Raw genomic sequence first — 56610 nt, 5'->3', positions numbered from 1 at the left:
CCGTCGTTGGGATGCATCCGCGGGCCGTAGGTGTTGAAGATGCGGGCGACCCGGATGTCGATGCCGTACTGGCGGTGATAGTCGAAGAACAGCGTCTCGGCGCAGCGCTTGCCCTCGTCGTAGCAGGCCCGCGGGCCCACCGGGTTGACCGAGCCGCGATAGCTCTCGGGCTGCGGATGCACGGTCGGGTCGCCATAGACCTCGCTGGTCGAGGCCTGGAAGATGCGCGCATGGGTCCGCTTGGCGAGGCCGAGCATGTTAATCGCGCCATGCACGCTCGTCTTCACGGTGGCGACGGGATCGTACTGGTAGTGGATCGGCGAGGCCGGGCAGGCGAGGTTGTAGATCTGGTCGATCTCGACATAGAGCGGGAAGGTCACGTCGTGGCGCATGACCTCGAACCGCGGATCGTCCAGCAGATGCAGGACGTTGTCGCGGGAGCCCGTGAAGAAGTTGTCGACGCAGAGGACGTCGTGTCCGTCCGCCAGAAGACGCTGGCACAGGAACGAGCCGAGGAAGCCCGCCCCGCCGGTCACCAGTATGCGCATGCGCGCCATGTCCCGTACTCCTTGAGAGGGGCTTCTTGAGGTGCTCAGTACGCGCCGTGCCCCCGGAACACGGCGGCGAAGGTTCCCAGCAGGATATGCGCGTCGAACCAGAACGAGCGGTTGTCGATATAGAAGCCGTCGAGCGCCTGCTGGCGGCTGATGTCGGCGTTGCTGCGGCCCGATATCTGCCACAGCCCGGTGACGCCGGGCGTCACGGTGCAGCGCTTGGCCCGGAACTCGGGATCCATCGCCGCGAGGTGGTAGGCCGGGAATGGCCGCGGCCCCACGGTGCGCATCTCGCCCCGGATGACGTTGAGAAGCTGGGGCAGCTCGTCGATGCTGCTCGCCCGCAGGAACGCGCCGATGACGGGCAGGACGCGCGGATCGTTGCGCAGCTTGAAATGCGTGGACCACTCGGCGCGGGCGGCCTCGTCCTCCTGCAGCAACCGTTCCAGCCGCTGCTCGGCATCCCGGTACATCGTCCGCAGCTTCAGCATGCTGAACGGACGCCCGCCGAGCCCCTCGCGCGTCTGGCGGTAGATCACCGGGCCGGGGTCCGTCAGATAGATTGCCGCCGCCGCGAGCAGGAGGATCGGTCCGACGAGCAGCAGCGCAAGCCCCGCGACCACCAGGTCCATCGCCCGCCCGGCCCATCCGGGCGCGGCCTTGGCACGCCCCCGCAGTCGCAGGCCGATGCCGCCGCCGAAATCCGGCCGCAGGCCCGGCGCGCCGGGCAGGCCCTCGACCGCGATCACTTCGGTGAACCGCCCGCTGATGTCGAACCCGTCGGCGGGCGTCTGAAGCCCCAGAACCAGCGCGGTCTGGCCTCCCCCTTCACGGCCCGGACCCTTGCAGGTCATGCCGATCTGCCAGTTGGTCGCCAGGTAATCGCGCAGAGCGTCGGCCTCGACCGCGTCGCCGAGGACCGTCACCGGCTTGCCCCAGAGGCCGGCGCGCGCGAGGGCCGACCGGACCAGCGCACGGGCGGCCGGTTGCAGGACAAGCGCGATCGCCAACAGGGACAGGCTGAGAGCTGCCATGCGCCAGCTCCCCGTCAGCAGCATCGCCCCGGCCCCCGTCAGAAGCGCAACCTTGCCAGCCGCGGCAAAACGGCGCCGCAGAAGCTCATGCGGGTAGATGCCGTAGCCGGGATAGAGCCCGTCCGACCAGTAAAGGAGCAGGACCGCCGCCGCCACGAGGGCAGACAGGGCGGGCATGTCGCCCGCGAACGATCCGAACGGGGCGAGGAGGCTCGCCGCGATGGCGAAGGTTCCGGCATCGCCCGCGAGCAGGGCCAAGGGCGCAGCCGCGGCGCTCCACGCGGAGCCGTCGGGCCGCGCAACGGCGCCGCTCGCGGCGTCGGGCACGGCAGAGTGAACGGACTGGAAGTGAGACCCGCCGAAGCCCGTGGCTTCCGGGCGGAGCAGTTCCATCTCATGGCGCAGGGCAGCTTGAACCATGGCGTCAGTTCCAACCCGCGGGACGCATCGGCCGGGCGCCCCCCGACGCCCTTGCAGCGGAAATCATCAGTTTCCCCTCCGTTGCGCCGGGCTCCTTGCAGCGCCCGGCGTTGAGGAACGCTATGGGCAGGTTCCCGCGCAGCGGAACTCACCTGTTCGGGGGATGGAACGCCCCGATCACCGCCGGAAGGTTTACGCTCTTGCGACCGGACCCGGCGTTGGGGGGCGGGAACTATCCATCCGGATCGACGCGTCGATCGGGGTAGAGGGCGGCCGCGCGCTGCAGGATCGGTTCTGCGACCCCGGTTCGGCGGGCGAGGCACGGGCTTGCAACCCCTGCGCCAGTCGGGGCAATCCGGGCCGGGTCGCACAGGAGCTTACATGACGCCGCAGCTTGGGATCATCGCCGACGACTTCACCGGGGCGCTCCTCGTGGCCGGGGTTCTCGAGGGCGCGGGGATCACCGCGCCCGTGTTCTTCGATGCCGCAAGCGTGAAGGGCGAGGGGGCGGTGCTCGTCCTTGCCACCCGCAGCCGGCTGGTGCCGGTGGAGGAAGCCCGCGACCTCATCCGCGAGGGGGCTGAGGCGCTCGACCGGGCGGGGGCGCGGCGTCTGGCCTACAAGGCCTGCGCCAGCTTCGACTCGACCGAGGAGGGCAACATCGGCCTGGCGGCCGAGCTGCTGTCGGACCGTGCCGGCGGCCGCCCAGTGCTGATGAGCGCGGGCTTCCCGCGCTTCAACGCGACAGTGCATCAGGGCTATCTGTTCTATCGCGGGCGGCTCGTCTCGGAATCGGTCAAGCGGTTCGATCCGCTGACGCCGATGAGCGACCCGGACGTCGTCCGCTTCCTGTCGCGGCAGACACGCTCGCCCGTTTCGCTTCTGTCGCATCTCAAGCTTTTGGGCGGGCTTGCGGCGGCGCGGGCCGAATGGGACCGGCTGACCGCGGGCGGGGCCCGGCATGTGCTGGCGGATGCGAGCGACGACGGCGACGTGGCGCTGTCGGTCGAACTGGCCCTCGCGGTCGAGCCGGTCGTGGTGGCGAGCGATCCCCTCATTATCGGTTACGCTACGGCGCTGGCGCGCAACGCGGCACAGCCGGGCCCAACGCGCGCGCCGCGGAGGATCAACGGACCCGGCGCCGTGCTGGTCGGCAGCGTCGGTCCGACCGCGGAGGCGCAGATCGCAGGCTTCGCCGCCGAGGGGCACGAGATCCTGACGCTGGACCTTCTCGAAGGCGCGCCCGAGCCGGCGGCCGTGGCCCGCGCGCTGGCATGGGCGGCGCCGCGCATCGGCGCGCGTCCCTTCGCGATTGCGACCACCGCGGCGCCCGACGCGGTCGAACGGGTGCAGGCGGCGCTGGGCCAGACGGGCGCAGCCCGGAAGGCCGAACGGCTGCTTTCGGGCATTGGGGCAGGCCTGCGCGAGCGCGGCATCCGCCGGCTGGTTGTCTCGGGAGGCGAAACCTCGGGCGCGGTCGTGGCCGCCCTGGGCGCGCAAAAAGTCCGGGCGCTGCCCGAGACCCCGCATGGCAGCGGCTTCTGCGTGACCGAAGGCGAGACGCCGATGGCGCTGTTCCTCAAGTCGGGCAAGCTCGGGGCGGATGATGTCTTCGCGCGCGCGCTCGAGCTGATGGGTGATCCGTAGGACGCGCCGCCCCATTACCCGTCCCGGAAGGTCCTGGCTGCACCCCGCCTGCTCTGGCATGTCGGGGCCCGATCACTAACATGCCGCCGCAACGACCGGGGAACGCGAAGTGAACGAAGAAGACAAACGCCGCGAGATCGTGGAGATGGTCGCCCGCCTCGAGACCATGGGGCTCAATCACGGCAGTTCAGGCAACATCAGCATGCGGCACGGCGAGCGCATCCTGATCACCCCGGCGGGGGCGCGGGCCGCGAACCTGACCGCCGCGCGGATCGTGGCGATCGACGTCGAGGGCGAGCTTCTGGACGATGCGGAGGCGGTGCCATCGACCGAATGGAGGATCCACACCGAACTCTACCGTGACCGGCCCGAGATCGAGGCCGTGGTCCACAGCCACGCCGATCATTGCGTGGCGCTGTCCTGCCTGCAGAAGCCGGTCCCGCCGTTCCACTACATGATCGCCAGCTTCGGCGGCAATTCCATTCCCTGCGCGCACTATGAGCCGTTCGGTTCGGACGCGCTGGCCTTCGCGGTGGTCGAGGCAGCGCGCGGGCACATGGGCTGCCTGATGGCCAGCCACGGCATGATCGCGCTCGGCCGCTCGCTGGGGCAGGCGGGCGACCTGACCGTGAAGCTCGAAACGCTGGCGCGGCAGTATATCCTCGCCACGAAGGCCGGAACGCCGGTCCTGCTGACGGAGGAGCAACTGGCCGAGGTGCATCGGCGCTACCGCTATTACGGCCACTCGAAGATGCCGCGCGCCTGAGCCGATGCGGATCACCGGCAGGGTGCTGGACCGCCCTCCCGACCTGTGATTTCAAGCGGAAGGCCCGCGACGGGCCGATCAGGGGACCGAGGCTTCGGCAGTCCGAACCCGGCGGCAAGGGAGGGGCTGCACATGGCCTATACCGACTATATCTTCGAGGGCTACCGCAAGCGGCTGGCCGAACTGCGCGAGAGCACCAATCCCTTCGCCGACGGGATCGCCTGGACGGGGGGCGACTACATGCCGGTGCATGAGGCCACGGTCCCACTGCTCGACAACGGCTTCATGAAATCCGACCTCGCCTATGACGTGCCGGCGGTCTGGGACGGGCGGTATTTCCGCCTGGACGACCACATCGAGCGCTTCGAGCGCAGCTGCGCGAAGCTGCGGCTGACATGCCCGATCCCGCGCGAGGAGCTGCGCCATCGCCTGATCGAGATGGTCGCCAGAAGCGGCATCCGCGACGCCTATGTGATGATGATCGTCACCCGCGGCCTGCGCTACCTGCGCCAGTATGCGCCGGAGGAATGCGAGAACCGCTGCTATCTGATGGTGACGCCCTTCCTCTGGGTCATCGACGAGGAGTTGCAGAAGACCGGGGCCAGCGCGATCATCGCGCGGGACGTGCGCCGGGTGCCGCCCGGAGCGATGGACCCGACGGTGAAGAACCTGCAATGGGGCGACTTCACCCGCGCGCTGCTGGAGGCGCGGGACCGCGGCTGCTCCTACGCGCTGCTGACCGATGGCGACCGCAACCTGGCTGAAGGCTCTGGCTTCAATGTCGTGCTGGTGAAGGATGGCAGGCTCTTCACGCCCGCGCGCGGCGTCCTCGAGGGGGTCACCCGCAAGTCGGTCCTGCTTGCCGCCGACCGCCTCGGCATTCCGTGGGAGATCACCGATGTCCCTGTCAGCGCCGCCTATGACTGCGACGAGATGATGTTCGTGACCACCGCCGGCGGGGTGATGCCCGTCACGACGCTCGACGGCGAGAAGGTCGGCGACGGCAGCGTAGGGCCGGTCACGCAGGCGCTGTGGAAGGCCTATTGGGACCAGCACTACGATCCCGAGGCCAGCTTCGCGGTCTCCTACGAATAGCGGCTGCGATCAGGGCATGAAAAAGGGGGCGCGGATCATCGCGCCCCCTTGCCGTTTCCGGGCTGCTTACTGGTTCGTGATCTCGGCCAGCGGCAGGTTGCAGCAGGCGCTGTAGCGCACGCCCTTGATCTCGGGCCGGTAGGCGAGGATCAGGTCAGGGCTGACCATCGGCAGGATGATGCGGTCCTCGATCATCTCCTCGCCGGCCTCGAACCAGATCTTTTCCGCTTCTTCCGGGGTGGCGGCCCCCAGCGCGGCGGTCAGCAGTTCCTTCGCGCGCGGGTTGGCGATCGAGGGATCGGTCTCGGCCCCGGCGCGGTTCGCCCAGACCGAGCCCTCGGCCAGCCCGAACACGTCCACATATTGCGAGGTGCCGAAGAAGTCGGGGGCGAAGAAGACCGCGGTCAGCGGGATGTGGTCGCCGTTCGCCACCTCGCGCCAGTTGGCGAAGGGCACCGGCGAAAGCTCCACCTTGATCCCCACCTTCGAGAGGTCCTGCTGGACCTTCTGCATCATCAGCGAGAAGTCCACGCCATAGACGTTGAGGTCGGGATAGATCGACTGCAGCGTGAAGCCGTCGCCATGACCCGCCGCCTCCAGCAGCTCCTTCGCCCGCTCGGGGTCATAGGCGGGCTCCTCATGGCCGTCGCCGCCGGGGAAGCCCAGCGGGATCGGCGCCGCGAGCTTGCGGCCCGCGCCGCCGAGCGTGAAGTCGATCACGCCGTCGCGGTCGATCGCCAGCGAGATCGCCTCGCGCACCTCGGGCGTCATCTCGATCGGCGTGGCCTTGGCGCCGGGCGACAGGGCGAGGTAGACGAAGTTGTAGGACGGGAGCTGCTCGACAACGACATCCGTTCCCTCGAGCGATTTCGCGGTTTCCGGGTCGATCTGCATGGCGAGGTCCACGGCGCCCGACTGCAGCATCTGGGCCTGGGCGACGGCATCCTTGACCTGGCGGAAGATCACCTCCGGCAGCTGCGGCTTGTCGCGCCAGTAGTTCTCGTTCCGCGTCAGGCGCAGTTCCGAGTTCGGCTCGTAATTCGCCAGAACGAAGGGGCCGCTGCCGGCCGAGTTCTGCAGGAACCAGGTCTCGGAGTCGTCGTTCTCGGCCGTCGTCTCGTCGGCGATGGCGCCGTTCTCGATGGCCACATCGCTGTTGATGACACCGAGGAATCCGGCCGCGAGCTGGCTGAGGAACTCCGAGTTGGGGCTGGCGAGCGTGACGACCACGGTCGCGGCGTCGGGCGTGTCGATATTGGTGATCGGATCGGCCAGGAACGAGCCGCTGGCCTTCATGTGCTTGAGCCGCTCGAAGGACCACTTCACGTCCTTCGCTTCGACCTGCGAGCCGTCCGAGAACTTCGCGGCCGGATCGAGCTTGAAGGTGAACTCCGTCTGCTCCGGGTTCACGGTCCAGCTTTCGGCCAGAAGGGGGACGACCTTGTTGTCCTTGTCCAGCGTGACCAGCTGCTCATAGACCGACGAGTTGTAGATCTGGCAGGTGTCGCACCACGCCCGCGCCGGATCGAGCGAGTTGACGTCCATGTCGCGCGCGATGATGAGCGCGCGCTCCTGCGCCTGTGCGCCCGGCGCCGCGAGGCCGAGCATGGCCGCCGACAGCGCCAGCGACGCCAGCAGGACCTTCGATTTCCTCATAGTCCGAAGCATGAGCCCATGTCCTCCCTTGGGTTCTTCTCTTTCGTGACGTCTCAGTGGGCCGTGATGCGCTCGAGCGCAGCGCGGATGTCTGCCGCCGTCCCGAGCGCCGCCTTGTTCAGCACCGCCGAGACCGTGGGTGCCGCAAGCCCGCCGGTGACCCGGATGATCTCATGATCGAGGCAGTCGAAGAAGCGCGACTGGATGCCGTCGGCCCAGGTCGCGCCCATCGACATGCTGCGCGCGGTCTGCTCGGCGATGACGATGCGCCCCGTGCGGCCGACCGACTCGCCGATGGTCTCCCAGTCCATGCCGTGCACGTCGAGGTTGCGCAGGTCGATCACCTCGGCGTCGATCCCCGCCTCCTCGGCGGCGCGGACGGCGTTCTGGACCATGACCGAGGTCGCAAGAACGGTGCAGGCGGTTCCCGACCGCACGACATGCGCCTTGCCGAAGGGGATGCAGTAGCCGCGGTCGCCCGCGGGAACCTCGGCCTCGCGCTGATAGAACTCGGTATGCTCGAGGATCACCACCGGGTCCTCGCAGGCGAGCGCCGCGTTCAGCATGCCGACATAGTCGAAGGCGTTGGTCGGCACGAAGATTCGCCAGCCCGGAAACAGGCCGAACAGCGCCGAGGGGTCGGTCGAATGCTGCGAGCCGTAGCCGGTATGCGGCGAGACCCGGACCCGCATGACCAGCGGCACCCCGAAGCCCGAGCCGAACATGTGCCGGACCTTGCCGGCGCCATTGCCGATCTGGTCGGCGGCGACGAAGCAGAAATCGCCGAACATCACCTCGACCACCGGCCGCAGCCCGTTCAGCGCCGCGCCCACGGCGACGCCGGTGAAGCCGTTCTCCGAGATCGGCATCGGCAGCACGCGCTCCGGCCAGCGTTCGAGCGCGCCCCTGGTGAAGCCGGAGACGCCGCCGCGCATCTGGTGCACGTCCTCGCCCATGACGATGATGCGCGGGTCGCGCTCCATCGCGGCGGCAAGGGTCTCCGAGGCGGCGGTGACGAACTTGACCTTCTCGGTCGCCATGCCGCGCAGGTCGGCGTGATCGAGGATGCGCCGGTCCGCCATCTCCGAGAGGTCGCCCAGGATGCCGTGGTCGCGCTGCGCCGGATCAGGCCAGAGGTGGTCGGGAATTTGCAGCGCGTTGCCGCCCGGCACGGTCTCGGTCAGCCGCGTCGCGGCGGCGGACACGCGATCCGCCATCAGCTCGTCGATGCGGGCGAAGTCCGCGGCCGACAGGATGCCAAGATCCGCCAGCCGCTTCTCGGCCAGGGCGAGGGGATCGCGGCCGCGCCACTCCTCCTCCTCCTCCTTCGTTCGGTAGCCGAAATCGCTGCCGCTGCGGCCGCCCGACTGGTGCAGGAAGCGGTAGAGCATGACCTCGACCACCACCGGGCCGCCTTCTTCGGCGATGATGCGGCGGGCCTCGGCCATGGCGCGGTGGACCGCGACCACATCCATGCCGTCGACTTCGATGGAGGGGATGCCGAGCATGGCGCCGCGCGAGGTCATGCGGGTCTCGCGCGTCACGTCCGAGATATGGGTCGAGACGCCGTAGAGGTTGTTCTCGATGAAGAAGATCACCGGCACCGACTGCGCCGCGGCGATGTTCATGGCCTCGTAGGTGGCACCGTTCTGCGTCGCGCCGTCGCCGAAGAACGTGACCGAGACGTTGCCGGTGCCGAGCATCTTGTCGGCCAGCGCATAGCCGACCGCGTGGGGCGGGTTGCCGCCGACGATGGCCGAGGTGCCGACGACCCCCGCATCCGCATGGCGCATGTGCATGGAGCCGCCGCGGCCGCCGCAATAGCCCGGCGTCAGGCCCATGATCTCGGCCATGAAGCGATGGATCGCCTCGTCCATGCCGGGCGTGAAGTCGTCCTTCAGGGCGTCCCAGCCCTCGGGGATCTCGGGGTTCATCAGCTTCAGCAGCACCTGATGATGGGCGCGGTGGGTGCCGTTGATCTTGTCACCTGCCCCCAGCACCGACATCGCGCCCACCGCCCCGGCCTCCTGACCGATGCTGGCATGGGCCGGGCCGTGGATCAGTCCGGCCTTTTCAAGTTCGAGCAGCCTTTCCTCGAAGCGGCGGATCAGCAGCATCTGGCCGTACCAGTGAACGAGGTCCGCGGGCCTCTGCGCGGCCCAGTCGGCGGCATCGTTCTCGAGCCGGAACCACGAGGCTGAGGGCGCAAGAGGGGTGCGTTGTGTCATTCGGGGCCTCGGGCGTGCTGATCCGTCGCCGGCCATCCGCCGGCAGTGGAAATTAATTCCGTTTTATTTTTCGGCGAGCCTATGCCGCGCCGTCCTCGCCGCGCAAGCGCATTCAGGCGGCACTGCGGATCAGTTCCGAGAGCAGCGCCAGCACCGGGCCGGGATGCTCCAGATGCGGCATGTGCCCGCAACCGTCGAAGGCGTGCAGCCCCACATTGCCCGGCAGCCCGCGGCTCGACGCGAAGGGCAGGATGCGGTCCTGGCGGCCGAAGATCACGCGGGCGGGCATCCGCAGCCGGGCGAGTTCCTCCCGGATCGAGAAGGTCTGCGTGCCGTCGGCGAAGAAGCGGGCGGCGAAGGCGCCCATCGCGGCGGTGAGCGCCTCGTCCGTCCGGCTCGCCTCGACCGCGCGCAGGAACGCCTCCGAGATGACGCGCGGGTCCTCGACCAGAAGCTCCAGCCAGGGCCGCAGGCTCGCGGCGCTGCTGGCGCGCAGGATGCCGGCCGTGAAGGCGTGGTTGATCTCGGGGCCGAGACCGGCGGGCGAGATCAGCCCGAGGGCGCGAATGTCGATCTGCGCCCGCGAGGCCAGCCGGACGGCGGTGGCAGCGCCGAAGGAATGGCCGACAAGATGACAGGAAGTAACGCCGAGCGCCTCGAGGCTCGCCTCGACCTCGCCCGCGAGCGCGTCGAGGTCCTCGGGCACCGCGCGCGGCGAGCCGCCATGCGCGGGCAGGTCCAGCGCCAGAACCGGCCAGGGGGTCGAGGCCCCCGCGAACAGCCCGCGCCAGTTGTTGAGGTCGGCGCTGTAGCCATGCAGCAGGACCACGGGCGTGCCCTCGCCCTTGCGCAGCCAGACCGAATGCAGCGGCCCCCCGGCGCTCGAAACGGCGGGCCGGTGCGCCACAGGGGCGGAGGGCGCTTCGGACGGCTGCGAGGTCAGGCTCTCCAGCACATCCTTCTTCTGAACCCTGCCGTTCGGCCCCGAGCCCTGCATCCCCGCGAGCGAAATCCCGTTCTCGCGCGCGATGCGGCGGGCGAGGGGGGTGGGGTTCGGGCCCTTGAGACGGCCCCGGGGCGGGGCGTGCTCCTCCTCGCGCGCGGCCTCGGGCGCCTGCGCCCCGCTTGGTCCCGCCGCAGGGGCGGGTTGCGGCGCTTCGCCCGCGGCCTCCCCTTCCTGATAGATGTTGGCCACCGGCGCCCCGACATCCACCGTGTCGCCTTCGGCCACCAGATCGCGCAGGATGCCTGCCGCCGGCGACTCGACCTCGACCGCCGCCTTGTCGTTCTCGATCTCGAACAGCACCTGCCCGGCGGTGACCGCCTCGCCCGCGGGGACGAGCCAGCGGCTGACGCGGCCAGTGGTCTCCTCGAGGCTCACCTTGGGAAAGAGAACGGGAACGGGCATGGCAGCTCCTTGAGGGATGAGGCCGGGCGGCGGTCAGTCCGCCGTCGTCTTCCAGCCTTGCGGACGGGCAGGGGGACGGGTCGCGGTGCTTTCCCGGCCCTCCAGCCGGTCGCGGAGCCGCTCGACCATGCGGACCAAGGCCGGGCCGGCGATGTCGGTGCAGTTTTCGGCGGGGACGAGATCGACGATGCCGCCGCAGGTCAGCGCGACCAGCCGCGTGCCGTCCGTGGGCCGGAACGCGACGCCGACCGCGTTGATGTAGCTGTACCAGGTGCCGAGGCTGGTGACGAAGCCGCGGGTGCGGAGGCTCTCGACCGCGTCCTCAGCCAGCGCCCGGATGCGCTCCGCCTGCGCCGGTTCGCGCCGCATCAGCTCGGCCACGAGGCTCTTGCGCGGCTCGGGCTTCATCCCGGCGAGGTAGGCCAGACCCATCGCCGTGCGCCAGACCGGCAGCCGCGAGCCGACGTTGAGCCGCAGCGTGACCGGGCTCATCGAGCGGCAGTTGGCGAGATAGACCATCTCCAGCTCGTCGCGCATTCCCAGCGAAACGGCGACCCCGGTCTCGTCCGCCAGCTCCTGCATGAGCGGGACGGCCATCTGCACGACCGGGCTGGAACTCAGCGCCGAATAGCCCAGCGAGACCGTCGCCGGGCCGATGCTGTAGCGCCCGAGAAGATCGTCGTAGTTGAGATAGCCTTGCGCCACCAGGGCCGCCGTCAGCCGCGAGACCGTGGCCTTGGGAAGCCCGGTCCGCTCCAGCAGTTCCAGGTTGCCGAGGGTCGCGTCCTGCTGGCTGAAGGCGCGCAGGATATCGAGCCCGCGCGTCAGCGAGGTGGAGGTGGCGGCAGAATCGGCGCCGCCGTTTCCGTCGAGGTTCTTCGCGCGCTTGCGCATCGGCAGATTCGTCCCCAGGGTCCCCGCGGCCGCCCCGAGCGCAGGTGGAATATAATTCCATTTATGTTGACGAGCGCCGCCGCGCTTGTCAATGATGCGCGGCAGGACCGGACGTCTGGCGCCCGTGCCCTGCGTTTCACGGGGAAAGCTGCATGACCCGCTACATCCTGCGCCGCCTCGCCGCGATGCCGTTCCTGATTCTCGGGGTGGTCACGCTGGCCTTCCTGCTGACGGCGGTCACCAAGGGCGACCCGCTGACCGCGATCATCTCGGACCGGCAGATGAACAACCCCGAGGTGGTGGCCGCGGCGCGGGCGAAGTGGGGCCTCGATCGCAGCCTGCCCGAGCGTTACCTCATCTATGTCGGCAACCTCCTGCAGGGCGACATGGGCACCTCGTTCATCACCCGCAGGCCGGTGGCGCAGGACGTGCTCTATCGCCTGCCCGCGACGATGGAGCTGGTCATCGCCGCCCTGATCGTCGGGTCGAGCATGGGGATCACCCTCGGCGTGCTGGCGGCGGCCTTCCGCAACACCGTGGTTGACCATGTGGCGCGGCTCTTCGCGCTGATCGGCTCGTCGATCCCGGTCTTCTGGATGGGGCTGGCGCTGCTCTACGTGTTCTCGGTCAAGTGGGGGATCATGCCGGGGCCGGGGCGCGTGGACCCGAGGGCCGCGCTGCCGCCCTCGGTCACCGGGTTCCTGACCATCGACACGCTGCTCGCCGGACACCTCCGGCTGTTTCTCGACGCGCTCTGGCATCTGCTGCTGCCGGCCTTCGTCCTCGGCTGGGCGGTCGCGGGAACCATCTCGCGTCTCGTGCGGGCCAACATGCTTGAGGTCCTGAGCCGTGAGTTCATCCTCACCGCCCGCGCCAAGGGGGCCGGCGAGCGCCGCGTCATCCTGCGCCACGCGCTGCGCAACACGCTGGTGCCGACGCTGACGGTGATCGGCTATTCCTTCGCCTACCTGCTGACCGGGGCCGTGCTGACCGAGACCATCTTCTCGTGGCCCGGCATGGGCTCCTACGCGGTCGAGGCGGCGCGCGGGCTCGACTTTCCGGCGATCATCGGCGTGACGATCGTCGGCGGCGTCATCTTCCTCATCACCAACCTCATCACGGATGTGGCCTATGTCGTGGCCAATCCGCGCGTCCGGCTGGGCTAGGCATGACCCTCGTCTCCCCCTCCCGCGCCTCGCGCCTCGCCCTGCACTGGCCGCACTGGCTGTCGCTGCCGATGATGCTGGGGCTTCTGATCGTCGGCTTCTGGGCCATCATGACCGTAGCCGCCCCCCTGGTGGCGCCCTACGATCCGCTCGACCTGGTCGGCCGCCGGTTGCAGGCGCCGAGCTGGGAGCACTGGCTCGGCACCGATGCGCTCGGCCGCGATGTTCTCAGCCGCACGCTGCACGGCGCGGTCCATTCGCTGCCGCTGGCGGTGATGGTAGTCGCGCTGTCGGTGCTGATCGGCGCCACGCTCGGCGCGCTGTCGGGCTATCTCGGCGGCTGGGTGGGCGCGGTCATCATGCGGCTGGTCGATGTGACCCTGTCCTTCCCGCCGATGCTTCTGGCGATGGCCGTCGCCGCCTCGCTGGGACCGGGCCTCGGCAACGCTGCCATCGCCATGGTGATCGTCTGGTGGCCGGTCTATGCGCGGCTGATGCGGGCGCAGGTGCTGGAAGTGCGCGAGCGCGAGCATGTCGAGGCCGCCGTGGCCTCCGGCGCGACCCGGCCTCGGGTGCTGATCCGGCATATCCTGCCGCTCTGCTGGACCCCGGTGCTCGTCAGCGCGACGATGGACCTTGGCCAGGTGATCCTGCTCGCCGCTTCGCTGTCGTTCATCGGCCTTGGCGCGACCCCGCCGACGCCGGAATGGGGCTCGATGATCTCGGACGGGGCGTCGCAGTTCTACTCCTGGTGGGTGGCGCTGGGTCCCGGCCTTGCGATCCTGACCATCGTGCTGGGCTTCAACTTCATCGGCGACGGCCTCCACGACTACTTCGATCCGAGGTCGGAATGATGCCCGCGACCGGCACCACCCCCCTGTTCGAGGTGCGCGACCTCCGCGTCACGTTCGAGAAGCGCGGCCGCAGCCTCGAGGCGGTGCGCGGCATCAGCCTGCATGTCGCGCCGGGCGAGGTGCTGGGCGTCGTCGGCGAGAGCGGATCGGGCAAGTCCCTCGGGATGCTTGCCTCGATCGGCCTGCAGCCGCGCGGCGCGCGGGTCTCCGGCTCGGTGCGCTTCAAGGGGCGCGAACTGACCGAACTGCCCCGCGCCGAGATGCGCTCGCTGCGCGGCTCGCGCATCGCGATGATCTTCCAGGATCCGCTGTCCTCGCTCAATCCGGTGATGACGGTCGGCGCCCAGATCGCCGAGGCGGTGTGGCTGCACAATCCGGGCATGTCGAAGCGCGCCGCGATGGATCGGGCCAAGGACCTGCTGGCGCTGGTCGCCATTCCGCAGCCCGACCGCCGGATCTCGCAGTATCCGCACGAGTTCTCGGGCGGGATGCGGCAGCGGGTGATGATCGCCATGGCGGTGGCGAACGATCCCGACCTGCTGATCGCGGACGAGCCGACCACCGCCCTCGACGTCACCGTGCAGGCGCAGATCATGGGCGTGCTGGCCGAACTGCAGCAGCGGCTGAAGCTGGGGATGATCCTCATCACCCATGATCTCGGCGTGCTCGCGGGCCATGCCGACCGGGTGGCGGTGGTCTATGCCGGGCGGGTGGTCGAGGAGGCGGGGGTCAACGACCTCTTCGCCCGGCCCGGCCATCCCTATACCCGCGGCCTAATCGCTTCGATCCCGAACATGGCGAGCCAGACCGACCGGCTGTTCTCGATCGAGGGCTCGCCGCCGCCGATCGGCACCCTGCCGCCGGGCTGCCCCTTCGCCCCGCGGTGTCCCATGGCCCGCGACATCTGCCGCCGGGACGCGCCGCCGATGCTGTTCGAGGGCGCGCATGGCGCCGCCTGCCATTTCGCCTTTGACCGGGCCGGACGCGCCGCATGACCCGCCACGATCCCATCCTCTCGGTCCGCAACCTCGTGAAGCGCTTCCCGGTGAAGGGCGGCCTCCTGATCGAGCGGGAGGTCGCGCAGGTCAGCGCCGTGGCCGATGTCTCCTTCGACGTGATGCCGGGCGAGACGCTGGGCCTCGTCGGCGAATCCGGTTGCGGCAAGTCCACGCTCGGCCGCTGCATCCTGCGCCTGATCGAGCCGAGTTCGGGCCAGACGCTGTTTCACGGCACCGACATCAACACGCTTCCGCCGGAGGCGATGCGGCAGCTGCGGCGCAGGGTGCAGCTGGTGTTCCAGGACCCCTACGCCTCGCTGCATCCGCGCATGACCATCGGCGCCAACATCGCCGAGCCGCTGCGGATCAGCGACCTCGATGCGGCCGGGCGCAAGGCCCGCGTGGCCGAGATGATGGAGCTCGTGCGGCTGAACCCCGAACACGCCGAGCGTTACCCGCACGAGCTGTCGGGCGGTCAGCGTCAGCGGGTCGTCATCGCCCGCGCGCTCGCGCTGAAGCCGGAACTGCTGGTCCTCGACGAGCCGGTCTCGGCGCTCGACGTCTCGGTTCAGGCGGGGGTGCTGAACCTGCTCAAGGACGTGCAGCGCGATCAGGGCACGGCGTTCCTGTTCATCGCGCATGACCTCTCGGTGGTGCAGCACATCAGCGACCGGGTCGCGGTGATGTATCTGGGCAAGATCGTCGAGATCGCGCCGAAGGCGCAGCTCTACGGCGCGCCGCTGCATCCCTACACCCATGCGCTGATGTCCGCGGTGCCGCTGGCCGACCCCGTGCGCGAGCGCAGCCGGCGGCGGATCGTGCTTCAGGGCGACGTCCCGAGCCCGATCGACCCGCCCTCCGGCTGCCGCTTCCGCACCCGCTGCCCAATCGCGCAGCCGCTCTGCGCCGAGAAGGAGCCGCCGCTGATCGACCATGGCGCCGGACATGCCGTCGCCTGCCATTTCCCCGTCGCCAAGGCGACCGGGCTGCTCGGCGATGCGCCGGCGCGAACCTGATCTGAGGAGCAACGAATGACTGCCTTGCCGCTGGAGGGGATTAAGGTGCTGGACCTGACGCGGGTTCTGGCCGGGCCCTGGGCCACCATGAGCCTTGGCGATCTCGGGGCCGAGGTCTGGAAGATCGAGAACATCCGCGGCGGCGACGACACGCGCGCCTGGTCGGTGCCGAGCTTCAAGGGCGTCAGCACCTATTACCTCTGCGCCAACCGCGGCAAGCATTCGGTGGCGGTCGACCTGAAGACCGCGGAGGGGCGGCAGATCGTCCTCGACCTCGCCGCGCGCGCCGATGTGGTGGTCGAGAACTTCCGCGCCGGGACGGTGGACCGGCTCGGCATCGGCTACGAGGATATCCGCACGATCAACCCGGGCATCGTCTACTGCTCGATCTCGGGCTACGGCCAGACCGGCCCCGAGCGGACGCGGCCCGGCTACGACTTCATTATGCAGGCCGAGAGCGGGCTGATGTCCATCACCGGCGAGGTGGACGGCCCGCCGAACCGGCTGGGGGTCGCCTTCACCGATGTCGTCGCCGGCATGGTGGCCACGCAATCGATCCTCGCCGCCCTCTACCAGCGGCGCGACACCGGCGAGGGGCAGTTCATCGACGTGGCGCTGCTCGACACCACGCTGAACCTGCTCATCAACGTCGGCACCGGCTATCTCAACGCCGGGGTCGAGGCGAAACGCTACGGCAACGCGCATCCGACCGTGGTGCCCTACCAGGTGCTGCAGACCGCGGATGGCAGCTTCGCGCTCGCGGTGGGCAACGACCGCATGTATGCGGATTTCTGCACCAAGGTTGTCGACCGGCCCGATCTCGCCACCGATCCGCGCTTCACGACCTCGCATCAGCGAGCGCTGAACCGGCCGGAACTGCTGGCGATCCTGCAGGAGATCATGCTGACGCGGCCCTCGCAGCACTGGCTCGACGCCTGCCGCGCGGCGGATGTGCCCGCGGGGCCGGTGAAAACGGTCTCCGAGGCCCTGAGCGCGCCCTCGGTGGTCGAGCGCGGGGTGATCCAGCAGATCGAGCATCCAGAGCTCGGCACCATCTCGCTGATCCGCGCCGCGCAGGGGCTCGCGGCGCAGAACGATCCCGACCGCCCGGCCAAGGCACCGCCGCTGCTGGGCGAGGACACGCGCACGGTCCTGCGCGAGGTGCTGGGCCTCGGCGAGGACGAGATCGAGGGCCTGGCCGCGCGCGGCGTCGTCGCCTGCCATGCCGCGGACGAGGCGCCCGCATCCACCAGCAGCCTCGCCCCGCAATGATTCGCGCCGCACGGGCGGACCAGACCGAGGAAGAACCGATGACCAGCTATCCCGACACCCAGCTTCTGATCGACGGCGCCTGGCGTCCCGGCGAGACCGGCGAGAGCCTGCCGGTGATGAACCCGGCGACCTCGCGCGAGATCGGCCGCGTCGCCCGCGCCACGCGCGCCGACTTGGATGCGGCCCTCGCCGCCTGCGAGCGCGGCTTCGCCGAGTGGAGCCGGGTCTCCGCCTTCGAGCGCGGCAAGATCATGCGCAAGGCCGCTCAGCTGCTGCGCGACCGTGCCGACGTCATCGCGCCGATCCTGACGCTGGAGAACGGCAAGCCGCTCGCGCAGGCGCGCATCGAGATCATGTCCGGCGCCGACATCATCGACTGGTTCGCGGGCGAGGGGCAGCGCGCCTATGGTCAGGTGATCCCGTCGCGCGCGCCCGACGTCATCCAGATCGCGATGAAGATGCCGGTCGGCCCGGTCGCGGCCTTCACGCCGTGGAACTTCCCGGTCAACCAGGTCGTGCGGAAGCTGTCGCTGGCCCTCGCCGCCGGGTGCTCGATCATCGTCAAGGGCCCCGAGGAAACCCCGGCCAGCCCGGCCGAACTGGTCCGCGCCTTTGTCGATGCGGGCGTGCCCGCGGGCGTCATCAACCTCGTCTACGGCAACCCGGCCGAGATCTCGGAATACCTCATCCCGCATCCGGTGATCCGCAAGATCAGCTTCACCGGCTCGACGCCGGTGGGCAAGCAACTGGCGGCGCTGGCCGGGCTGCACATGAAGCGCGCGACGATGGAGCTTGGCGGCCATGCCCCGGTGATCGTCGCGGGCGACGCCGACATCGACCAGGCGCTGGACGTGATCGCGCCCTACAAGTTCCGCAACGCGGGGCAGGTCTGCATCTCGCCCACCCGCTTCCTCGTGCAGGATGCGCTGCATGACGAGTTCACCGAGCGGTTCACCGAGATCGCCGCAGCGGTGAAGATTGGCAGCGGCCTCGATGAGGGTGTCGAGATGGGGCCGCTGGCGAACGAGCGCCGCATCCCGGCGCTGGAGGGGATGATCGCCGACGCGGTCGAGCGCGGCGCGCGGCTGACGACCGGCGGCCGGCGGATCGGCAACGAGGGCTGGTTCTTCGAGCCGACGGTCCTCGCCGAGGTGCCGGTCGAGGCCCGCATCATGAACGAGGAGCCGTTCGGCCCAGTCGCGGTCATCAACCGCTTCGGCGATCTGGACGAGGCCATTGCCGAGGCCAACCGGCTGCCCTTCGGCCTCGCCGCCTATGCCTTCACCCGCGACAGCGCCACGGCGAACCGGCTCGGCCGCGAGATTGCGGCGGGCATGACCTCGATCAACCATATCGGCCTCGCGCTGCCCGAGGTGCCGTTCGGCGGGATCAACGATTCCGGCCACGGCACCGAGGGCGGCTCCGAGGCGATCGAGGCCTATCTCGAGACGCGCTTCGTCACCCGGAAGGGCTGACGGGACGCCCTCAGCCGCTACACCGGGCCGCCGCGCCCGGTGCAGCGCCACGTTTCAGGGAGAGCGGAGCCCTCATGACCAGCCACACCGTGCCGGAACTCTGCCGGCTGAACGCGGTCCCCCTCGCCGGGATGATCCGCCGCCGCGAGGTCTCGGCCAGCGAGGTGATGGGCGCCTATCTCGATCACATCGAGGCGGTGAACCCAGCGGTGAACGCCATCATCTCGCTGCGCCCGCGCGCGGCGCTGATGGCGGAGGCGCAGGCGGCGGACGAGGCGGTGGCGCGCGGCGATGCGGTCGGGCCGATGCACGGGCTGCCGCAGGCGATCAAGGATCTGGCCTTCACCAAGGGGCTGCGGACGACCTTCGGCTCGCCGCTGTTCGCCGATCTGGTGCCCGCGACGGATGCGATCTTCGTCGAGCGGATGCGCGATGCCGGGGCGATCATCATCGGCAAGACCAACGTGCCGGAATTCGGCTACGGATCAAACAGCTACAACCCGATCTTCGGGCTGACGCGCAACGCCTGGAACCCCGAACGCGTCGGCGGCGGCTCCAGCGGCGGGGCGGGCGTGGCGCTGGCGATGCGGATGCTGCCGGTGGCGGATGGCAGTGACATGGGCGGTTCGCTGCGCAATCCGGCGGCCTGGAATAACGTCTACGGCTTCCGCCCCTCGCAGGGCCGCGTGCCCGCCGAGCTGATCGATCCGTTCTACGGCCAGATGGCGACCGACGGGCCGATGGGCCGCTCGGCCGAGGATCTGGCGATGCTGATGGGCGTGCAGGCCGGATACGACCCGCGGGCGCCGCTGTCCTTGGGCGAGGGCGAGGACTGGTCCACGGCGGCGGAGCCGCTCGACCCCGCGACCCTGCGGTTCGGCTGGCTGGGGGATTTCGACGGCCATCTGCCGTTCGAGCCGGGCGTGCTGGAACTGGTCGAGGCGGCTGCGGGCCGCTTGGCCGACGCCGGTGCGTCAGTCGACCCGGTGGGGATCGGCTTCGACATGGAGGCGCTCTGGCAGGCCTTCGTGCGGCTGCGCCAGCATTCGATCGGCGGGCGTCACGCCGATCACTGGGCCGACCCGGCGCAGCGCGCGCTGCTGAAGCCCGAGGCGCAGTGGGAGGTCTCGGAGAGCCTGAAGCTGACTTCGCTGGACCTCTGGCGGGCCGGGGTGGTGCGCGGGGCCTGGTATCGCCGGATGCTGGAACTGTTCGAACGCCACGACTTCCTGCTGCTGCCCGCGGCCCAGGTCTTCCCCTTCGCCGCCGGCATCGAATGGCCGCAGGAGGTCGGCGGCCGCCGGATGGACAGCTATCACCGCTGGATGGAGGTGGTCGTGGGCGCGACGATGTCGGGCTGCCCCGCCGTCAGCGTTCCCGCGGGCTTCAGCCCGGAGGGCCTGCCGATGGGCATGCAAATGATCGGCCCCCCGCGCGGCGACCACCGGCTGCTGCGCGCCGTGGCGGCGTGGGACCGGATCAGCCCTTGGCTGGATGCGCTGCCGCCCGGCTTAAGCTGAGGCCCACTCTTTCAAACCGTTTCGGACAGGCCGATATATCAGCAGCTCCTCCGGCAGGGGAGAGGACCTGCAGGCCAGCGGACTTCCGCTTCGTACCGGTATTTCCCCCTTCCATCCACGCGCCAGAATAAGGTTGACGACCCGCCTTCACAGATCTGATATATCAGACACGCGGAGGGAACGGGGGAACCTATGGCGAGCGAGATTTCCGGCGACATGAAGGCCGGCGGCGCGGCGGAGCGTTATGTCCTGCTGGAGGGCCTCAGCGCCCCAGTCGAGATCCGGCATGACGTCTGGGGCGTCCCCCATATCCGCGCCGGGAACGAGCCGGACCTCTTCTTCGCCAATGGCTGGGTCCATGCGGCCGAGCGGCTCTGGCAGATGGATGCCGCGCGGCGTCGGGCGCTCGGGCGCTGGGGCGAGTGGGTCGGGGGCGAGGGCCTCGCGTCGGACACGCTGATGCGGCGGCTGGGCGTCGATCAGGTGTCGCGGGCGAATTACGACGCGCTGTCGCCCGAGACGAAGGCCATGTGCGAGGCCTACTCGGCGGGCGTGAACGCCTTCATCGCCGCGGGCGAGCTGCCGCCCGAATACGGCCTGCTTGGCGAGACGCCCGAGGACTGGGAGCCGTGGCACTGCGTCGTCGTGATGCGTCAGCGCGGCATGCTGATGGGCTCGATCTGGTTCAAGCTGTGGCGCGCGGCGGCTTTTGCCGCAATCGGTCCCGATCACCTCAACCTGCTGCGCTACGAGGATGGCGGGTTGGAGCGTTTCGTCGTGCCGCAGGAGCGGCAGGACCGCCGCTGGACCGCGGCGCTGGCCGATCTCGCCCCGGCGATCGAGGGGCTGTCGCGCCTCTTCGGGCAGGACGTCACCGGCGGCGGGTCGAACAACTGGGCGGTGGATGCCCGCCATACCACCACCGGCATGCCGATCGTGGCGGGCGACCCCCACCGCGCCTACGAGATTCCCGGCATGTATGCCCAGATCCACCTGACCGGCGGCGATCTGGACGTGCTCGGCCTGACCGTCCCCGGCGTGCCCGGCACCCCGCATTTCGGCCATAACGAGGACATCGCCTTCTGCGTGACCCACGCCTTCGCCGATATCCATGACCTCTATGTCGAGGATTTCAGCGGCCTTCCCGAGGGACACTACCGCACCGAAACCGGGAGCGAGCCGGCCACCCACCGTCAGGAGGTGATCCGCCTGCGCGGCGAGGCCGATGTGACCATCGACGTCTGGGAAACCCGGCACGGCCCGCTGATCCTCGGCGGCCCGGCCGAGGGCGCGGGACTGGCGCTCAAGTCCATGCAGTTCCGGCCCGACGACCGCTCCCTCGACTGCCTGCGCCCGATGATGAGCGCGAAAACGATCACTGCCTTCTACGACCTGATGGAGCCCTGGGGCCTGATCGACCACAACCTGGTCGCCGCGGACCGCCAGAACAACATCGGCGTGCAGGTTCGCGCGCGCCTCCCCGAGCGCGACCGCCTGAACGGCTGGTTGCCGGTGCCCGGCTGGACCGGGGCGCATGAATGGCGCGGGCTGATCCCCTTCGCGCGGATGCCGCGCGAGGAGAACCCCGCCACGGGGATCGTCGTCACCGCGAACAACCGCACGGTGCCCGACGACTGGCCGGATTACATCTGCACCGACTGCCATCCCAGCACGCGGGCGAACCGCATCCATGAGGTGCTGTCGGCCAAGGGGCCGTTCGCGCCCGAGGACATGCTGCCGCTCCTCCACGATCACAGCTCCGCCGTCGCGCGCGAGATCGCGGCGCGGATCGTTGCGCGGCGTCCGGCCGCGGGCGCGGGCCGTGACCTCGTGAATGCGCTGGAGGGCTGGAACGGGCTGATGGCGGCGACCGAGCTCGCGCCGACCGTCTATTACGCGATCCGCCAGCAGATGACGCGCATCCTCGTGGCGCGCTCCGGCCTCGGCGCCGTGGCCGACAGCGAGATTGCGAAGCTGCCGCCAGGGATCAGCCCGCTGACGCATCTATGGTGGGCGCTGCCCGACCAGTTGCGCCGCGACGACACCAGCCTGCTGGGGCAGGGGGGCGACTGGAACTCGGTCATCGACGAGGCCATCGCCGCCGTCGCTGCCGATTTCACTCCGCGCTCCTGGGGCGAGGCGCATCATCCGTCCTTCGCGCATCCGCTGGCCTCGGCCTTCCCGGAGGCGAAGGCATGGGCGCCGGACTCGGCCCCCGTCTCGGGCGACGGCGACTGCGTGCTGGCGACCGGGGGCCTGCCGGCAACCGGCTCAGCCTCGGTCTATGGGCCGGTGGCGAAATACATCTGGGATCTCTCGGACTGGGACAACTGCTCCTGGGTGGTGTTCCACGGCGCCTCGGGCGTGCCGGGCGATCCGCATTACAGCAACCAGAACGGTCCCTGGTCGCGGGGCGAGCTGGTCCCCGCGCCCTGGTCCGAGGCGAAGGTCCGCGCGCTGACGCGGCGGCGGACGGTGCTTTCCACGCAGTGAAGACCCCCGCCCGGCTTCCGGCCGGGTACGGGGCACCGACAGACGAACCCAAGAGTTCCGACAAAGGGAGTTCCAGATGAGCCTTACCCTTCGCAGATCGCTTCTCGCGGCGCTGCTTTCCGGCAGCGCGCTGGTGGCCGGGCCCGCACTGGCCCAGGATGCGCCCAAGGAGGGCGGCACGCTGATCTACGCCACCAACGGCGGTCCGGGTCACATGGACCCGCATGTGGCCAGCGCGCTGATCGACCTCGAGGTCATGCATCAGATCTATGAAGGCCTCGTCACCATCGACGAGAATTACGACACTGCGCCGATGCTGGCCGAAAGCTACGAGCTCAGCGACGACGGGATGACGCTGTCGTTCAAGCTGCGCGAGGGCGTGAAGTTCCATGACGGCTCGGTCATGACCTCGGCCGACGTGCTGGCCTCGTTCGAGCGTTATGCCGAAGTCAGCTCCAACGCCTCGCTGCTCGACGATGTCGACCGCTACGAGACGCCGGACGACCACACCTTCATCATCCACTTCAAGACGCTGAACGCCGCCTTCCTCGACGCGCTGAAATCGCCGGTCTATCCGGTCGTGATCCTGCCCGCCTCGCAGGCCGACAAGCCCGCGCGCGAGAACGACCCGATCGGCACCGGCCCGTTCAAGCTGGGCGACTGGGTGCGCGACAGCCACCTCTATCTCGAGCGGTTCGACGACTACACCGCTGACACCGCGCATGAGCCCTCGGGCTATGCCGGCAACAAGAAGGTCTGGCTCGACAGCGTCCGCGTCAACTTCCTGACCGAAACCAACGCCCGATCCGCCGCGATCCAGACCGGCGAGGCGCATGTCGTGACGCCCCTGAACCTCGACTCCGTGCGGTCGCTCGAGAGCGTCGAGGGGGTGCAGACGGTCGAGATCGTGCCCTACTGCCAGCAGTATCTGGTCGTGAACAGCCAGCAGGCGCCGACCGACAATTCGGCCGTCCGCAAAGCGCTGCGCACCGCGGTCAATGCCGAGGACATCATGCTGGTCGCGGGAGACCCGGCCACGCTGGCGCCGGGCATGGCCTATGAGGGCGGGTTCTACTACTCGGAGGAAAACTCTGCGCCGTTCTACAACCAGAACGACCCCGACGCTGCCGCGGCGATGCTGAAGGAAGCGGGCTACGGTTCCGAGGAACTCGTCCTGCAGACCAACACCAACTACGATTACATGCGCGACAGCATCGTGATGCTGGACGAGCAACTCAAGATGGCCGGCTTCAACACCAAGGTCGATGTGACCGACTGGCCGACCCAGTCGACCAACATGAGCACCGGCTCCGGGCGCTGGAACGTCGCCACCACCTCCTTCTGCTCGAACCCGCTTCTGGGGCCGCAGCAGTGGCGCTCGGTCGTCTATACCTTCCCGCAGGTGAAGGACGACGCCGTGATGGATGAGAACTTCGACAAGTTCTATTCGTCGCTGGACGCGGAGGACCGGCGCGCGGCCTGGCTCGAGATCGAGAACCGCATCCTTGACGAGGCCTACATGATCAAGGTCTCGAACCGCGCCTCGGCCCGCGCCTATCGGCCCGGCGATATCGGCGGCTATCCCGAGTACTACATGAACTTCTTCTGGGGCGTCTGGATGCGCTGACCCGCGCCTTCCGTGCCCCTGACCGGCCCCTCGCGGGCCGGTCGCCTCCCATCGTCCTCGCCTTCGCCGCGGCCTGCGGCGGGTGACTCGCCTCTCCCGGAGTGCCGATGATCAAGCTCATCCTGACAAGACTGGCGCAGGCAGTGCCGGTGATGCTGATCGTGGCGATCCTCACCTTCGTGCTGATGAAGCTCCTGCCGGGCGATCCCGCGGTCCTACTGGCGGGCGAAGGGGCGGACCTCGACAAGGTCGACGCCCTGCGCCGCGAGCTAGGGCTCGACCGGCCCTTGCTGATCCAGCTCGGCTCGTGGCTGGCGGATCTCGCGCGGTTCGACCTCGGCCGGTCGCTGTTTCTGAACCAGCCGGTGGCCGAGGCCATCGTCGAGCGCCTGCCCGTGACGCTCTCGCTGGCGATGGTCGCCTTCGTCATGACGATCCCCATCGGGATCATCATGGGCATGGTCGCGGCCTACTGGCGCGACAGCTGGGTGGATACGGCGGTGATGTCGCTGGCGCTGGTCGGGGTCTCGGTGCCGAACTTCTGGCTCGCGATCCTCGCCATCATCCTCTTCTCGGTCACGCTGGGCTGGCTGCCCTCGGCGGGCTACGTGCCGATCGACGAGGGGCTCTGGCTCTGGCTGCGCTCGCTCATCATGCCGGCCGCGGTGTTGGCGCTGTTCCAGATCGGCTATCTGGCCCGGATGACGCGCTCGGAGATGCTGGAGGTGATGGACCAGGACTATGTCCGCACCGCCCGCGCCAAGGGCGTCTCGGAGCTCCGCACGGTCGCGAAACACGCCTTCCGCAACGCGCTGGTGTCGGTGCTGACCGTCTCGGGTTACATCTTCAGCCTTCTGGTCGGCGGCTCGGTGGTGATCGAGCAGATCTTCGCGCTGCCCGGCATCGGGCGGCTGCTGGTGCAGGCGATCATGGCGCGCGACATTCCGGTGGTGCAGGGCACGATGCTGTTCCTCGGCTTCATGTTCGTCGCGATCAACGTGCTGGTGGACATCTTCTATACCGTCGTCGATCCGAGGGTTCGCTATGACTGACGCGACACACGGCGTGGGTGCCGCGACTCCCGGCCCGGCGCGGGTTTCCACCAACAGCCCGATGCGCCTGGCGCTGCGGCGGCTGATGCGGCACCGGTCGTTCCGGGTGGGGCTGGTGATGCTGCTGCTCATCGTGCTGCTGGCCTGGGCCGCGCCCTGGATCACCAACGGCACACCCAACGCGACCTCGGTCCGGGTGCGCTTCACTCCGCCGTCGCTCGACTATCCGTTCGGGACCGACAACTTCGGCCGCGATCTCTGGACGCGGGTGGTCTACGGCGCGCGGGTGTCGCTGTGGATCGGGTTCACGGTGGCGCTCCTCTCGGCCTTCTTCGGCGGCATCATCGGGGTCTGCGCGGCATGGTTCCGGCGGCTCGACAGCCTGCTCATGCGGATCATGGACGCGCTCATGGCCTTCCCCGCGATCCTGCTGGCGATCGGCGTCAGCGCAGTTCTGGGACCGCAGCTGTCCTCGGTCATCATCGCGCTGACCTCGGCCTATATCCCGCGCTGCGCCCGGATGGTGCGGGCCTCGGCGCTGGTGATCCGCGAGCAGGATTACGTCGAGGCGGCCCGGATCTCGGGCGCGTCGAGCCTGCGCATCATTCTGCGTCACATCCTGCCCAACTGCCTCGCGCCGCTGCTGGTCACGCTCACCTTCGTCTTCGCCTACGCGATCCTGGCGGAGGCGACGCTCAGCTTCCTTGGCATCGGCACGCCGCCGCCGCATGCCAGCTGGGGCAACATCGTGGCGCAGGGGCGCGACTTCGCGGTGGAGGCCTGGTGGATCATGCTGTTCCCCGGCCTCGCCATCAGCATCTCGGCGCTGTCGATCAACCTGATGGGCGACGGGTTGCGCGATGTCCTTGACCCGCGGCTGAAGATCGAGGGGTGACGACATGACCGACAAACTTCTGGACGTGCGCGACCTGGCGGTCTCGTTCCGCACCGACCGCGGCTGGATTCCCGCCGTGGACAGCGTGAACTTCACGCTGGGCGAGGGCGACGCGCTGGGCATCGTGGGCGAGAGCGGGTCGGGCAAGAGCGTGACCGCGCTGTCGCTGCTGCGCCTCCATGCCGAGCGCAACACCCGCATCGAGGGCCAGGTTCTCTGGCGCGGCCGCGATGTGCTGAAGCTCAGCCGCGGGCAACTGCAGCAGCTTCGCGGCAGCGAGATCGCGATGGTGTTCCAAGACCCGATCCACACCCTGAACCCGGTTCTGAACATCGCCGACCAGATCGGCGAGAGCTTGCGGATCCATCAAGGCATGACTGGCGCGGCGGCGCGCAGGCGGGCGATCGAGTTGCTGGACACGGTGCGCATCCCCGATGCCGCGCGGCGCGTGAACGACTATCCCCACCAGCTTTCCGGCGGCCAGCGTCAGCGCGTGATGATCGCCATCGCCATCGCCTGCCAGCCGAAGCTGCTGATCGCCGACGAGCCGACGACGGCGCTAGACGTGACGGTGCAGGCGCAGATCATGGAGCTGTTGCGCCAGCTCCGCGCCGATCTGGGCATGTCGGTCATCCTGATCTCGCATGACCTCGGGCTGGTCTCGGAGTTCGCCGACCGGGTGATGGTCATGTATGCCGGCCAGCCGATCGAGATGGCGCCCGTCGATGCGCTGTTCGACCTGCCGCTGCACCCCTATTCGGACGGGCTGATCTCGGCGATTCCGGATCTGGACAGCGACCTCGACCGGTTGCCGACCATCGCCGGCTCCATCCCCGAGCCGACCCGCCGCCCCGCGGGCTGCCGCTTCGCGCCGCGCTGCCCGCATCAGAAGGCCGACTGCCGCAATACCGTGCTGCCGATGCTGGAGGCAGGCGGCGGCAGGGCCGTGCGCTGCACCCTGCATGTGACCGACAAGCGGGCCGTGGCATGACCGAGACCATCGTATCCGTCCGCAACCTGACGCGGACCTTCGTCCAGGGCGGCGCCGGCGGCAAGCAGCTGCTGAAGGCCGTCGAGGATGTGTCCTTCGACATCCGGCGTGGTGAGACCCTGGGCCTCGTCGGGGAATCCGGCTCGGGCAAGTCGACGATCGGCAAGGTCCTCGTGGGCGCCCTGCCGCCGAGCGAGGGCACCGTGGATCTCTTCGGCACCCGGATCACGCCGCAGTCGCGGGACCGCGCCTGGAAGCCGCTGCGGCATAGGGTGCAGTTCGTGTTCCAGGACCCGCATGCGGCGCTGAATCCGCGGATGCGGGTCGGCCAGTCCATCGCCGAGCCGCTGGAGGTGAAGGGCGGCATGAGCCGCGCCGACCGCCATGCCCGCGTCGAGGAGCTGATGGAGCTGGTCGGCCTGCCGCCGAACTTCCTCGACCGCTTCCCGCACGAGTTCTCGGGCGGGCAGCGGCAGCGCATCGTGATCGCGCGGGCGCTCGCGCTTAACCCCGACTTCGTCATCTGCGACGAGGCGGTGGCCTCGCTCGACGTGTCGATGCAGGCGCAGATCATCAACCTGCTGAAGGACCTGCAGGACCGGATGGGGCTGAGCTACCTGTTCATCGCCCATGACCTCGCGGTGGTCCGCGCCGCCTCGCACCGGATCGCGGTGCTCTATGCCGGGCAGGTGGTGGAGCTGGCGCAGCGCTCGGACCTCTATCAGCGCCCGCTGCACCCCTATACCCGTGCGCTTCTCGATGCGGTGCCGCGCGCGCGCAAGCGTCAGCGCCCGCCGGTTCTCGGCGGCGAGGTGCCGAGCCTTCTGAACAAGCCCCGCGGCTGCAACTTCAGCACGCGCTGCCCGCTCGCGACAGAGCACTGCCGTCAGGTCGAGCCGGCGCTGCGCGAGGTCGAGGGGCGGCAGGTCGCCTGCCATCTGGTCTGAGTTGAATGACGGCGCGCGACGCCGGGAGGATAAGGAAAATGACGGAGATGCCGGGTATGATCGTGAATGATGTCGATGCGGATCTGCGCGAGCGTGCAAGCGCGGTGATCCCCGGCGGGATGTGGGGCCATCAGCGGGCAGCCGTGCTGCCAGCGGGCTATCCCCAGTATTTCGCGGGCGGCGAGGGCGCGCGGGTGACCGACGTCAACGGCAATTCCTACATCGACTTCATGTGCGCCTGGGGGCCGATCGTCCTCGGGCACCGCTATCGCGCGGTCGAGGAGGCCGGGGTGGCGCAGGTGCTGGCCGGGGACTGTCTCGACGGCCCCACCCGGCACACGGTCGAGCTGGCCGAGCTGCTGGTGCAGACGGTCGCCCATGCGGACTGGGCCATGCTGCAAAAGAACGGGACCGACGCGACCACGGCCTGCGTCACCATCGCCCGTGCAGCGACCGGACGGCGCAAGGTGCTGGTCGCGCGCGGCGCCTATCACGGCGCGGTGCCGTGGTGCACGCCCTCGCTCGCCGGGGTCACGGCCGAGGATCGCGCGCATCTGCTGCATTTCGACTACAACGATCCCGAAAGCCTGCGCGCGGCCGCGCGCGAGGCGGGCGGTGATCTGGCCGCGGTGCTGGTCTCGGCCTTCCGCCACGACCTCGCGATCCCGCAGGAGGCGCCGGACCCCGAATTCGCCCGTGCCGCGCGCGAGATCTGCGACGAGGCGGGCGCGGTGCTGATCCTCGACGATGTGCGGGCCGGCTTCCGGCTGCACATGGGCGGCAGCTGGGAAGGGACGGGCGTGCGCCCGGACCTGACGGCGTTCTCCAAGGCGATCGCGAATGGCTGGCCGCTGGCGGCGGTGACGGGCAGCGAATGGCTGCGCGAGGCGGCCGGCAAGGTCTTTGTCACCGGCTCGTTCTGGTACACGGGCGCGGCGATGGCCGCCGCCGTGGTCACGATCCGCGAACTGGCCCGGATCGACGGCCCGGCGCTCATGCGCCGCGCGGGCGAGCGGTTCCGCGCCGGGCTGGCCGAGCAGGCGGCGCGCCACGGGTTCGAGCTGCGCCAGACCGGCCCCGCGTCCATGCCGCTGGTTCAGTTCGCCGACGACCCGGAGGCGAAGCTGGGCGAGCGGTTCTGCCAGGAGGCGCTCCGGCGCGGCGTCTATCTGCATCACAAGCACAACATGTTCATCTGCTGCGCCCATACCGACGCGGTCATCGACGACGCCCTTGCGGCGACCGACGATGCGATGAAGGCTCTCGCCCAGGGCCGCTGACGTGAATGCACCGGGCGTGGAGGAAGGCAGCATCCTGTCGAACGCGGTCTATGACCGCCTCCGCGAGGGGTTGATGCGGGCCGAACTGGCGCCGCACCAGCGCCTGAAGGTCCGCGACCTCGCGCGCGAGATGGGCACGTCGGAAACCCCGGTGCGCGAGGCCCTCATCCAGCTGGCACGCGATGGCGCGGTCGAGATCAAGCCGCGCCATTACATCCGCGTCCGCCGGCTGAACTTCGACGACTACCGCCAGATCCGCGACATGCGCCTGCTGCTGGAGCCGATGGCGGCCGAGCGGGCGCTGTTGCGGATCACCCCGGCCGAGATCGACGCCCTTGTTGGGGTCCACGAGGCCCTGATCGCGGCCGAGGAGGGCGAGGACTGGCCGGTCGCCCTCCAGACCAATTTCGACTTCCATTTCGGCCTCTACCGCACCTCGGGGCAGAGGCAGCTGATCGACGTGCTGGAAAGCCTCTGGGTCAGGATCGGGCCGACCCTCTCGGCCCTCTACCCGGATGCGAAGCCCCGCTACGCGGCGCGCCACCAGCACGAGAACATCATCGACGCGCTGCGCAGCCGCGATCCCTTCGCCCTGCGCCTCGCGGTGCAGCTGGACCTGATCGAGGGCGGCGCGCAGCTCGCCGACCGGCTCAAGCAGGCGGACGAGACGGCGCCCGCCGCCCCCTGAGCCAGCCCGAGCGCCGCGCTCAGCGGCGGGCGTTGCGGATCATGCTGCGGGCGATCACCAGCTGCTGGATCTGGGTGGTGCCCTCGTAGATGCGGAACAGGCGGACATCGCGGTAGAAGCGCTCGACCGCGTATTCGCGCATGTAGCCCGCGCCGCCGTGGATCTGCACCGCCCGGTCGGCCACGCGGCCCACCATCTCGGAGGCGAACATCTTGGTGCAGGCCGCCTCCTCCGAGACGTTCCGGCCCTCGTCCTTCATCCGCGCGGTGTTCTCGATCATGCAGCGCGCGGCATAGGCTTCGGCCCGGCTGTCGGCCAGCATGGCCTGCACCAGCTGCTGCTCGGCGATCGGGCGGCCGAACTGCTTGCGCTCCATGGCATAGGCGAGGCTGTCGCGGATCAGCCGCTCGGCCGCGCCGACGCAGACCGCCGAGATGTGCAGCCGGCCGCGGTCGAGGACCTTCATCGCCGTCTTGAAGCCCGCATTCTCGACCCCACCCAGCAGCGCCGAGGCAGGGACGCGGCAGTCCTGCAGGATCACGTCGCAGGTATGGCTGCCGGCCTGCCCCATCTTCCGGTCCTTGGGGCCGAGCGAGATGCCGGGGCTCGGCGCCTCTACGAGGAACGCGCTGACGCCCGAGGCGTCGCTGGTCGAAGGATCGGTGCGCGCGAAGACCGTGAACAGCCCCGCCCGCGGCCCGTTGGTGATGAAGCGCTTGGTGCCGTTGAGGATGTAGAACTCGCCCTCCCGCCGCGCCGAGGTCCGCAGCGATCCCGCATCCGAGCCGGCCTCGGGCTCGGTCAGCGCGAAGGACGAGATCAGCTCGCCCGTCGCCAGCCGCGGCAGATAGGTTTGCTTCTGCTCCGGGGTGCCATCCATGATGATGCCCTGCGAGCCGATGCCGTTGTTGGTCCCGATGAGCGAGCGGAAGGCGGGCGAGGTAAAGCCCAGCTCGAAGGCGATGGCGACCTCGTCGGACATGCCGAGGCCAAGGCCGCCATACTCCTCGGGGATCGACATGCCGAAGAGGCCGAGCTGCCGGAACTCCTCGACGATCTCCGCCGGAATGTCGTCCTCCTCCGCCACCCGGTCCTCGAGCGGGATGAGGCGCTCGCGGACGAAGCGGGCGATGGTGCTGCGGAACTGCTCCAGCGTTTCGGGATCGAGGCTCATCGGTCAGCTCCGTGCTGTCTTGGCTCAAGAGGATTGCAGAGGGCCTGCACCATCGAGGGTGGGACGTCCAGACGCGGACCGCCGACCTGGCCCGACCGGACCGTTGCAGATGCATGTATCCGCCGTAGGGTCGTGATCCGGCATCTGGGTGCAGATGCCGGACGGCCCCGGCGTGCTGATCGACGCGAAGTCGCGGGTATGGCGGGAAAGGATGGCCTCGGCGAAACGCTCGCGTACCTCGAAGGCTGTGGGGGCATGAGGGGCCTCGCCTGCCGCCGCGGCTCCCGCGAGGGCGTTGCGAATCGCGGGCGGGCTTTCGAAGAAGCACTGGACCCGCCGGGGATGCCTGTGCCAAGAATTTCCCCGAGGGACAGGAAACAATGACCGCGTATGATGCCGTGATCATCGGCGCCGGCAGCAATGCGCTTGCCTGCGCGGCGCATCTGTCGAAGCGCGGCTGGACGATCGGGCTGTTCGAGGCCGCGGATCGGCCCGGTGGCGCCGTGAAGACGCGGGAACTGACGCTGCCGGGCTTCCGCCACGATCTCGCCGCGATGAACCTCAGCCTCTTTGCGGGATCCGCCTTCCACAAGGCCCATGCCGGCGAACTGGCCGCGCACGGCCTCTCGTTCGCTCCGGTCGCGGACTGCTTCGCCTCGGTGTTTCCCGATGGCCGCTGGCTCGGCGTCTCGACCGATCCGGCGGCGACCCGCGCCCGCATCGAGGCCATCTCGCCCCGCGATGCCGACGCCTGGGACGGGCTGATCGCGGCCTTTCCGGCACGGGCGCATAGCCTCTCGGCGCTGCTCGGCGCGCCGATGCGCAAGCGCGCGGTCGCGGGCGTCCTGCTCTCGACCCTGCGCCGCGAGGGCGTCGGCGGGACGATGGAGCTGGTGCGGTTCCTGCTGTCCTCCCCCCGCGCCTGGCTCGACGAGACCTTCGAGAGCGGGGAGGTCAAGGCGCTGCTGGGTGCCTGGGGGATGCACCTCGACTTCGCCCCGGACATCGCCGGGGGCGCGATCTTCCCCTATCTCGAGGGCATGGCCGGGCAGAGCTTCGGCATGGTGCTGGGCCGCGGCGGGGCCGACACGATGATCTCGGCCCTGACCGGCCTGGTGGAGGCCGGCGGCGGCAGGATCGAATGCGGCGCGCGGGTCGAGCGGGTCGAGATCCGCGACGGCCGCGCGGCGGGCGTGATCCTCGCCGACGGCCGCCGCATCGAGGCCCGCAAGGCGGTGATCGGCTCGGTTGCGCCGCGCGCGCTGCAGGGCCTGCTGCCCGAGGGCAGCGGCGACGCGCGCTTCGATCGCGCCATGCGCCGCTTCCGCCACGCGCCCGGCACCATGATGATCCACCTCGCGCTGGACGATCTGCCCGGCTGGACCGCGGGCCCCGACCTGCGCCGCTTCGCCTATGTGCATCTCGCGCCCTCGCTCGACATGATGGCGCGCGCCTATCAGGAAGCACTCGCGGGGCTGTTGCCCGCCGAGCCGGTGATCGTCGCTGGCCAGCCGACCGCCATCGACCCCACACGCGCGCCCGAGGGGCGGCATATCCTCTGGCTTCAGGTCCGCATGGCGCCGGGCACGATCCGCGGCGACGCGGCGGGCGAGATCGCCGCTCGCGACTGGGACGGCGCGCGCGAGGCCTTCGCCGACCGTGCCATCGGCATCGTTGAGCGCTACGCGCCGGGCCTCCGCGCGCGGATCATCGGCCGCGCCGTCTTCGCGCCGACCGATCTCGAGCGCGACAACGCCAATCTCGTCGGCGGCGACCAGATCTGCGGCAGCCACCACCTCGCGCAGAACTTCACCCTGCGTCCGGCGCCCGGCGCCGCGGACGGGCGCACGCCGGTCAAGGGTTTTCATCTGACCGGCGCAGCCGTCTGGCCGGGGGCGGGGGTGGGCGTCGGTTCGGGTTACATGCTGGCGAGACGCCTCGCCGGCGGCTGACCGCGACGGCGCAATGATGATGGGGAGGAGACGGAGATGAAGCGCAAGGCGATCAACCCGGAGGGGATGTACGAGGCGGTCCCCTTCGGCTTTTCCCATGCCGTCGAGCAGAACGGCGGGCGGACGCTGCACCTCGCCGGGCAGACCGCGTGGAACGCCGATGGCGAGCTGGTCGGGCCGGGGGACGTGATCGCGCAGACGCGGCAGGCGCTGGCGAACCTGCGCACGGTGCTCGCGGCCGCCGGTGCCACCCCGGCGGATATTGTCCGGCTGCGGACCTATGTCGTCGGCCATTCGCCCGAGAAGCTCGGCCCCGTCACGGCCGAGATCGTCGCCTTCTACGGGGGCGCCGAGCCTGCCGCCAACACCTTCATCGGCGTGCAGGCCCTCGCCCTGCCCGACTTCCTGATCGAGATCGAGGCGACCGCCGCGCTTTGAGACTGCCCTGCCTTCAAGCCAGCCCTTACCTGACCGGGGACCGATGACATGAACCTCAATCCGACGCGCCGCACCCTCCTCAAGCTCGCCACCATCGGCGTGGCCGCCGCGGGCCTTCCGCGCTTCGCCGCCGCCCAGGGTGCGAGCGAGCTGACCATCGCCTACAACGTGAACCTGCCCTCCTGGGACCCGACCGTGGGCGCCTCCGGCGTCAACCCGACGCTGCAGGGCTATTTCCTGTCGGTGTTCGACCGGTTCATCCACAAGAACCCGGACCTGTCGCTCGCGCCCGGCCTGCTGACCGAATGGGGCTGGAACGAGGATCGCAGCAAGGTCTTCATGGTCGTGCGCGAGGGTGTCACCTGGCACGACGGCAGCCCCTTCACCGCCGAGGACGTCGCCTGGTCGCTGGAGCGCGCGGCCAATCCCGAGACCGGCAACCCGATCCAGTTCACCTGGGGCACGCTCGGCAACTTCACCGTGGACGGCAACCGGGTCGAGGCCGACGTGCTGCAGTTCGAGCCGACCATCTTCAAGTGGATGGCCTTCCTCACCGGCTTCGTGCTGCCCAAGGCCTATTACGAGCGCGTGGGCGCCGAGGGCTTCGAGGCCGCGCCGATCGGCACCGGCCCCTACATGGTCGACCGCTACGAGCGCAACGCCTTCGTGCGCCTGAAGGCGAACCCCGACTACTGGGGCGAGAAGCCCGCCTTCGAGAACGTGACGATCAAGTTCGTGACCGACCCGGCGAGCCGCGTGGCCGAGGTCGAGTCCGGCAACTCGGACGTCACGCTCGAGATTCCCTACGAGGAATACGACCGGCTGATGGCGGCGGGCTTCAACGGCTCGGCCGAGACCATCTCGGACATCGCGATGATTTTCATCAACGACGTCGATCCGATGCTGGACCGCAACGTGCGGCTGGCCGCGCACCACGCTATCGACAAGCAGTTGCTGATCGACCGGCTGCTGCTGGGCTACGGCGTCGCGCTGTCCACGCTGGAGACGCCGGAATACCTGGCCTTCGATCCGGGGATCGAGGTCGCCTATGATCCCGAACTGGCGGCCTCGCTGCTGGCCGAGTCCGGCTTCTCGCCCGAGAACCCGGTGCGCTTCACCATCCAGACCACGCGCGGCTTCAAGCCCAAGGATTACGAGATGATCCAGGCGATTGTCGGCATGTGGCGGCGCGTGGGCATCGAGGCCGAAATCGAGGTCTACGAGATCGCCCAGCATTTCGAGCTGCGCGCGGCCGACCAGCTGGCGCCGGCGGCCTTCTACAACTGGGGCAACGCAATCGGCGACCCGACCACCTCCACCGGCCACGCGATGTTCGGGCCGACCCCGCATTCGGTCTGGGACGGGCAGGAGCTGATCGACATGATCGCGCCGCTCTGGGCCGAGCCCGACGAGGAGAAGCGGATCGAGGGCTGGAAGGCGGTGTCGCGCTACATTGCCGAGGAGGGGTTGGCGATCCCGCTGCTGCAATATGTCCAGCCGATCGTCTACCGTCAGGGGCTGGAGGTCACGCCGCACAAGTCGGGCGCGCTGCTGCCGCAGCTGATCCGCGGCAGCTGAGCCCAAAGGCCCCGGCGCGGCGCTGACGTCCTCGCCGGGGCGCGTTCAACATGGCGCGGATCTTCGCACTCAGGCTCCTGACCACGCTGGTCACGCTGCTCGGCGTGGCGGTGATCGTCTTCGTCGTCATCCGCGTGGTGCCGGGCGATCCGATCGCCATGATGCTGCCGCCCGGCGCGACCGAGGCCGACATCGCCCGCCTGCGGACCCTCTACGGCCTCGACAAGTCCATCGGCGGGCAGTTCGTGATCTGGTTCGGCAATGTCCTGCAGGGCGATTTCGGCAGTTCGATCACCGCCCGCCAGCCGGTCCTGACGCTTGTCCTCGGCCGCCTGCCGGCCACGCTGGAGCTGTCGCTGCTGGCGCTGCTCATGGCGGTGCTGATCGGCGGCACCCTGGGGGTGACGGGCACGCGGCTGCGCGGCACGCGGGCCGAGGCGGGGATCGACGTGGCCAACGGCATCGGCTTGTCGGTGCCCGACTTCCTCTGGGGGCTGGCGCTGATCGTCCTCTTCGGGGTGGTCTGGCCGCTGTTCCCGATCTCGGGCCGGGTCTCGCCGCGGCTCGAGCTGCCGTTCTCGACCAATTTCTACCTGATCGAGAGCATCCTCAGGCTGCGCTTCGACCTGACGCGGAACCTGCTCGCCCATATGCTGATGCCCGCGCTTGCGCTGGCCCTGCCGCTGGCGGCGATCATCTCGCAGCTGCTCAAGCAATCGCTGAAGGAGACCGTCAACCTCGATTACGCCGTCCTCGCCCGCACCCGCGGCTATTCCGAGCGGCATGTGATCCTCTCCGAGGCCCTGCCCAACGCCGCGCTACCGACGCTGACGCTGATCGGGGTGCAGTTCACCTTCCTGATGGGCGGCACGATCATCATCGAGCGGCTGTTTTCCTACGAGGGCCTCGGCAACATGGCGATCGATGCCGTCATCACCCGCGACCTGCCGCTGATCCAGGGGATCGTGCTGCTGTTTGCGCTGCTGTTCACGCTGGTGAACCTCGTCGTGGACATGGCCTATGTCCTGCTGAACCCGAAGCTGCGCCATGCTTGACGGACGCGGCGCGCTCCGCAGGCGGGCCGGGCTGCGCCTCTGGCTCTCGGCCGGGTGGCAGGCCGTGGTGATGCTGGCGGCGCTGTTCGCGCCCTGGCTCGCGCCGCATGATCCGCTGGCGCAGGACCTGATGCTGGGCCGGCTGCCTCCCTTCTGGCTGCCGGGCACCGAGCCCGGCTACTGGCTCGGCACCGACAGCCTCGGGCGCGACGTGCTCTCCCGCCTGATCCACGGGGCGCGGGTGGCGCTGATCGTTGCCCTCGTGGCCGGGACTGCCACCTGCCTGATCGGCTCGACCCTCGGGCTGATCGCGGGCTTCTATCGCGGCTGGACCGACCGCATCATCGGCAGGCTGGTGGACATCTGGATGGCCTTCCCGCCGGTCCTTTTCGCGATCCTGCTGATCGCCGTTCTCGGCACCGGCCTCTCGTCGGTCGTGATCGCGATCATCGTCATCGACTGGACCCGCTTCTGCCGCGTGGTCCGGGCCGAGGCGCTGAACCAGTCGCAGATGGACTACGTCCATTCCGCCCGCGTCGCCGGGTTCAGCCGTCCGCGCACGCTGATGGCCGAGATCCTGCCCAACGTGCTGCCGGTCATCGTCGCGCTGCTGACGCTGGAGATGGGCATCGCCGTGATCGTCGAGGCGATCCTGTCCTTCGTTAACCTCTCGGTCTCGACCGACCGCCCGACCTGGGGCGGCATGATCGCCGAGGGCCGCATCGCCATTCATCACGTCTGGTGGGTGCTGGCCTTCCCGCTGGCCGCGCTGTTCCTGACGGTGCTCTCCTTCGCGCAACTGGGCGAGGGCCTGCGCGACCGTTTCGACCCGGTGCTGCGATGAGCGCCTTCCTCGAGATCCGCGGCCTTTCGGCGGTCCTGCGCGGCACGGACCTGCGGCTGCTGCGATCCGTGGACATCGACGTGCCGGTCGGAACCGTGCGCGGCCTCGTGGGCGAGAGCGGCGCCGGCAAGAGCATGATCGGCAGGGCGGTGCTGGGCGTGCTGCCCCGCGCGGTGGAGATCGTCGAGGGCGAGATCCTGCTCGACGGCCGCGACCTGCTGGCCATGCCCCCTGTCGCGCGCCGCCGCCTGATCGGTGCGCGCACGGCGATGATCCCGCAGGACCCGCTGACCGCGCTCAACCCCTCGCGGCGGATCGGGCGACAGATCACCGACCGGCTTGTCGACATCCTCGGCTGGGAGCCGGCCCGCGCCCGCAGCCGCACGCTCGAGATGCTGGCCGAGGTCCGCATCCCCGAGCCGGAACGGGTGCTGCGCCTTTATCCACACGAGCTGTCGGGCGGCATGCGGCAGCGCATCCTGATCGCCTCGGCCTTCGTGGCCGAGCCGGAGCTGATCGTCGCCGACGAGCCGACGACCGCCCTCGATGTGACGGTGCAAAAGCAGATCCTTGGGCTGATCTCGGAGCTTCAGGCTCGCCACGGCACGGCGCTGCTGTTCGTCACCCACGACCTCGGCGTGGTCGCCAAGATCTGCGACAGCCTGTCGGTCCTCTATGCCGGCAAGGTGGTGGAGGACACGACCGTCGCGCGCTTCTTCGAGGCCCCCGCCCATCCCTACAGCGCCGCGCTGCTGGCCGCGACGCCTCGCCACACCGATCCCGCCTCGTCCCTGAAGCCGGTGCCGCCCGCCGTGATGCATGCGGTGGGCGCAGAGATCGCGGCCGCGGACCGGAGCTGGAGGCCGCGGCATGGCTGAGGCGCTGTTCCGCGTCGAGGCGCTGCGGGTCGAACTGCCGGACATGACGCGCAAGCCGCTCTTCGGTCCCGTCCCGCGGCTGGAGATCCTCAAGGGCCTCGACTTCGAGATCCCGCGCGGCGCAGTCCTCGGCATCGTCGGGGGGTCCGGCTCGGGCAAGACCACGCTCGGCCGCACGCTCGTGCGGCTGATGGAGCCGACGGCGGGGCGCATCCTCTTCGACGGCGCCGACATCACGCATCTGCCCGACGCCGCGATGCGGCCGCTGAGGCAGCGCATCCAGATGATCTTCCAGGACCCCATGTCGTCGCTCAACCCGCGCTTGACCATCGGCCGCATCATCGCCGCGCCGCTGAACGCCACGAGCCGCGACCCGCGCGTGGCCGAGGCGCTCGGCCATGTCGGGCTGCCCGCGGAGTTCGTCCACCGCTACCCGCACGAATTGTCGGGCGGCCAGCGGCAGCGGATCGGCATCGCCCGCGCCATCGCCATGCGCCCCGACTTCATCCTCGCCGACGAGATCGTCTCCGGCCTCGACGTGTCCTCGCAGGCGCAGGTGCTGAACCTGCTGGAGGGACTGGTTCGGGACCTCGGCCTCACGCTGGCCTTCATCAGCCACGATCTGTCGGTCATCCGCCGCCTCTGCGACCGGGTGATCGTGATGCAGACCGGCCGCATCGTCGAGGAGGCGCCGACCGAGGCGCTGTTCGAGGACCCGCAGCACGACTACACGCGCGAACTCCTCGACGCGATCCCGACGCCGGACCCGACCGTCCGCTGGTAGGGGCGTCAGGCGGGCGACGCGGGGGCGGCGCGAAGCGCGGCTCCGGCCTGCCCGGCCGACCCTCGCCGGTCCGGGGCATGGCTGATTGCACTTCCGCCTCTCTCGTCTATCCTCGCGGAAAACGAAGCAGCAGGCGGGCAGTGACATGGGATTCAGCAGACGGCATTTCTGCCTGGGCGTGGGCGTATTGGGTCTTTCCGCCTGCGCGGCGCCGGGACTGATGACGCGAGGGGCGACCGGTCCGGCACCTCTTCCGGACGACCTCCGCCCGGTTCCCAATGCGGGTTATGACGCCTGGGTCGCGTCGTTCCGCAGCCGGGCGACGGGGCAGGGGATCTCGGAGGCGACCTATGCTTCGGCATTCCGGTCGGCGGGCTTCCTCCCCGGTGTCATCACCCGCGACCGGGACCAGCCGGAATCCTCGCGGACGCTCGAGGACTATCTCTCGATCGCGGTGTCGGACGAGCGCGTGGCCAAGGGCCGGCAGGCCCATGCCCGCCAGGGCCCGGTGCTGGCGGCACTCGAAAGCCGTTACGGGGTCGACGCGACGATCATCACGGCGATCTGGGGGCTGGAAAGCTTCTACGGTGAACGACGCGGCGACGTGCCGGTGATCTCCGCCGTCTCGACGCTCGCCTATGACGGGCGGCGGGGTTCGTTCTTCGAGAGCCAGCTGATCGCCGCCCTGCGCATCCTGCAAAACGGCGACATCACCCCCGAGCGCATGACCGGCAGCTGGGCCGGGGCGATGGGGCACACCCAGTTCATCCCGACCTCGTTCCTGAGCCATGCCGTCGATTTCAACGGCGATGGCCGGCGCGACATCTGGTCCGACGATCCCTCTGATTCCCTCGCCTCGACGGCCTCCTACCTGGCCCGCAGCGGCTGGACCCGCGGGACCCGCTGGGGCGGCGAGGTCGGCAGCGGTGCGGCTGGCGGCAGCATCATCCAGCCGCAGGCAGGCGGCCCGCGTTTCGCCGTGACCGGCAATTTCCGCGCCATCAAGCGCTACAACAACTCGGACCTCTACGCGATCGGGGTGGGCCATCTGGCCGACCGGATCGGCGGCGGCGGCCCCCTGAGGGGCGGCTTCCCGCCCGATGCCAACGGCCTGACCAAGGCCGACCGGATTGCCCTGCAGCAGAGGCTGACCGCGCGCGGCTTCGACACCGGCGGGGCGGACGGCGTGATCGGCAACAAGAGCCGCACGGCCATCAGCGCCTATCAGGCGAGCATCGGCCAGCAACCGACGGGGGTGCCGTCGCTGGCATTGCTGCGCAGCTTCGGCTGAGGCGCCGTCAGCAGGAAGGTCGCGCCGCTCGATGAAGGGCAGGTCCACGCCCCGGAGAGGGCGTCGGCGTGTTCGAGGCGTTCCGGTCCCTCGTCGGGCCCGTCGCCATCCACGACCGGGAACACGGAGGCCACGGCTGCGAGATCGCCGGGCGCCTCGGACCTCTGGCTGGGGGAAATACTGGTAGCGGAGGAGGGATTTGAACCCCCGACACAAGGATTATGATTCCTCTGCTCTAACCAACTGAGCTACTCCGCCACGGAGTGGAGGCGATTTACGGTCGTGTCGGGGCGAGGTCAAGGGGCAGGTTGGGGAGTTTGGGGTGGTGGGGATGGTGCGCACCCTGCGTCTTCCGACACAACGCCTGGCAGGGTGCGGGCTCTGCACGCACCGTCACGGGGAGCGGTCAGATCGCCCGCGGGTCGACCTGCAGAAGCGGCATCATCTCGGCCATGTCCGGCCCGTCGCTGCGGCCCGTCAGCGCCTTCCGCAGCGGCATGAACAGGCCCTTGCCCTTGCGCCCGGTCGCGGCCTTTACCGCGGCGGTCCACTCGCCCCAGGTCGCATCCGTCCACGGGCGGGGCGGCAGCAGTTGCAGAGCCTCGGCCACGAAGCCGCGATCTTCCTCCGCGATCTCCGGCTCGGCGCCTTCCGAGAACAGCTGCCACCAGCCCGCCAGATCGTCCAGCGTGGTGATGTTCTGCGAGGCCACGCGCCAGAAGCGCGGCGCCAGGTCGTCGGGCACGCCCATTCCGGCGATACGGTCGGCCACTGCCTCGAAGGGCAGGTGCTGGTTCCTCTCGCGCGTCAGCGGCCACAGGTCCTCGGGGTCGAACTTGGTCGGCGCGGTGCCGAACTGGCCGACCTCGAAGCCCTCGGCGATCTCCTCGAGCGACAGCCGCAGCTCGACCGGCTGGCTGGTGCCGAGCCGCGCCATGAGGCTCAGCACCGCCTCGGGCGCCACACCCTGCTCGCGCAACTCACGCAGGCTCAGCGTGCCGAGGCGCTTCGACAGCTCCTCGCCTTGCGGACCGGTCAGCAGCGAGTGATGCGCGAAGCGCGGCGGCGCGCCGCCCATCGCGCGCATGATCTGGATCTGGGTTGCGGTGTTGGTCACATGGTCGGCGCCACGGACGATGTCGGTGACATTCATGTCGATGTCGTCCACCGAACTGGCGAAGGTGTAGAGGACCTGGCCGTCGTGGCGGATCAGCACCGGGTCGCTGACGCTGGCGGCGTCGATCGAGACCGGGCCGATGATCCCGTCCTCCCACTCGATCCGCTCGTGGTCGAGGCGGAAGCGCCAGTAGCCCTCGCGCCCCTCGGCGCGCAGCGCGGCCTTCTGCTCGTCCGTCAGCGACAGCCCGGCGCGGTCATAGACCGGCGGGCGGCCCATGTTCAGCTGCTTCTTGCGCTTGAGGTCCAGCTCGGTCGGCGTCTCGAAGACCTCGTAGAGCCGCCCGCCCTCGCGCAGCCGGTCGGCCGCCGCGGCGTAGCGGTCCAGCCGCTCGGACTGGCGCTCGACCCGATCCCAGTGCAGGCCCAGCCAGTCGAGATCGCGCATGATCCCGTCCACATATTCCTGCTTCGAGCGCTCGCGGTCGGTGTCGTCGAGGCGCAGGATGAAGGTCCCGCCTGCCTTGCGCGCGATGAGATAGTTCATCAGCGCGGCGCGCAGGTTGCCGATGTGGATATGGCCCGTGGGCGAGGGCGCGAAGCGGGTGGTCGTCATGGCAAGGCTCCCTGTCCTGCCCGCTCTTTCACACGGGCGGAATCTTGTCCATACCGAGGCCGGCAAGGCGGAGGGCGCGATGACCGACTGGACCGAAGCGAAGGCCCCGGATCTGGGCGACATCGAGGGCATGGCGCGCGAGATCTTCGCGGGGCTGCCGGCCGAGTTCGCGGGCCACGCGCAGGACGTGCATCTGCGGGTCGAGGAGTTCGCCGACGAGGCGACGCTGGACGAGCTGGAGATCGACGACCCGCTGGAGCTGACCGGCCTCTATGACGGCGTGCCGCTGACCGACAAGCTGGCCTCGGACCCGCAGCATTTTCCCGATACGGTGCGGCTCTACCGCCGCGCGATCCTGGATGAATGGGCCAGCCGCGGCGACGTGACGCTCGGCGATCTGGTCCGCAACGTGGTGATCCACGAGCTCGCGCATCATTTCGGCTGGTCGGACGACGACATCGCCCGCATCGACCGCTGGTGGGAGTGAAGCGGTGGCGCAGGAACCTGTCCTCACCGTCACGCTGAACCCGGCCTATGACCTCGCCACCTCGATCGAGCGGGTGGTGCCCGAGATCAAGCTGCGCTGCGCCGCGCCGCTGGCCGATCCCGGCGGCGGCGGCATCAATGTCAGCCGCGCCATCGCCCGCATCGATGGCGAGAGCCGGGCGGCGGTGTCGCTGGGCGGCCCGAACGGCGAGGCGATGGAGCGGCTGCTGGCCGAGGAGGGGATCACGACCGTGCCGCTGCCGGCGCCGGGCGAGACGCGGCTCTCCTTCGCCGTGACCGAGACGCTGACAGGAGCGCAGTTCCGCTTCATGATGCCGGGGCCGGAGTGGTCGGAGGCGGATGCCGAGGCCGCCGTCGCCGCGGTGCGAGAGGCGGCGCCGCCGGGGACGCGGGTGGTGCTGTCGGGATCGACGCCGCCTGGCGTGCCCGAAGACATCGCCGCGCGGATGCAGGCCGGCCTCGGGTCGGAGCGGCGGCTTTACGTCGACACCTCCGGACCGGCGCTGCATGCGATCGGGCGGGTTCCGGCGGGGCTGGCGCTGCTGCGGATGGACGGGGCCGAGGCCGAGGACCTGGCCGGTCGCCCGCTGCCGACGCGCCGGGCGAGCGCCGAGTTCGCGGCCGATCTCGTCGGTCGTGGCGTGGCCGAGGCGGTGCTGGTCGCCCGCGGCGGCGACGGCAACATCGTCGCCGATGCCGAGGGCGTCTGGCATGCCGAGGCGCTGCGGGTGCCAGTGGTCAGCAAGGTCGGCGCGGGCGACAGCTTCCTCGGCGCCTTCGTGCTGGCGCGGGCGAGGGGCGGCGATCTGCCCGAGGCGCTCGGCTGGGGCGCGGCGGCGGCCTCGGCTGCCTGCATGACGCCTGCGACGGAGCTGTTCCGGCGCGAGGATTTCGAGCGGCTGCTCGAGATGCGCGAGATCACGCGCATGGCGTGAACGCAAAAGGCCGCCCGGAGGGCGGCCTTGCGGTTTCGATGGCGCGGGGCTCAAGCGGCCTCGGCGGCAGCCTCCAGCTCGGCGGCCATGCGCCGCTCGCTTTCCTCGCGCGACAGCGCGACTGAAGTGCGGACGCCTTTGGCGACGAAGTCCATCAGGCCCTTCACCACGCGCTCGTTCGGGTCGATCCCGGCGCAGCTCAGCACCTCGCGGCCGTCGCGGGAGCGCGCCCAGCGGGCGATCTGCTCGGCGCCGTTGCCGAATTTCTTGTCGTCCGCGATGGCATCGTCAAGCGCGGCGAGCACGACCGCGGCGAAGAGCTTGCGCGCCCGCGCGCCCTGCTCGTAGTTGAAAACCGCACCATCAACAAAATCACGCATGCCACCACCGTCCTGCTACGTATCTCAGCCGGTTGTCCCGGCGCGGGGCCGAGCCCCCTGACTTCACCTTTTGCGAGTGCCGCGACCATACGCTGCACCGCCGCGTTTCGATATGCCTTCAACCGCATGCCCGCCATGCGCGCCGCGCAAGTCAGTCGGGCGAGGGGCGTTCGGAACGCGTCAACCATATAACTTGAACGGCTTGCGCCGGTTCCTTTACGAACTGGGGTGCCCTTGACATTTCCGCAAGAGGTTCTGTCCGAGTTGCCGCGGTGCAGCGTCAGGTTGCGGCGGAAGATCGCTCACTGCCGGGAGTGGCGCAGTGCGCCACCCTCTTGGGGCGGAGCAGCGCCGGTCGATCCGACAGCGTTCCACCTGGTGCCGCGTCTTCCGCATGGAACATCTCCTCCACTCCGGCGTTTCCGCGCGTCGGCCTTGGTGCCGATCTGCCCGGAGGGAAGATTCATGAGACATCTCACACGCACACTGGCGCTCTCGGGGGTCATCGCGGCCCTCGGAACGGGGGCTTTCGCACAGCAAGCGGACCCGGCTTCGATGACGTGCGCCGAGTTCAAGGCCCTGACTTCGGACGAGCAGATGACGGCGATGGATGCAGTCCGCTCGGCCGGCATGTCGGGAGATGCGGCCTCGACCGCTCCGGCGAGTGCCGGCGCGGCCGACAGTGGCGCGGCGACGGACGCCGGGTCATCCGCGACGGACACGGCGGCGGCCGGCGGCGGGACGACCGACGGCGCGGCAGCCGCCGATGCGACCGCGCCGGGCGCCGCGGCGACGGGCGACTCGACCACGACCGCCGCCACCGACATGGCGGCCACCGACCCGGAGATCGCGGCCCTGATCAAAAGCTGCGAAGGCTTCGACGACGCGCCGATCAGCGAGCGGCTGACGGCTTCGGAAGGGTAGGCGACAACCACCGGACAAGCTGCGCAACGACAAAAAAGGGCGCCCGTGACGGGCGCCCTTTCCTTTGCCTTGCCCGGACCGCGGCCGGGCAGGGCGGATGGATCACATCATGTCCATGCCGCCCATGCCGCCCATCCCGCCGCCCATGCCGCCGCCGGCCGCGCCCTTCGGCTCCGGCTTCTCGGCGATCATGGCCTCGGTGGTGATGAGCAGGCCGGCGACCGACGCGGCGTCCTCGAGCGCGGTGCGCACGACCTTGGCCGGGTCGATCACGCCGAACTTGAACATGTCGCCATATTCTTCGGTCTGCGCGTTGAAGCCGAAGGTCTTGTCGTCCGACTCGCGGATCTTGCCCGCGACCACGGCGCCGTCAACGCCGGCGTTGTCGGCGATCTGGCGCAGCGGCCATTCGAGCGCGCGGCGCACGATGCCGATGCCCGCGGTCTGATCGGAGTTCGCGCCGGTCAGCTCCTTCAGGCCCTTCGCGGCCTGCAGCAGCGCCACGCCGCCACCGACGACGATGCCTTCCTGCACCGCGGCGCGGGTGGCGTTCAGGGCGTCATCGACGCGGTCCTTGCGCTCCTTCACCTCGATCTCGGTCATGCCGCCGACGCGGATCACCGCAACGCCGCCGGCGAGCTTCGCCACGCGCTCCTGCAGCTTTTCCTTGTCGTAGTCCGAGGTGGTGTCCTCGATCTGCTGGCGGATCTGGCCGACGCGGGCTTCGATCTCGGCCTTCTCGCCGGCGCCGTCGACGATCGTGGTGTCGTCCTTCTTGATCATCACCTTCTTGGCCTGGCCGAGCATGTCGAGGCTGACATTCTCCAGCTTCATGCCGAGGTCGTCCGAGATCACCTGGCCGCCGGTCAGGATCGCGATGTCCTGCAGCATGGCCTTGCGGCGATCACCAAAGCCCGGCGCCTTGACGGCCGCGACCTTGAGGCCGCCGCGCAGGCGGTTGACGACCAGCGTGGCGAGCGCCTCGCCTTCGATGTCCTCGGCCACGATCAGCAGCGGCTTCTGGGTCTGAATGACGGCTTCCAGCAGCGGGACCATCGGCTGCAGCGACGAGAGCTTCTTCTCGTGCAGCAGGATGTAGACGTCCTCGAGCTCGGCAACCATCTTCTCGGCGTTGGTCACGAAGTAGGGCGAGAGGTAGCCGCGGTCGAACTGCATGCCCTCCACGACCTCGACCTCGGTCTCCATGCCCTTGTTCTCTTCGACGGTGATGACACCCTCGTTGCCGACCCGCTGCATCGCCTCGGCGATCTGCTGGCCGATGAACTCCTCGCCGTTGGCCGAGATGGTGCCGACCTGCGCGACTTCAGCCGAGTCGCTGACCGGGCGCGAAGCGGCCTTGATCGCCTCGACCACGTTCGTGGTGGCGAGGTCGATGCCGCGCTTGAGGTCCATCGGGTTCATGCCGGCGGCAACCGCCTTCATGCCTTCTTTGACGATGGCCTGCGCCAGCACCGTCGCGGTGGTGGTGCCGTCCCCGGCCTCGTCATTGGTGCGCGAGGCCACTTCGCGGACCATCTGCGCGCCCATGTTCTCGAACTTGTCGGTGAGCTCGATCTCCTTGGCGACGGTGACGCCGTCCTTGGTGATGCGCGGCGCGCCGAACGACTTGTCGAGGATCACGTTGCGGCCTTTCGGGCCCAGCGTGACCTTGACCGCATCCGCGAGGATGTTGACGCCCTTGAGCAACCGATCGCGGGCGTCGGTGTTGAACTTGACTTCTTTACCAGCCATTGGGCCTATTCCTTCTTAGGGGTTGAAGCGCGTCCGTCGAGGGATCAGCCGATGATCCCGAGGATGTCGCTTTCCTTCATGATGAGCAGCTCTTCGCCGTCGAGCGTGACCTCGGTGCCCGACCACTTGCCGAACAGGATGCGGTCGCCCGCCTTCACGTCCATGGCGATGCGGTCGCCGTCCTCGTCACGGGTGCCGGCGCCGACCGCCACCACCTCGCCCTCGGCGGGCTTTTCCTTGGCGGTATCGGGGATGATCAGCCCGCCCTTGGTCTTCTCTTCCGACTCGACGCGGCGCACGAGCACGCGGTCATGCAGCGGTTGGAAAGCCATGTCTCGAACACTCCGGTGTTTCAGGTTGCAGTGTTGCCTTGGCACTCTCATGGGTCGAGTGCCAACGGGCGCTGATCTAGGCCCCCGTCACGGGGCTGTCAACGGGGGCGCGGCGGTTGCGACGAGGCCTTCGCGCGCCCATCTGTCCCTTGGGTCGCGCGCGCGGCCGTGCCAGCTTGTTCCTGATCTTGCAAAGGTTTTTCCATGCGCCGCCTGATCCTCGCCCTCGGCCTCGTGCTCGCCCCCGCCGCCACGCTCGCGCAGGGCGTGTGCGAGGGGCGCAACCTGATGGCCGGTCTCTCCCGTGGGGTGCAGGCGGAGCTGCGCGCGGCCGCTGACGCCGTGCCCCACAGCCGCGGCCTCTTCTGGCGGGCCGAGAAGGGCGAGGCCGCCATGACGCTGATCGGCACCTATCACTTCGGCGACCCGCGCCACGACCTTGCGGTCGAACGTTTCGCCCCGGTGATCGCCGAGGCCCACAGCCTGCTGGTCGAGGCCGGCCCGGAGGAGGAACGCGCGCTGACCGCCGCCCTCGGCTCGGACCCGGCCCTGATGGCCGACATCACGGGCCCGACACTGCCCGAGCGGCTGGAACCCGAGGAGTGGAGCCGCCTCTCCACCGCCATGGCCGCGCGCGGCGTGCCCGCGGTGATCGCCTCGCGGATGCGGCCCTGGTATGTGGCGACGCTGCTCGGCCTCTCGCCCTGCATGATCGAGCAGGCGACGGCCGGGGGCGACATCGGCGGGCTCGACCAGCGGCTGATCGACGCCGCCCGTCAGGCGGGCACGCCGGTCCGCGCGCTCGAGCCGTGGGACACGCTCTTTTCGGTCTTCGACAGCCTGACCGAGACCGACGAGATCGACATGATCCGCGCCGCCCTGCCCGCGGCCGAACACGCCGACGACTATGCCACGACGCTGATCGAGGCCTATTTCGATCAGGACGTCTGGATGCTGTGGGAGTTCGGCCGCTTCGACGCCTATGCCAATTCCGGCCTGCCGCGCGAGGCGGTGGACCGCCAGCTCGAACTCGCGCAGCGCGAACTGATGGACCGCCGCAACGCCGACTGGATCGCGCCGCTGACCGAGGCCGCGGCGGAAGCGGCGGCGGCGGGTCAGGGGATCGTCGCCGCCTTCGGCGCGCTGCACCTGCCGGGCGAGGCGGGCGTGCTGGCGCTGCTCGAGGACGAGGGCTGGACCGTCACCCGGATCGAGTGACAAGAAGAAGCGGGAGCCGGGGAAGGGGACCGCCATGCTCGAGAATCGCTGGAAGGCCGAGGAAGCCTGGTGGACCGGCAGCACCGCCGAGGCCCGCCGCCACACCCATCCGGCCGCCATCATGGTCTTCGCCCATGCCATCCTGCAGGGCCCGGAGATCTTCGCCAGCCTCGAGCGCGCGCCGCGCTGGACCGCCGTCACCCTGACCGACCGCCGCGCCACCGAGAGCGAGGATTGCACCGTCCTCGCCTATCTCGCCCGCGCCCGCCGGGCCGACGGCGGCACCTATGAGGCTCGCTGCTCCTCGACCTGGGTGCGGCAGGAGGCGGGGTGGAGATTGATCCAGCATCAGCAGACGCGGCCGGGGGGCGACAGCGAGAGCTGAGACAGGGGGCGCCGAAAGCCGGCAGACCCTTTCCATCCGGAGGACGGGCCGCGCCGCCCGATGCCAGCCCCGGCGTGACAACCCCCGTCGCCGCCGCTAAGACCCCCGCGACCGATCCCAAAGGCAGGCGCCCCATGATCACCGTTCTCGGCCACAAGTCCCCCGACACCGACTCCACCGGCTCGCCCATCATCTGGGCCTGGTATCTCAACGAGATCCGCCAGCAGGAGGCGCGCGCGATCCTGACCGGCGAGCCGAACACCGAGGCCGCCTGGATGCTCGACTACTGGAAGGTGGCCAAGCCCGAGATCGTGACCGAGCTGGCGCCGGGCGAGAAGGTGACCATCGTCGACACCAACAACGCCATCGAGCTGCCCGCCTCGATCGAAGGCGCCGAGATCGTCGAGATCATCGACCACCACCTGTTGGCCGGGAACCTCACCACGCGCCTGCCGATCAACATGACGCTGCGCCCGGTTGCCTGCACCGCGACGGTGATGTTCGACCTGATCGGCGCCGACCTCGACCGCGCGCCCCGCGCGATCAAGGGCGTGATGCTGACCTGCATCCTGTCGGACACGCTCGAGTTCCGCTCCCCCACCACCACGCCGCATGACCGCTGGGTGGCCGAGAAGCTGGCGAAGGACCTCGACGTCTCGATCCCGCAATTCGCCACCGAGATGTTCCGCGCCAAGTCCGACGTGTCATCCTTTGCCGACGAGATGCTGCTGCGCATGGACAGCAAGGAATACGAGCTCGACGGCCGCCGCCTGCGGGTGTCGGTCTTGGAGACCACGGCCCCCGAGGTGCTGCTTGCCCGCAAGGTCTCGCTGATGGCGGCGATGCCGGGCGTCGCGGTGGATGACGGGGCCGACGAGGTGCTGCTGTTCGTCGTGGACATCCTCAATGAGGAAGCGACGCTGCTGGTCCCGAACGACTACGTCCGCCGCGTGGCCGAGCAGAGCTTCGGCGTGACCGTGACCGGCGACACCGTCGTGCTGCCGGGCGTGATGAGCCGCAAGAAGCAGATCATCCCGGTCCTGAAGGTCTGACGCATCCATGACGAAGATCGTGCAGTCCCTCGCGGACATCGCCGGGGACTATGATGTCCTCTATTGCGACCTCTGGGGCTGCCTGCATGACGGTCGCCGGGCCTTCCCGGCGGCGGTCGAGGCGCTGCGCGCCTTCCGCGCGGGCGGGCAGCGGCGGGTGGCGCTCATCACCAACGCGCCGCGGCCCGCGGGCTCGGTGAAGGTGCATCTGGACCGCCTCGGCGTCCCGCGCGAGGTCTGGGACATCGTCGTCAGTTCCGGCGATGCGGCGCAGCACGAGATGCTGAAGGGGGCGGTCGGCCGCCGCGTCTGGCACATCGGCGCGGTGAAGGACGAGCCCTTCTTCGCCGACCTGCCCGCCGACACGCCGGCCGGCCCGACCATCGAGCGCGTGCCGCTGGAAGACGCCGAGGGGATCGTGGCGACGGGGCTTTTCGATGACCTGACCGAGGGGCCGGAGGATTACCGCGCACGGCTGGAGGTTGCTGCCGCGCGCGACCTGCCGATGCTCTGCGCCAACCCGGACATCGTCGTGGATTACGGCGACCAGCGGCTCTATTGCGCCGGCGCGCTCGCGCAGCTCTACGAGGAACTGGGCGGGCGGACGATCTATGTCGGCAAGCCCCACGCGCCGATCTACGAGCTCGCGGCGGAGCGGCTGGATCTCGGTCCGGGCGCGCGCATCCTCGCCACCGGCGACGGCATCGCCACCGATGCGGCCGGGGCGGCCAACCAGGGGATCGACTGCCTCTTCGTAACCGGAGGGCTGGCCTTCGATCAGTTCGGTCCTGACCCGGAGGCGCCTGAATCGGCCCAACTGCTGGCCTGGCTGGAGTCGCAGACACAGGCGCCACGCTACGCCATCGGGCGGCTGCGGTGAGCGGTGCCGCGCAACGATCTTTCGTATTCGGGTTGCGGCGCGACTAATAGTTGCGCCGCACGCGCACCGCTGCTATGCGTCACCCCTGACCCAAGGCGGCGGCCCATGATGCTCGACAACTTTCCCCGCGGCACCATCGTCATCGAGGATCTCGAGATCGGGATGACCCGGCACCTGACCAAGCAGGTGACCGACCGGGATATCGAGCTGTTCGCCGAGGTCTCGACCGACCGCAACCCGGTGCATCTGGACGACGCCTATGCCCGCGACACGATCTTCGAGGGCCGGATCGCGCACGGGATGCTGACCGCGGGCCTCGTCTCGGCCGTGATCGGCGAGCAGCTGCCGGGGCACGGGACGGTCTATCTGGGCCAGACGCTGAAGTTCATGGCCCCGGTGCGGCCGGGCGATACCGTCACCGCCGAGGTCCGGGTCGAGGCGATCGACATGGGCAGGCGCCGGGTGACGCTTGCAACCCTGTGCCGCGTCGGTGATACGGTCGTGCTGAAGGGCGAGGCCGTCGTGCTGGCGCCGAGCCGCAAGTTCGACTGACGGCCACCGCGCCGCCGCCGCCGGGGGCGTTGACTGTTGCACATCCATTGCGACTGGACCGGCCTTCCGGCAAGCACTCGCGGCGCTTCGGTGGCGATGGGCAATTTCGACGGCGTCCACCGCGGCCACCGCGCCGTGATCGACGCTGCCCGCGCGGCGGGCGAGGGCCGCCCCTTGGGCGTCATCACCTTCGAGCCGCATCCGCGCGAGTATTTCCAACCCGACGCGCCGCCCTTCCGGCTGATGAACCCCGAGGCGCGGGCGAACCGCCTCGCGCGCCTTGGCGTCGAGCATCTCTACGAACTGCCCTTCGGCCCGGTCCTCGCCGGCCTCACCCCCGAGGCCTTCGCAGCCGACGTGCTCTGCGCGGGTCTGGGTGTCGCCCATGCCGCGGTCGGCGAGGACTTCCGCTTCGGCAAGGGCCGGGCGGGCGACGCCGCGTCACTCGAGGCGCTCGGACGCCGGCATGGCTTCGGCACCACGATCCTGCCGATGATCGGCAATGGCCAGGATCGCGTCTCCTCCACCGCCATCCGCGAGGCCCTCGCGGAGGGCCGCCCCCGCGATGCCGAGGCGATGCTGGGCCACTGGCACCGGATCGAGGGGCCGGTGCTGCATGGCGAGAAGCGCGGCCGTACGCTTGGCTTCCCGACTGCCAACATGGACCTGACCGGGCTGCATCTGCCGCGCTTCGGGGTCTATGCGGTGCTCGTGGACATCCTGACCGGCCCGCGCGCGGGCGAGACGCATCGCGGCGCCGCCTCCATCGGCGTGCGCCCGACCTTCGGCGTCAACGCCCCGAACCTCGAGACCTTCATCCTCGACTTCAACGGCGACCTCTACGACCGGCACCTGTCCGTCGCCTTGATCGAGTTCCTGCGCCCGGAGACCAGCTTTCTCTGCGCCAACCAGCTCATCATCCAGATGGAGCAGGACGTGGCCGAGGCCCGCCGCATCCTCGCCGGGCTCTGATGCGCGAGCGGTTCTGGGAGCTGCCGCTGGGCGAACTCGACAGCGAGGAATGGGAGGCGCTCTGCGACGGCTGCGGCAAGTGCTGCCTGCACAAGATCGAATACGAGGACACCGGCGAGGTCGCCTTCACCAACGTCGCCTGCAAGCTTCTGGACGGCCATAGCTGCCGCTGCAGCTCCTACTGCGACCGGCATACCTACGTCCCCGATTGCGTCGTCCTCGACCCGGCGCGGCTCGAGGAGGTGTCGTGGTGGCTGCCCTCGACCTGCGCCTACCGGCTGCGGGCCGAGCGCAAGCCGCTCTACGCCTGGCACCATCTGATCTCGGGCGACAAGGAGGCGGTCCACCGCGCCGGCGCCTCGGTCCGCGGGCGCACGGTGAGCGAGCTGACGCTGACCGAGGACGACTGGGAAGACCACATCATCGAGGACCTGTGACCATGAACTTCGCCTCCGACAACACTTCGACCGTGCATCCGAAGGTCATGGAGGCGCTGATCCGCGCCAACGAGGGCCATGCGCCGAGCTACGGGGCGGACGCCCTGACGGAGGCCGCCAAGGCGCGGGTGCGCGAGGTGCTGGAGGCGCCGGAGGCGGAGGTGCATTTCATCGCCTCGGGCACCGGGGCGAACGCGCTTGCGATCTCGTCGCTGGTCCCGTCCTGGGGCAAGGTCTTCTGCCACGAGGGCGCGCATGTGCTGACCAGCGAATGCGGCTCGATCCCGTTCTGGACCGGCGGCGGGACACTGGTTCCGGTGCCGGGCGCGGCGGGCAAGATCGACCCCGACGCGCTCGCGCAGGCGCTCCACGAGAGCAGCCGCCCCGATGTCCATGCAGGCGAGCGCTCGGCCTTGACGCTGACCAACTCGACCGAGGCGGGGGGCGTCTATGCCCCGGCCGAGGTCGCCGCGCTGACAGCGCAGGCGCGCGCCGCGGGGCTGGCGGTGCATATGGACGGAGCGCGCTTTGGGAACGCGGTCGCCGCGCTCGAATGCACTCCGGCGGATTTGACGCACCGTGCCGGGGTGGACGCGCTGAGCTTCGGCGGCACCAAGAACGGCGCCATGATGGTCGAGGCAGTGGTGATCTTCGACCCGGCCCGCGCGCCGGGGCTGGAGATGCGGCGGATGCGGGCGGGGCATCTGCTCTCGAAGCACCGCTTCCTTGCGGCGCAGATGCTGGCGCTGCTGACCGACGGGCTGTGGCTGGAACTGGCGGCGCATGCAAACGCGATGGCCGAGCGGCTGGCGGCGGCGCTGGCCGCGGTGCCGGGCGTCACCATAAACGTGCCGCGGCAGGCCAATCAGATCTTCGCCACGCTGCCCGCGGAGGCACATACGCGCGCGCGCAAGGCGGGCGCGGTCTATCACCCCTGGCCGCGGGTGCAGGCGGAGGAGGGCGACCTCTCGGTGCGGATGGTCTGCGGCTGGTCCACGACGCCGGACGAGGTGGACCGCCTCGTCGCGACGCTGCGCGGCTGAGACCGCGAATTTTCGTACGAAAATTCGTGACCGATCCTTCGGCGAAGGATCGGCTCTCAGGCGCGCGCGAGGTTCTCCGCGATCAGCGCGGCGACGTCGTCGGGATGGGTGATCGGCACCATATGCGCCGCACCCGCGACCACCGCCTGCCGCGCATCCGGCAACCGCGCTGCGAGGGCCTCCTCTATCCGCGCGATGCTGCCCGGCGAGTCCGCGCCGCGGATCAGCATGACCGGCGCCGTGACCGCCTCCAGCCGCCCCGCGGCCAGCATCCGCGCGCGGTCGTGGACGAGGCTGTCATTGACCTCGGCCACGATCCGCATCTGCGCCGTCATGCGCTGCCGGGCTGCGGCTGGCAGCGCATCGAAGGGCTTGTCGCCCCAGTTGCCGAGGAACTCGCGCGTGGCGTCCTCGTCGCGTCCTTCGGCCAGCAGCGCATCAACGCGGGTGAAGACGGACCCGGCATCCGGCAGCGCAGCGAACATCACCGGCTCGATCAGCGTCAACGTCCGCACGCGCGCGGGGTTCTCGACCGCGAGGCGCAGGGCGACCGTCGCGCCGAGGCTGTGGCCGATCAGGTCCGCCTTGCCCCCGCTCGGCAGCCGGGCGGCGGCGAGGCCGGTGAGCTGCGTGTGGTAATCCGTCCCGTCCGGCTCGTGCGGGCCGCTGCGGCCGTGACCCGGCGCGTCGAAGGCGTGCAGGTCGACGATCCCGCCCAGCCGCGCCGCGATCGGCCCCCAGTAGGACGACGACCCCATCGAGCAATGTAGCGCGAGCGCAGGCCGCGCCTTGTCGCCGGCCCAGTGACGCCCGGCCAGCTTCACAGCGCGGCCAGATGCCGCTCGAGGAACTCCAACCGGTCCTGGCCCCAGAACCGCTGGTCGGTCTCGCGCACGATGTAGAACGGCCCACCGAAAACGCCCGCCTCGATCGCCTGATCGAGGTTGCGGCCATAGGTCTCGGCGCCGACGAAGAGGCCGCTGTCCACGAGGCCGGGGTCGAAGCCGGTCTCCTGAAGGATCGCGCGGAGGGTGGCGTCGTCGGCGATGTCGCGGCCGTCGACGAAATGCGCGCGCAGAACGGCCCCGACCAGCCGCCCGGTGTCGCCGGTCCGGGAGGCCTGCGCCGCGATGATCGCGTAGGAGGAGGGCGCGGTGTTCGGAAACGGGTTCGGGGGCGCATTCAACGGCAGCTCAAGATAGTCCGCCCACCGCGCCAGTTCCTGCGAGCGGTAGGCGAGGCGGTTTGGGTGCCGCGCCTGAGGCCGCACGCCGCCGGTCCGGTCGAAGAGCTGGAAGAGGTCGATCGGCTTGTAGGTGACACTGGCCTCATGCCGCGCGGCGATCTGTTCGAAGCGGTCGTGGCCGAAGTAGCACCAGGGCGAAACCGTCCCGAGATAATAGTCGATATGGGCCATGCGCTCCCTCCACCCGCTTTTCGATGGGGAGGGTAGGGGCGCCGGCTGACCGCGGCAACCACCCGCACCTACGGCGCCCGTCGGATCTGGCGCGACGTTCTCGAGGCGGGCCTGCATTGCGGCCTCCACCGCATCGAGCGGCTGATGCAGACGAATGGCTTCAAGGCGCGGGCTCGCTGTCGCGGCCTGCCGAAAGACGAGTCCGTCATCGCCGACACCCTCCTCCATCGGGACTTTCAGGCGGACAGACCCAACCAGAAGTGGCTGGCCGATTGCACCTCCATCTGGACAGCCGGGGGCTGGCTCTACGTCGCCGCCGTGCTGGACCTGTTCTCACGCCACATCGTGGGCTGGTCGATGAAGGCCGAGCGCGACGTTCGACTCCATCGAGAGGTTCTACAATCCAAAGCGGCGCCACTCGAAACCGGGCTACCTCAGCCCAATTCAGTTCGAGGCTCGCGCCGGGCTACCGTAACCGGCCGTCCACGAAACCGGCAGCAGGCCAACAAGCGCGATCTGACGTTCGGTGGTAATCTGCATGCGCGCAGGCGACCTCGTGGCGAAGCGCGCCAAGGCGGCTGCAAGCGTCGTCGGGCCGCCGAACCTTGCCTTGCCGGCTTGAGGCGCCTGCGCACCGCTCAAAATCGTTGAAGGGGCCGCGCGCGAAGCCAACGGCGCAGCGCAGCGCGCGGCCGGCGGCGCCGGTTTGGACCGGTCGGGGCCGAGCGCATCGAACACTCGAACGATGGCGGCGCTACCCGGAGTGTCGCGTCGGGCCAGAGGCCTCGGCCGACACCTTCGGCGGTCGTGGTTTCCAGCGCGCGCCGAATTGCTCGTGGGTCGGCCTGCGCGTGGCTGCGGCTTCCTGCGCTCGCAACTCCTTCCCGTTGTAAGCGTGGGCTGGGCCGCGCCGGGGCCCTTCTTCTGTGGCAGCCCGGCCCGGAGCTCGATGTCGCGCGCTTTCCTGGCGGCCAGAGCCGGGCGCCCAGAGATAGTCCTGCTCCTTCGCCAGCAAATTCCAGCAGAGCACCGTCAGCTTGCGCCAGCGCGACTGCGGCGACCTGATGCCCACGCTTGGCGCGGATGCGCACGAAGAAGGCGTGCAGAGGCCTCGGCGCCTTCGCTGCCGCCCCGGCCGCCTCGACCAGCAGGGCGTGCGCGGGGCTGCGGCCGATCTTGCTGATCCGGCTATGAGGGGCGGCGCCAAGATCGCATGCACCTCGTTCCTGACCCGCGTTCGATGCGCACGATCTGGTAGCGTCGCGCCACGAGCCGCCGCAGCCGCTCGGTCGCGGCGTCGGGCGTCCAGATCTCGGGCAGGTAGCCGGCGGCGTAGAGGTTCGCCAGAGTCCCCGCATCCACCTTGTCGGTCTGCCCATGGGCGGGGGCGATCGCCTTCACCTGCAAGGGATTGGCGATCACCACCCGCGCCCGAACGGCGACAGCGCACGCGCCACGGCCATGCTGTTGCCGTCGCCTCGATCACACCGCGTCAGCAGCGTCGAGCGTCTTGCCGAACCCCTCCAGCGCCGTGCGGGTCATGTCCACCCGCCCCACCCGCCGAACGACGCTTTTCCACCTCCTCCCCGAAGGTTCGGTGGACGTCGATGCCGATCACGCGTCGCATCTGCGCCTCCTTGTCAGCCTCAATGACGGGAGCGGCGTGGGGGACACGACACCTACGGAGCCGCACGCGCAGCGCAACCGGGCGAGTCGCAGAGGCGGCCATCTACTGACGCGAGCTCGAGGCTCATCGAATACATCGGCCTGCCCGCAGCTTCGTGCTCCCGGAGCCTCTGTCCCGGATGCTCACAGCCTACGCCGCCAGCGCGAACCGACGGCCGGAATCTGGGCCCCGGTCACCTCATACCGGTTACGAATGCCGTGGAAAGCCTCAACCGGGTGATCCGCAAGGCCATCAAGACCCCCGGCCCGCTCCCGTCCGAGAAAGCCGCCGAGAAGCTGATCTGCCTGGCCATCCGCGAGCACAGAAAAGTTAGCGTCCGCGCAGGTGGTGTAATTTCGCTGGCTCTGCCGGTGTAACCCGAGGTGGCCATCGAGGTGTATGGTCGAGGTGGAGTTTCGACGCTTCAACCACGGACCACAGGAGACCCCGATGACC

Annotated in this window: 52 protein-coding genes, 1 tRNA gene and 1 pseudogene (1 of these 54 only partly in view); 38 read left to right on the top strand and 16 right to left on the bottom strand. The window is 69.5% G+C overall.

All coding sequences use genetic code 11. The annotated features are described in order from the left end of the window. A protein-coding gene (locus GI374_RS15575; RefSeq protein WP_154337968.1) for a UDP-glucuronic acid decarboxylase family protein crosses the window boundary here: on the bottom strand, positions 1 to 557 show its 5' portion. The gene continues 469 nt to the left of window position 1, outside the view; 557 of the gene's 1026 nt are visible here — the first part of the coding sequence; the start codon lies at positions 555 to 557; the stop codon falls past the left edge of the window. A 35-nt stretch (positions 558 to 592) separates the two neighbouring features. Then, on the bottom strand, positions 593 to 1981 hold the full coding sequence (locus GI374_RS15570; RefSeq protein WP_154337967.1) for a sugar transferase: 1389 nt from the start codon (positions 1979 to 1981) through the stop codon (positions 593 to 595). 408 nt (positions 1982 to 2389) lie between these two features. Between GI374_RS15570 and GI374_RS15565 the strand changes: the two genes are divergently transcribed. From GI374_RS15565 to GI374_RS15555, 3 genes are all read left to right on the top strand, one after another. Further along, positions 2390 to 3655: a four-carbon acid sugar kinase family protein gene (locus tag GI374_RS15565; protein ID WP_154337966.1), complete on the top strand. Its 1266-nt coding sequence runs from the start codon at positions 2390 to 2392 to the stop codon at positions 3653 to 3655. A gap of 109 nt (positions 3656 to 3764) precedes the next feature. Then, on the top strand, positions 3765 to 4421 hold the full coding sequence (locus tag GI374_RS15560) for a class II aldolase/adducin family protein (RefSeq protein WP_370515399.1): 657 nt from the start codon (positions 3765 to 3767) through the stop codon (positions 4419 to 4421). A gap of 132 nt (positions 4422 to 4553) precedes the next feature. After that, on the top strand, positions 4554 to 5516 hold the full coding sequence (locus GI374_RS15555; protein WP_154337965.1) for an aminotransferase class IV: 963 nt from the start codon (positions 4554 to 4556) through the stop codon (positions 5514 to 5516). A 66-nt stretch (positions 5517 to 5582) separates the two neighbouring features. Here GI374_RS15555 and GI374_RS15550 read toward each other — a convergent pair whose 3' ends face one another. The 4 genes from GI374_RS15550 to GI374_RS15535 all read right to left on the bottom strand — a co-directional run bounded on the left by GI374_RS15550 (position 5583) and on the right by GI374_RS15535 (position 11702). After that, positions 5583 to 7184: an ABC transporter substrate-binding protein gene (locus tag GI374_RS15550; RefSeq protein ID WP_195759954.1), complete on the bottom strand. Its 1602-nt coding sequence runs from the start codon at positions 7182 to 7184 to the stop codon at positions 5583 to 5585. A gap of 41 nt (positions 7185 to 7225) precedes the next feature. Next, the gene (locus GI374_RS15545; protein ID WP_154337964.1) at positions 7226 to 9400 is read right to left on the bottom strand and encodes a thiamine pyrophosphate-dependent enzyme; all 2175 of its coding nucleotides are present in this window, start codon (positions 9398 to 9400) and stop codon (positions 7226 to 7228) included. A 112-nt stretch (positions 9401 to 9512) separates the two neighbouring features. Next, positions 9513 to 10808 (bottom strand): acetoin dehydrogenase dihydrolipoyllysine-residue acetyltransferase subunit, encoded by a 1296-nt coding sequence (locus tag GI374_RS15540; RefSeq protein WP_154337963.1) that lies wholly within the window; start codon positions 10806 to 10808, stop codon positions 9513 to 9515. A 33-nt stretch (positions 10809 to 10841) separates the two neighbouring features. Next, positions 10842 to 11702 carry an IclR family transcriptional regulator gene (locus tag GI374_RS15535; protein WP_154337962.1) on the bottom strand — a complete coding sequence of 287 codons (861 nt, stop codon included), beginning with the start codon at positions 11700 to 11702 and terminating at the stop codon, positions 10842 to 10844. A gap of 152 nt (positions 11703 to 11854) precedes the next feature. On the opposite strand from GI374_RS15535, the gene GI374_RS15530 reads away from it, so the two are divergent. The 15 genes from GI374_RS15530 (at position 11855) to GI374_RS15460 (ending at position 29976) form a co-directional block, all read left to right on the top strand. Next, the gene (locus GI374_RS15530; RefSeq protein ID WP_154337961.1) at positions 11855 to 12868 is read left to right on the top strand and encodes an ABC transporter permease; all 1014 of its coding nucleotides are present in this window, start codon (positions 11855 to 11857) and stop codon (positions 12866 to 12868) included. A gap of 2 nt (positions 12869 to 12870) precedes the next feature. Beyond that, positions 12871 to 13722 carry an ABC transporter permease gene (locus GI374_RS15525; RefSeq protein WP_154337960.1) on the top strand — a complete coding sequence of 284 codons (852 nt, stop codon included), beginning with the start codon at positions 12871 to 12873 and terminating at the stop codon, positions 13720 to 13722. Then, complete coding sequence (locus tag GI374_RS15520) at positions 13722 to 14717, top strand: ABC transporter ATP-binding protein (protein ID WP_229583397.1); 996 nt, start codon at positions 13722 to 13724, stop codon at positions 14715 to 14717. Before GI374_RS15525 ends, GI374_RS15520 begins: the two co-directional genes overlap by 1 nt. Beyond that, on the top strand, positions 14714 to 15736 hold the full coding sequence (locus tag GI374_RS15515; RefSeq protein ID WP_154337958.1) for an ABC transporter ATP-binding protein: 1023 nt from the start codon (positions 14714 to 14716) through the stop codon (positions 15734 to 15736). Before GI374_RS15520 ends, GI374_RS15515 begins: the two co-directional genes overlap by 4 nt. Positions 15737 to 15751: 15 nt before the next feature. Further along, positions 15752 to 17008: a CaiB/BaiF CoA-transferase family protein gene (locus GI374_RS15510; RefSeq protein ID WP_154337957.1), complete on the top strand. Its 1257-nt coding sequence runs from the start codon at positions 15752 to 15754 to the stop codon at positions 17006 to 17008. A gap of 38 nt (positions 17009 to 17046) precedes the next feature. Next, the gene (locus tag GI374_RS15505; RefSeq protein WP_154337956.1) at positions 17047 to 18483 is read left to right on the top strand and encodes an NAD-dependent succinate-semialdehyde dehydrogenase; all 1437 of its coding nucleotides are present in this window, start codon (positions 17047 to 17049) and stop codon (positions 18481 to 18483) included. Between the two features lie 74 nt (positions 18484 to 18557). Next, positions 18558 to 20003, top strand: coding sequence for an amidase (locus tag GI374_RS15500; RefSeq protein ID WP_154337955.1), 1446 nt, complete (start codon positions 18558 to 18560; stop codon positions 20001 to 20003). A gap of 192 nt (positions 20004 to 20195) precedes the next feature. Beyond that, positions 20196 to 22496, top strand: coding sequence for a penicillin acylase family protein (locus GI374_RS15495; RefSeq protein WP_229583396.1), 2301 nt, complete (start codon positions 20196 to 20198; stop codon positions 22494 to 22496). A 76-nt stretch (positions 22497 to 22572) separates the two neighbouring features. Next, entirely contained in the window at positions 22573 to 24123 is a 1551-nt protein-coding gene (locus GI374_RS15490; RefSeq protein WP_154337954.1) for an ABC transporter substrate-binding protein, read from the top strand. Between the two features lie 107 nt (positions 24124 to 24230). Further along, positions 24231 to 25175, top strand: coding sequence for an ABC transporter permease (locus tag GI374_RS15485; protein WP_154337953.1), 945 nt, complete (start codon positions 24231 to 24233; stop codon positions 25173 to 25175). Further along, a complete protein-coding gene (locus GI374_RS15480; RefSeq protein WP_154337952.1) occupies positions 25168 to 26070 on the top strand; it encodes an ABC transporter permease in 903 nt (300 codons plus the stop codon). The genes GI374_RS15485 and GI374_RS15480 overlap by 8 nt, the downstream gene beginning before the upstream one ends. A gap of 4 nt (positions 26071 to 26074) precedes the next feature. Beyond that, positions 26075 to 27061: an ABC transporter ATP-binding protein gene (locus tag GI374_RS15475; RefSeq protein WP_154337951.1), complete on the top strand. Its 987-nt coding sequence runs from the start codon at positions 26075 to 26077 to the stop codon at positions 27059 to 27061. Beyond that, the gene (locus GI374_RS15470; RefSeq protein ID WP_154337950.1) at positions 27058 to 28008 is read left to right on the top strand and encodes an ABC transporter ATP-binding protein; all 951 of its coding nucleotides are present in this window, start codon (positions 27058 to 27060) and stop codon (positions 28006 to 28008) included. Before GI374_RS15475 ends, GI374_RS15470 begins: the two co-directional genes overlap by 4 nt. A gap of 47 nt (positions 28009 to 28055) precedes the next feature. Continuing rightward, positions 28056 to 29288 (top strand): aspartate aminotransferase family protein, encoded by a 1233-nt coding sequence (locus GI374_RS15465; RefSeq protein ID WP_154337949.1) that lies wholly within the window; start codon positions 28056 to 28058, stop codon positions 29286 to 29288. Positions 29289 to 29304: 16 nt separating this feature from the next. Continuing rightward, complete coding sequence (locus GI374_RS15460) at positions 29305 to 29976, top strand: GntR family transcriptional regulator (protein WP_370515398.1); 672 nt, start codon at positions 29305 to 29307, stop codon at positions 29974 to 29976. A gap of 19 nt (positions 29977 to 29995) precedes the next feature. On the opposite strand, the gene GI374_RS15455 is transcribed toward GI374_RS15460, so the two are convergent. Then, on the bottom strand, positions 29996 to 31150 hold the full coding sequence (locus tag GI374_RS15455) for an acyl-CoA dehydrogenase family protein (protein WP_154337948.1): 1155 nt from the start codon (positions 31148 to 31150) through the stop codon (positions 29996 to 29998). A gap of 380 nt (positions 31151 to 31530) precedes the next feature. On the opposite strand from GI374_RS15455, the gene GI374_RS15450 reads away from it, so the two are divergent. The 8 genes from GI374_RS15450 to GI374_RS15415 all read left to right on the top strand — a co-directional run bounded on the left by GI374_RS15450 (position 31531) and on the right by GI374_RS15415 (position 39970). After that, a complete protein-coding gene (locus tag GI374_RS15450; protein ID WP_154337947.1) occupies positions 31531 to 33102 on the top strand; it encodes an NAD(P)/FAD-dependent oxidoreductase in 1572 nt (523 codons plus the stop codon). 36 nt (positions 33103 to 33138) lie between these two features. Continuing rightward, entirely contained in the window at positions 33139 to 33540 is a 402-nt protein-coding gene (locus GI374_RS15445) for a RidA family protein (protein WP_154337946.1), read from the top strand. A 48-nt stretch (positions 33541 to 33588) separates the two neighbouring features. Continuing rightward, positions 33589 to 35118: an ABC transporter substrate-binding protein gene (locus GI374_RS15440; protein WP_154337945.1), complete on the top strand. Its 1530-nt coding sequence runs from the start codon at positions 33589 to 33591 to the stop codon at positions 35116 to 35118. 50 nt (positions 35119 to 35168) lie between these two features. Then, positions 35169 to 36173 (top strand): ABC transporter permease, encoded by a 1005-nt coding sequence (locus tag GI374_RS15435; protein ID WP_154337944.1) that lies wholly within the window; start codon positions 35169 to 35171, stop codon positions 36171 to 36173. Beyond that, complete coding sequence (locus tag GI374_RS15430) at positions 36166 to 37017, top strand: ABC transporter permease (RefSeq protein ID WP_154337943.1); 852 nt, start codon at positions 36166 to 36168, stop codon at positions 37015 to 37017. Before GI374_RS15435 ends, GI374_RS15430 begins: the two co-directional genes overlap by 8 nt. Continuing rightward, positions 37014 to 37895, top strand: a complete 882-nt coding sequence (locus GI374_RS15425; RefSeq protein ID WP_154337942.1) for an ABC transporter ATP-binding protein — start codon at positions 37014 to 37016, stop codon at positions 37893 to 37895. The genes GI374_RS15430 and GI374_RS15425 overlap by 4 nt, the downstream gene beginning before the upstream one ends. Next, the gene (locus GI374_RS15420) at positions 37888 to 38679 is read left to right on the top strand and encodes an ATP-binding cassette domain-containing protein (RefSeq protein ID WP_154337941.1); all 792 of its coding nucleotides are present in this window, start codon (positions 37888 to 37890) and stop codon (positions 38677 to 38679) included. The genes GI374_RS15425 and GI374_RS15420 overlap by 8 nt, the downstream gene beginning before the upstream one ends. 145 nt (positions 38680 to 38824) lie before the next feature. Next, positions 38825 to 39970: a lytic murein transglycosylase gene (locus GI374_RS15415; RefSeq protein WP_154337940.1), complete on the top strand. Its 1146-nt coding sequence runs from the start codon at positions 38825 to 38827 to the stop codon at positions 39968 to 39970. A gap of 181 nt (positions 39971 to 40151) precedes the next feature. Here GI374_RS15415 and GI374_RS15410 read toward each other — a convergent pair. Beyond that, positions 40152 to 40228 (bottom strand) — tRNA-Met (locus tag GI374_RS15410). 148 nt (positions 40229 to 40376) lie between these two features. Further along, complete coding sequence (gltX, locus tag GI374_RS15405) at positions 40377 to 41702, bottom strand: glutamate--tRNA ligase (protein ID WP_154337939.1); 1326 nt, start codon at positions 41700 to 41702, stop codon at positions 40377 to 40379. Between the two features lie 79 nt (positions 41703 to 41781). On the opposite strand from gltX, the gene GI374_RS15400 reads away from it, so the two are divergent. Continuing rightward, positions 41782 to 42189, top strand: a complete 408-nt coding sequence (locus GI374_RS15400; RefSeq protein ID WP_154337938.1) for a metallopeptidase family protein — start codon at positions 41782 to 41784, stop codon at positions 42187 to 42189. Positions 42190 to 42193: 4 nt separating this feature from the next. Beyond that, positions 42194 to 43144: a 1-phosphofructokinase family hexose kinase gene (locus GI374_RS15395; protein ID WP_370515397.1), complete on the top strand. Its 951-nt coding sequence runs from the start codon at positions 42194 to 42196 to the stop codon at positions 43142 to 43144. 50 nt (positions 43145 to 43194) lie between these two features. On the opposite strand, the gene GI374_RS15390 is transcribed toward GI374_RS15395, so the two are convergent. After that, positions 43195 to 43524: a DUF6280 family protein gene (locus tag GI374_RS15390; protein ID WP_154337937.1), complete on the bottom strand. Its 330-nt coding sequence runs from the start codon at positions 43522 to 43524 to the stop codon at positions 43195 to 43197. Between the two features lie 465 nt (positions 43525 to 43989). On the opposite strand from GI374_RS15390, the gene GI374_RS15385 reads away from it, so the two are divergent. After that, positions 43990 to 44448, top strand: a complete 459-nt coding sequence (locus GI374_RS15385; RefSeq protein ID WP_154337936.1) for a hypothetical protein — start codon at positions 43990 to 43992, stop codon at positions 44446 to 44448. Positions 44449 to 44550: 102 nt separating this feature from the next. Here the strand turns inward: GI374_RS15385 and groL are convergent, their stop codons facing one another. Beyond that, the gene (groL, locus tag GI374_RS15380; protein ID WP_154337935.1) at positions 44551 to 46200 is read right to left on the bottom strand and encodes a chaperonin GroEL; all 1650 of its coding nucleotides are present in this window, start codon (positions 46198 to 46200) and stop codon (positions 44551 to 44553) included. Between the two features lie 44 nt (positions 46201 to 46244). After that, positions 46245 to 46532 (bottom strand): co-chaperone GroES, encoded by a 288-nt coding sequence (groES, locus tag GI374_RS15375; protein ID WP_154337934.1) that lies wholly within the window; start codon positions 46530 to 46532, stop codon positions 46245 to 46247. A gap of 204 nt (positions 46533 to 46736) precedes the next feature. On the opposite strand from groES, the gene GI374_RS15370 reads away from it, so the two are divergent. From GI374_RS15370 to GI374_RS15335, 8 genes are all read left to right on the top strand, one after another. Continuing rightward, positions 46737 to 47750: a TraB/GumN family protein gene (locus GI374_RS15370; RefSeq protein WP_154337933.1), complete on the top strand. Its 1014-nt coding sequence runs from the start codon at positions 46737 to 46739 to the stop codon at positions 47748 to 47750. Between the two features lie 34 nt (positions 47751 to 47784). Continuing rightward, positions 47785 to 48135 (top strand): nuclear transport factor 2 family protein, encoded by a 351-nt coding sequence (locus GI374_RS15365; protein WP_154337932.1) that lies wholly within the window; start codon positions 47785 to 47787, stop codon positions 48133 to 48135. A gap of 134 nt (positions 48136 to 48269) precedes the next feature. Beyond that, entirely contained in the window at positions 48270 to 49187 is a 918-nt protein-coding gene (locus GI374_RS15360) for a manganese-dependent inorganic pyrophosphatase (protein ID WP_154337931.1), read from the top strand. A 7-nt stretch (positions 49188 to 49194) separates the two neighbouring features. Next, positions 49195 to 50067 carry a TIGR01459 family HAD-type hydrolase gene (locus GI374_RS15355; RefSeq protein WP_154337930.1) on the top strand — a complete coding sequence of 291 codons (873 nt, stop codon included), beginning with the start codon at positions 49195 to 49197 and terminating at the stop codon, positions 50065 to 50067. A gap of 108 nt (positions 50068 to 50175) precedes the next feature. Next, positions 50176 to 50619 carry a MaoC family dehydratase gene (locus tag GI374_RS15350; RefSeq protein ID WP_154337983.1) on the top strand — a complete coding sequence of 148 codons (444 nt, stop codon included), beginning with the start codon at positions 50176 to 50178 and terminating at the stop codon, positions 50617 to 50619. A 36-nt stretch (positions 50620 to 50655) separates the two neighbouring features. Further along, positions 50656 to 51591, top strand: coding sequence for a bifunctional riboflavin kinase/FAD synthetase (locus tag GI374_RS15345; RefSeq protein WP_154337929.1), 936 nt, complete (start codon positions 50656 to 50658; stop codon positions 51589 to 51591). Further along, a complete protein-coding gene (locus GI374_RS15340) occupies positions 51591 to 52028 on the top strand; it encodes a YcgN family cysteine cluster protein (RefSeq protein WP_154337928.1) in 438 nt (145 codons plus the stop codon). Before GI374_RS15345 ends, GI374_RS15340 begins: the two co-directional genes overlap by 1 nt. Before the next feature lie 2 nt (positions 52029 to 52030). Further along, positions 52031 to 53071 carry a low specificity L-threonine aldolase gene (locus GI374_RS15335; RefSeq protein ID WP_154337927.1) on the top strand — a complete coding sequence of 347 codons (1041 nt, stop codon included), beginning with the start codon at positions 52031 to 52033 and terminating at the stop codon, positions 53069 to 53071. Between the two features lie 56 nt (positions 53072 to 53127). Here the strand turns inward: GI374_RS15335 and GI374_RS15330 are convergent, their stop codons facing one another. Together GI374_RS15330 and GI374_RS15325 are read right to left on the bottom strand one after the other, a co-directional pair. Further along, positions 53128 to 53895, bottom strand: a complete 768-nt coding sequence (locus GI374_RS15330) for an alpha/beta fold hydrolase (protein ID WP_370515395.1) — start codon at positions 53893 to 53895, stop codon at positions 53128 to 53130. Further along, complete coding sequence (locus GI374_RS15325) at positions 53892 to 54488, bottom strand: 2-hydroxychromene-2-carboxylate isomerase (protein ID WP_154337926.1); 597 nt, start codon at positions 54486 to 54488, stop codon at positions 53892 to 53894. Before GI374_RS15325 ends, GI374_RS15330 begins: the two co-directional genes overlap by 4 nt. Positions 54489 to 54542: 54 nt before the next feature. Between GI374_RS15325 and GI374_RS15320 the strand changes: the two are divergent. Further along, positions 54543 to 54887: pseudogene (locus tag GI374_RS15320) on the top strand (DDE-type integrase/transposase/recombinase); the annotation flags it as partial. 789 nt (positions 54888 to 55676) lie between these two features. Here the strand turns inward: GI374_RS15320 and GI374_RS19385 are convergent. Together GI374_RS19385 and GI374_RS19380 are read right to left on the bottom strand one after the other, a co-directional pair. After that, on the bottom strand, positions 55677 to 55910 hold the full coding sequence (locus GI374_RS19385; RefSeq protein WP_229583393.1) for a hypothetical protein: 234 nt from the start codon (positions 55908 to 55910) through the stop codon (positions 55677 to 55679). A gap of 387 nt (positions 55911 to 56297) precedes the next feature. Next, positions 56298 to 56610: hypothetical protein (locus GI374_RS19380; protein ID WP_229583391.1), on the bottom strand; the 313-nt coding region annotated here is incomplete at its 5' end.

The organism is Paracoccus sp. S-4012, assembly GCF_009674885.1.
In the GTDB taxonomy this organism is placed as follows: Bacteria; Pseudomonadota; Alphaproteobacteria; order Rhodobacterales; family Rhodobacteraceae; genus Paracoccus.
The sequence above is the reverse complement of the archived record's forward strand: the minus strand, read 5'-3'. Positions and strand labels throughout refer to the sequence as shown.

Excerpts from the sequence above, each read along its gene's own strand:
- GI374_RS15570 (WP_154337967.1), bottom strand. The coding sequence starts at position 1,981 with ATGGAACTGCTCCGCCCGGAAGCCACGGGCTTCGGCGGGTCTCACTTC.
- GI374_RS15565 (WP_154337966.1), top strand. The coding sequence starts at position 2,390 with ATGACGCCGCAGCTTGGGATCATCGCCGACGACTTCACCGGGGCGCTC.
- GI374_RS15555 (WP_154337965.1), top strand. The coding sequence starts at position 4,554 with ATGGCCTATACCGACTATATCTTCGAGGGCTACCGCAAGCGGCTGGCC.
- GI374_RS15550 (WP_195759954.1), bottom strand. The coding sequence starts at position 7,184 with ATGCTTCGGACTATGAGGAAATCGAAGGTCCTGCTGGCGTCGCTGGCG.
- GI374_RS15545 (WP_154337964.1), bottom strand. The coding sequence starts at position 9,400 with ATGACACAACGCACCCCTCTTGCGCCCTCAGCCTCGTGGTTCCGGCTC.
- GI374_RS15540 (WP_154337963.1), bottom strand. The coding sequence starts at position 10,808 with ATGCCCGTTCCCGTTCTCTTTCCCAAGGTGAGCCTCGAGGAGACCACT.
- GI374_RS15535 (WP_154337962.1), bottom strand. The coding sequence starts at position 11,702 with ATGCGCAAGCGCGCGAAGAACCTCGACGGAAACGGCGGCGCCGATTCT.
- GI374_RS15530 (WP_154337961.1), top strand. The coding sequence starts at position 11,855 with ATGACCCGCTACATCCTGCGCCGCCTCGCCGCGATGCCGTTCCTGATT.
- GI374_RS15525 (WP_154337960.1), top strand. The coding sequence starts at position 12,871 with ATGACCCTCGTCTCCCCCTCCCGCGCCTCGCGCCTCGCCCTGCACTGG.
- GI374_RS15520 (WP_229583397.1), top strand. The coding sequence starts at position 13,722 with ATGCCCGCGACCGGCACCACCCCCCTGTTCGAGGTGCGCGACCTCCGC.
- GI374_RS15515 (WP_154337958.1), top strand. The coding sequence starts at position 14,714 with ATGACCCGCCACGATCCCATCCTCTCGGTCCGCAACCTCGTGAAGCGC.
- GI374_RS15510 (WP_154337957.1), top strand. The coding sequence starts at position 15,752 with ATGACTGCCTTGCCGCTGGAGGGGATTAAGGTGCTGGACCTGACGCGG.
- GI374_RS15505 (WP_154337956.1), top strand. The coding sequence starts at position 17,047 with ATGACCAGCTATCCCGACACCCAGCTTCTGATCGACGGCGCCTGGCGT.
- GI374_RS15500 (WP_154337955.1), top strand. The coding sequence starts at position 18,558 with ATGACCAGCCACACCGTGCCGGAACTCTGCCGGCTGAACGCGGTCCCC.
- GI374_RS15495 (WP_229583396.1), top strand. The coding sequence starts at position 20,196 with ATGGCGAGCGAGATTTCCGGCGACATGAAGGCCGGCGGCGCGGCGGAG.
- GI374_RS15490 (WP_154337954.1), top strand. The coding sequence starts at position 22,573 with ATGAGCCTTACCCTTCGCAGATCGCTTCTCGCGGCGCTGCTTTCCGGC.
- GI374_RS15485 (WP_154337953.1), top strand. The coding sequence starts at position 24,231 with ATGATCAAGCTCATCCTGACAAGACTGGCGCAGGCAGTGCCGGTGATG.
- GI374_RS15480 (WP_154337952.1), top strand. The coding sequence starts at position 25,168 with ATGACTGACGCGACACACGGCGTGGGTGCCGCGACTCCCGGCCCGGCG.
- GI374_RS15475 (WP_154337951.1), top strand. The coding sequence starts at position 26,075 with ATGACCGACAAACTTCTGGACGTGCGCGACCTGGCGGTCTCGTTCCGC.
- GI374_RS15470 (WP_154337950.1), top strand. The coding sequence starts at position 27,058 with ATGACCGAGACCATCGTATCCGTCCGCAACCTGACGCGGACCTTCGTC.
- GI374_RS15465 (WP_154337949.1), top strand. The coding sequence starts at position 28,056 with ATGCCGGGTATGATCGTGAATGATGTCGATGCGGATCTGCGCGAGCGT.
- GI374_RS15455 (WP_154337948.1), bottom strand. The coding sequence starts at position 31,150 with ATGAGCCTCGATCCCGAAACGCTGGAGCAGTTCCGCAGCACCATCGCC.
- GI374_RS15450 (WP_154337947.1), top strand. The coding sequence starts at position 31,531 with ATGACCGCGTATGATGCCGTGATCATCGGCGCCGGCAGCAATGCGCTT.
- GI374_RS15445 (WP_154337946.1), top strand. The coding sequence starts at position 33,139 with ATGAAGCGCAAGGCGATCAACCCGGAGGGGATGTACGAGGCGGTCCCC.
- GI374_RS15440 (WP_154337945.1), top strand. The coding sequence starts at position 33,589 with ATGAACCTCAATCCGACGCGCCGCACCCTCCTCAAGCTCGCCACCATC.
- GI374_RS15435 (WP_154337944.1), top strand. The coding sequence starts at position 35,169 with ATGGCGCGGATCTTCGCACTCAGGCTCCTGACCACGCTGGTCACGCTG.
- GI374_RS15430 (WP_154337943.1), top strand. The coding sequence starts at position 36,166 with ATGCTTGACGGACGCGGCGCGCTCCGCAGGCGGGCCGGGCTGCGCCTC.
- GI374_RS15425 (WP_154337942.1), top strand. The coding sequence starts at position 37,014 with ATGAGCGCCTTCCTCGAGATCCGCGGCCTTTCGGCGGTCCTGCGCGGC.
- GI374_RS15420 (WP_154337941.1), top strand. The coding sequence starts at position 37,888 with ATGGCTGAGGCGCTGTTCCGCGTCGAGGCGCTGCGGGTCGAACTGCCG.
- GI374_RS15415 (WP_154337940.1), top strand. The coding sequence starts at position 38,825 with ATGGGATTCAGCAGACGGCATTTCTGCCTGGGCGTGGGCGTATTGGGT.
- gltX (WP_154337939.1), bottom strand. The coding sequence starts at position 41,702 with ATGACGACCACCCGCTTCGCGCCCTCGCCCACGGGCCATATCCACATC.
- GI374_RS15400 (WP_154337938.1), top strand. The coding sequence starts at position 41,782 with ATGACCGACTGGACCGAAGCGAAGGCCCCGGATCTGGGCGACATCGAG.
- GI374_RS15390 (WP_154337937.1), bottom strand. The coding sequence starts at position 43,524 with ATGCGTGATTTTGTTGATGGTGCGGTTTTCAACTACGAGCAGGGCGCG.
- GI374_RS15385 (WP_154337936.1), top strand. The coding sequence starts at position 43,990 with ATGAGACATCTCACACGCACACTGGCGCTCTCGGGGGTCATCGCGGCC.
- groL (WP_154337935.1), bottom strand. The coding sequence starts at position 46,200 with ATGGCTGGTAAAGAAGTCAAGTTCAACACCGACGCCCGCGATCGGTTG.
- groES (WP_154337934.1), bottom strand. The coding sequence starts at position 46,532 with ATGGCTTTCCAACCGCTGCATGACCGCGTGCTCGTGCGCCGCGTCGAG.
- GI374_RS15370 (WP_154337933.1), top strand. The coding sequence starts at position 46,737 with ATGCGCCGCCTGATCCTCGCCCTCGGCCTCGTGCTCGCCCCCGCCGCC.
- GI374_RS15365 (WP_154337932.1), top strand. The coding sequence starts at position 47,785 with ATGCTCGAGAATCGCTGGAAGGCCGAGGAAGCCTGGTGGACCGGCAGC.
- GI374_RS15360 (WP_154337931.1), top strand. The coding sequence starts at position 48,270 with ATGATCACCGTTCTCGGCCACAAGTCCCCCGACACCGACTCCACCGGC.
- GI374_RS15355 (WP_154337930.1), top strand. The coding sequence starts at position 49,195 with ATGACGAAGATCGTGCAGTCCCTCGCGGACATCGCCGGGGACTATGAT.
- GI374_RS15350 (WP_154337983.1), top strand. The coding sequence starts at position 50,176 with ATGCTCGACAACTTTCCCCGCGGCACCATCGTCATCGAGGATCTCGAG.
- GI374_RS15340 (WP_154337928.1), top strand. The coding sequence starts at position 51,591 with ATGCGCGAGCGGTTCTGGGAGCTGCCGCTGGGCGAACTCGACAGCGAG.
- GI374_RS15335 (WP_154337927.1), top strand. The coding sequence starts at position 52,031 with ATGAACTTCGCCTCCGACAACACTTCGACCGTGCATCCGAAGGTCATG.
- GI374_RS15325 (WP_154337926.1), bottom strand. The coding sequence starts at position 54,488 with ATGGCCCATATCGACTATTATCTCGGGACGGTTTCGCCCTGGTGCTAC.